Source organism: Nonomuraea sp. NPDC049421, assembly GCF_040677005.1.
In the GTDB taxonomy this organism is placed as follows: Bacteria; Actinomycetota; Actinomycetes; order Streptosporangiales; family Streptosporangiaceae; genus Nonomuraea; species Nonomuraea salmonea.
Genome location: NZ_JBFAQA010000001.1, coordinates 305,753 through 361,496 on the forward strand (window position 1 = coordinate 305,753; position 55,744 = coordinate 361,496).

Sequence of the window (55,744 nt, forward strand, 5' to 3'; positions counted from 1 at the left end):
AGCTGACCGTGCCGCCCACCACGCCGGCCACGCCGTCCACGGTGAGGATGCGGCCCAGCCTGGGCACCCGGCCCTTGTCGTCCACCATCCCGGCCTCGTCGCTGACGCCGATGATCGTGCCCATCGCGTCGAAGAACCCCGACAGCACCAGCGTGAACAGCACGACCGTGGCCGTCAGCGCACCGGCGGTGGCGAACCCGCCGAACAGGTCGAACCGCCCGACCAATCCGAAGTCGGGCGCGGCGATCAGGGACTCGGGCAGGTGCGGGGTGACCACGCCCCACGCGCCCGGCTCGACCGTGGCCGTCTCGTTGACGATGATCGCGAGCAGCGCGGTGATCGCGATGCTGATGAGGATGGCGGCGGGGACCCTGCGCACGTACAGCAGGATCATCAGCAGCAGGCCGAAGCTGAACACCGCGACGGGCCAGCCCGTGAGGTGGCCTGTCGCGCCGAGCTGCACGGGCGTGCCGGAGCCCGGCGCGACGAAACCGGCGTCCACGAGCCCGATGAGCGCGATGAACAGCCCGATCCCCACGCTGATCGCGTGCTTGAGCGCCAGCGGGATCGCGTTCATGATCAGCGTACGCAGCCCCGTCACGGCCAGCACGATGATGACGACGCCTTCGAGCACCACCAGACCCATGGCCTCGGGCCAGGTCATGCGCGGGGCGGCCTGGTAGGCGACCACGGCGTTGAGCCCGAGCCCGGCCGCGAGCCCGAACGGCGCGTTGCCGACGAACGCCATCAGCAGCGTCGAGATCGCGGCGGCCAGGGCCGTGGAGGTGGTCAGCTCCACGATCGACAGCCGGGCACCGGTGACGTCCCTCGCGCCGGCCAGGATGATCGGGTTGAGCAGGATGATGTAGGCCATCGCCATGAACGTGGTCAGACCACCACGCACCTCGCGGCCGACGGTGCTCCCCCGCCCGGTCAGCTCGAAGAACCTGTCGAGCACCGGCACCACTCCCTCGTGATCGACGGGGGAGTGCCCGGTTGCTACCCAGCGGCGGGTGAGATCACGCCTTCTCGTGGCGGCCGTGACCGACCAGCGCGACGAACTCCTCCAGCTTGATGGAGCCGTCGCCGTCGCTGTCGGCGGCGGAGATGAACGCCTCGATCTCGCTCTCGGAGGCGCCCTGCCCGCCCAGCGCCTCGTTGGCCTTCCTGATCTCCTCGGCGGTCAGCAGGCCGTCGCCGTCGGTGTCGAAGCGTCGGAACTCAGCCTCGGCCGCCTCGCGCGCGCTTGCCATGAAATGCCCCCTAGTCGTGCCGTCATTCGGACAAGGCGATATCTTCCGGCCTGATGGGAACGCGAGTCAACCGAAGCCCCGTGGCCGCTCTGACGGCGGCGGCGACGGCCGGGGTGGAGGAGAGCGTGGGCGGCTCGCCGGCGCCGCGCAGCCCGTACGGGGCCGCCGGGTCGGCATTTTCCAGGATCTCCAGCTTCATGGGCGGCATGTCGAGGATCGTGGGAATGAGGTAGTCGGTGAACGACGGGTTCAGCACCCGCCCGTCGCGCACCTGGATCTCCTCCATCAGCGCCAGCCCGAGTCCCTGAGCCGTGCCGCCGTGGATCTGGCCCTCCAGCGCCTGCGGGTTCATGATCCGCCCGACGTCCTGCACCGCGGCCAGCTCGACCACCTTGGCCAGGCCCAGCTCGACGTCCACGTCCACGACCGCCCGGTGCACGCACAGCGCGAGCTGCGTGTGCGAGTCGCCCTGCCCGGTGACCGGGTCCAGCGGGTACGTCGGCCGGTGCCGGTACTCCCGCGTCTCCTCGACCGGCCCGAACCGCTCAAGCGCCTCCTTCGCCGGCAGCCCCTGGAACCGCTCGCGCACGGCCTGGCAGGCGGCCCTGACCGCGCCGCCCGTCACGTACGACTGCCGCGACGCCGACGACGAGCCCGCGGAACCGACCGAGGTGTCGGCCGTGGCCACGGTGACGTTCGCGACCCCCAGTTCGGTCCGCGCGATCTGCGCCTGCACGGTCACCAGGCCCTGACCCACCTCGGCCGCCGCCGTGTGCACGGTGACGTGCGGCTCGCCGCCGACCAGCTCGGCCCGCACCCGCGCGGTCGAGTAGTCGTCGAAGCCCTCGGAGAAGCAGATGTTCTTGATGCCCACGCCGTAGCCGACGCCGCGCCGCACGGACTCGCCGTGCGTGGTCTGCGAGACGCCGCCGGGCAGTGACCGCAGGTCGGCGTCCGTACGCTCCGGCGGCAGCGGCATCGACTCCAGCCGCTTCAGCATGTCCGCCAGCGGGGCCGGCGCGTCGATCACCTGCCCGGTCGCCAGCCGCGAGCCCTGGGAGACCGCGTTGCGCGTCCTGATCTCGACCGGCGACAGCCCGCACGCCTGCGCGAGCAGGTCCATCTGCGACTCGTAGGCGTAGCACGCCTGCACCGCGCCGAAGCCGCGCATCGCGCCGCACGGCGGATTGTTGGTGTAGACGCCGGTGGCGTCGACGTGCACGTTCGGCACCTCGTACGGCCCCACCCCCAGCGACGCCGCGTTGCCCACCACCGCGGGCGAGGACGAGCAGTACGCGCCGCCGTCCAGCAGGATGTCCGCCTTGACGTAGACCAGCCGGCCGTCGCGGGTGGCGCCGTGCTCGTAGCGCATCCGCGCCGGATGGCGGTGCACGTGGCCGAAGAACGACTCCTCGCGGCCGTAGGAGATCTTGACCGGGCGGTTCAGCCGCAGGGCCAGCATGCAGGCGTGGATCTGCATCGACAGGTCCTCGCGGGCCCCGAACGCGCCGCCGACCCCGGACAGCGTCAGCCGTACCTTCTCCGGCGGCAGGCCCAGGCAGGGCGCGAGCTGGTCGCGGTCCACGTGCAGCCACTGGGTGGCGATGAACAGGTCGACGCCGCCGTCCTCGGCCGGCACCGCGAGACCCGCCTCGGGGCCCAGGAACGCCTGGTCCTGCATGCCGACCTCGTACTCGCCGCGGACCACGACCTCCGCCTCGAACGTGTCGCCGCGGCGTACCGGCTGGTGGCGGACGAACCGCCGCGACTCGCGCGGGTCGGTCACCGCGCGGCGGATCTCGTAGACGACCTCGATCGCCGCCGCCGCCCTGCGCGCCGTCTCCGGATGGTCGGCCGCCACCAGCGCCACCGGCTCGCCCTGGTAGCGGACCTCGTCGACGGCCAGCACCGGCTGGTCCTTGTGCTCCAGCCCGAAGTACTTCTCGCCCGGCACGTCCTCGTGCGTCAGCACCGCGCGCACGCCCGGCATCCGCAGCGCGGGGCCCACGTCGATCGAGCGGATCCACGCCGACGGGTGCGGGCTGCGCAGCGTCGCGCCCCACACCATGCCCTCCAGCCACAGGTCGGAGGCGTAGGCGAACTCGCCGGTCACCTTCAGCGTGGCATCGGGCCGCCGCGCGCTCGCGCCGATCCCGTGCAGGATCGCGCCGGCCCTCTCGTCAGCCGTCTGCGTCATCCTCCGAGTAGAGCACCGGCCGCCCGGCCCCTCCTATGCGCACGACGTGAAATGTCGGTCAGCGGTTGTCCTGCCCGCCTTGTACATTCCTACAGGTGCGCCTCTCCGACCTGCTGGCCATCGAGGACCTGCGCCTGACCCTGCTCACCGGCGACCCCGCCCGGGAGTTCGCCGGCGTGTACGTCACCGACCTGCCCGAGCCAGGCCGCTACCTGGCCGGCGGCGAGCTCGTGCTGACCGGGCTGACCTGGTGGCGCGAGCCGGGCGACTCCGCCCGGTTCGTCGCGGCGCTGGCCGAGTCGGGCGTCGCCGCGCTGGGCGCCGGGCAGGCGCTGCTCGGCCACGTGCCGGGCGACCTGGTCGCCGCCTGTGAGCGGGCCGGGCTGCCGCTGCTTGAGGTGCCCGTCGAGGTGTCGTTCCGCACGCTGGCCGAGCTGGCGGCGCGCCGGCAGGCCGGCGACGCGCGCGACGCGCTCGGCCGGCACCGCAGGCTCGTCGCCGCCCTCGCCGAGGGCGCCGGGCTGGCCGAGCTGTTCGAGCTGACCGCCGCCGAGCTGGGCGTCACCGGCGCCGTCCTGTCCGCGTCGGGCGAGGTCGTGGTGGGCGTCGCCGACGATCCCGTGGGCCTGGCCACGACGTACCTGACCGCGCCACGGCTGCCCGTCCTGGCGGGGAAGCACACGATCTTCGCCGTCGGACGCGGGCACCGCGCCGCCGGCTGGGCGCTGGCCTGCGACGGCGACCTGATGGACCGGGCCGACGTCGGCTACGAGCTGGCCGCCTGCGTCGGGCTCGAGCGCAGCCGCGTCGAGGAGGGCCGCCGCGTCGAGCGCCGCCTGGCCGAGCAGCTCATCGTCGCCGCGCTGGCGGGCGCCGACCCGGCCGAGCTCAACGCCAGGCTGCGGACCTGCGGGATCGGGGCGTCGGAGCAGTACGCGGTGGTCAACGCCGTCGCCGTCAGGCCCGGCGCCACCCGCGGCCCCGACCCCGCCACCCTCGGCGGCCGGATCGTGGAAGAGCTGCTCGGCCGCGAGATCGTCGCCGCGGCCGGCGCCGACGGCGCGGTCGCCGTCGTGCCCCTGCGCGAGGGCAGTACCGGGGGCGGGAGCGGAACCGGCAGCGGCACCGGCAGCGGGGGCGGCACCGGCACCGGCAGCGGCAGCGGGGGCGGCACCGGCAGCGGAACCGGCAGCGGCAGCGGCACTGCCGAGCTGGCCGCCCGTTTGCGCGCCGGGGCCGAGGTGGTGGCCGCGCTGCCGGACACCCGCCTGTGCGTCGGCCTCAGCGGCGCCCTGACCGGCGCCGCCGCCGTCAAGGGCGGCGTCGAGGAGGCAGGGCACGCCCGCCGCCTGGCCGAGGACCGCGCCGGCGGCGTCGTCACCAGCGACGAGATCTACACGCACGCGCTGCTGCTCGCCACCGTGCCCTCCGACGTGCGCCGCTCCTTCTCCCGCCGGCTGCTGTCGCCGCTGCTCGACTACGACCGCAGGCACCAGTCCGACCTGGTACGCACGCTCGGCGTCTTCCTCGACCGGGCCGGCTCGTGGAACTCCTGCGCCGAGCAGCTCCACGTGCACGTCAACACCGTGCGCTACCGCGTACGCAGGATCGAGGAGCTGACCGGCCGCGACCTGTCCACGATGGCCGACCGCGTGGACTTCTTCCTGGCGCTCAGAGACACCGCGCCACCGCTGTGAGTCAGTGACCGCGGCGACGCGTGCGGGCCGGGCACTGCACTGACGCGGCCTCGTCGCGCTCGGCGATCGCCCGTTCGAGCCAGTACGAGCTGCCCGCCCGCTCGGCCGCCGCCACCGCCTCCGCGCTGCGCCGCACGGCCTCGCCGAGCTGCCCCAGCAGGCGGTGCACCCGCGTCAGGTGCACCAGGCACGCCATCTCCGTCGTCCTCGACGTGCTCCTCGCCGGCTCCAGCGTCTCGCTGAGCACCGAGAACGCCGTGTCGAGCCGCCCCATGTCGATCAGCGCCCTGCCCTGCCACACCGCGAACTCGACGCGGCTGTGCGGGTCGCCCGCCCGCTCCGCCATCGCCGCGCCCTCCTCCAGCACGCCCGCGGCCTCGTCGAACCGCCCCAGCTCCAGGTAGGCCCGCCCGGCCACCAGCAGCGCGTAGCGCTCGCCGACGTCCGAGCCGATCTCGCGGGCGATCGCGCGCTGCGCCAGCGCGTGGTCCAGCGCCTCCCCGAAGCGCTCCCACTTCAGCAGCGTGGAGGACAGGTTGCCGTGCGCCCGCTGCTCGTTGAAGCGGTCGCCGAGCCGCTTGGCGAGTGCCAGGTGCCGCTCGTTGTGCGTGACGGAGGCCGGGTCGCCCTTGAAGTAGAGGCCCGTCGCCAGGTGCGCGTGGCCGTGCATCGCGATGACCTCGTCCTGGAGCCGCTCGCCGGTGGCGACCAGCCGCTCGCCCGTCGCGACGAGGTGTCTCACCCGGTACGACTTCTGCTGGTACCACCACAGCGCCGCGCCGATCGCAGCGCCCGCCCGCGCCACGCCGTCGTCGGGGTCCGCCATGGCCTGGAACGCGGCGGCCAGCAGCGTGGCCTCCTCCGTACGCAGCCAGTCGTCCGCCTCCGCCGCGTCCCGGAACGAACGCCCGGTCGCCTCGACCGGCGGATACAGGCAGTGGACGCGGTGCGGGTCGCTGGTCCGCGCGGCCGCCCTGACCGACTCGGTGTAGAAGCCGAACGCCCGCAGCAGCGGCGCCGTCCGCTCGCCCGCGGGCAGCAGGTCGCTCGCGAACAGCCGGACCAGGTCGTGCGGGTGGTAGCGGCCCGGCTCCCCGGCCTCCAGCAGGTGGGCGTCGCACAGGCGCTCAAGCGCCCGCTCCACGTCGGTCTCCGGGTCGGTCTCCGGGTCGGTCTCCGGGTCGGTCTCCGGGTCGGTTCCCGAGCCTCCCGACAGCGCCGCGGCCGCCTCCAGGGTGATGTCGGGCACGTGCAGGAGACCCAGCAGGGCCAGCAGCCGGGCCGCCGCCGCGTCGATCTCGCGGGCGCTGCCGCTGAGCGCCGTCCAGCTGGCCGCCAGGCTCGACCGTACGGCCAGCTCGCCCGCCTCCAGCTCCCGCAGCCTGCGCCGTTCGTCGGTGAGCCGCTCCGTCAGCGCCCCCACGCTCCAGTCGGGACGGTCGGCCAGCCGGGCCCCCGCGATGCGCAGCGCCAGCGGGAACCCGTCACACAGCCGGACCAGCCTGCCGGTCTGGCCGAGGTCGGCGGCCACCCGGTCGGCGCCCGCCAGCTCGGCCAGCATGGCCGTGGCCTCCGCGTCCGGCAGCGGGCCCAGGCGCACCTGCGCGCGGTCGGCGCCGGTCACCAGGGACTCCCGGCTCGTGACCAGGACCGTGGTGCCGGGCGGCGCCGCGGTGAACGGCCTGACCTGCGCGAGCCCGGCGGCGTCGTCGAGGAGCACGAGCAGCCGGCGGCCGTGCAGCGCGCTGCGCAGCAGGGCGGCGGCCTCGTCCTCGTCGGCGGGCACCGCGTTGTCGGGCGTGCCCAGGCCGCGCAGCAGCCGGCTCAGCACCTCGTACGCGGAGGGGCGCGGCACGTTCGGCGTACCGCCGCGCAGGTTGACGTAGAGCTGGCCGTCGGGGAAGCGGTGGCGTACGGCGTGGGCGACCCGTACCGCCAGCGTCGACTTGCCGACCCCCGGCGCCCCGCAGATCACCACGAACGGATGCGGCGCCTCATCACCCGACGGATCCAGCAAGGACGTGAGCCGCACGATCTCCCGCGTCCGCCCCACGAACCCCGCCAGCGCCCGGGGAAGCTGCCGCGGCACGAACCCCTCACGCGAAGGAGAGGACGCCTGCGCATCGGTCTCACGCGGGGGAGCGGCTTCGTGCTCGCCGGTCTCGCGTGGGGGAGAGGCCCCCTCCGCGCTGCCCTGCGCGCCGGTCTCGTTCCGGGGAGAGGCGGGCTGCGCGCCGGGCCGCTCGTGTCGGGGGCGGGTGGGGTGCGGCTGGCCGCGGTCCCTACGCGGGGGGCCCTGCGCGGGCGTCCGGCCGCCGTCCGGCGCAGGAGGCTCCTCGGGGGGCGTCAGGGCGAGCCCGTGGGCGCGGCGCAGGCCCTCGCCGGGGTCGGCGCCCAGTTCATCGGCCAGGACGCGCCTGGCCTCCTCGAAGACCTGCAGCGCCTCCGCCTGGCGGCCGGACGCGTGCAGGGCCAGCATGAGCAGCTCGCGGGGGCGTTCGCGCAGAGGGTGGCGGCGGGTCAGGTCGTGCAACGCGGCCAGCGCGTCCTCGGGGCGGCCGAGCCCGGTCAGGACCTCGGCCCTGGCCTCGACGGCGAGCACGTGGAGCTCGCCGAGCCTGGCCCGCTCACCGTCCGCGAACGGCCCTGGAACCCCGCTGAGCGCGGGCCCGCGCCATAACGCGAGCGCCTCGTCGAGGGTGCGTAACGCGGCCGGCAGGTCGCCGGACCCGTGGGCCTGGTCCGCCGCCTCCAGGCGGGCGGCGAAGAGATGCACGTCGGTCCGCAGGGGATCGAGCCGTAGGAGGTAACCGCCCGGCGCCTTGACGACCGTACGGGGCGGCTCACGCCGGCCGCGGCCCGGCTCGAAGGCACGCCGCAGCCCGGCGACGTAGGTGTAGACGCTCTGCTGGGCACTGAGGGGCGGATCGTCGCCCCAGAGGCCCTCGATGAGCTGCGGAAGGGTCACCACCCGGCCGGAACGCGTCGCGAGCATCGCCGCGATCGCCTGCTGGAGCGGCGGGCCCAGATCGAGCGGCATGTCGTCGCGCACCCCCACCACCGGCCCCAGCAGACCTAAGACCAGGCCGGATGCCGGAGGAGCACGGTGATCGTCGGAGGGAGGCACGGGGGGATGCACGGGGGAAGCCTCATCGCGATGCCGGGAGGGGGGAGGGCCCACGTGGCGTGTAGCTGGAATGTAGATGCGGCCGGTAGCTTGTCAACCGGCCGTCTCTGGTGTGTATTGATTCACGTGGGCCCCTGATCAGTGACTCAGGCGGTGACGCGCGACCGGCGGGTGACGGGACCACACGAGTCCGACACCAGCGTTACGAGCGTGCCCGCACGACGACCGGGCCAGGCGTGTGCGGTGCCTGCCCGAAAAAGTCGTGCGCTGCCCGAGCGTTCTGCTTCGACCGCCTGCTTCGACGCCGTCGTGACGTCAGCAGCAGCCGACGTCGGCGGTCGCGCTCGTGATGGAGTTCGTGAGGGAAGACGTAGAGGCACTCGCGGTCGTAACATTACCTGCAAGGGCTACCGCGGCGCCGATCGCGACGGCCAGGACTGACAGGGCAATGCGCTTACGCATGGGGGTTCTCCCTCGCCTATGTGGGTTGCTCGGACTTCATCTTCTCAGGGAGTGGCAGCTGTGACCACATCGGACCTAGTCGGACTCCGTATCAAGACGGTTAGGCGGCAACGCGGCCTTTCTCAGGCTCAGCTGGCACATCCCGAGTTGTCGGACAGTTACGTCTCGTTGATCGAGAGCGGCAAGCGTACTCCCACCCCTGCGGTCTTGGAGCTGCTGGCCACGAAACTGGACTGCTCGCTGTCCTACCTGATCAACGGTGTCACCGCCGAGCAGATGGAGGACATCGAGCTGGCCCTCGGCTACGCGCGGCTGGCACTCGAGAACGGCGAGGTCGCCGAGGCCCGCACGCGTTTCGCGGAACTCCTGGGAAACAGTAACTTGGCAGGTTTGACATCGCTTCGTCAAGAAGCCGAGTTCGGCCTGGCGCTGGCCACGGAGGCCGCGGGAGACCTCGACGAGGCGATCGCGATCATGCTGCGGCTCCGCGAGGAGGAGCTGCCCTCCGAGCGCGCCCTCGAGGTGGCCGTCGCGCTGTGCCGGGCCTACCGCGAGAGCGAGCAGCTGCACCTCGCCGTCGAGGTGGGCGAGCAGCTGCTGATCGGCAACGCCCGCGAGCCCTGGACCGACCAGCGGGTCGAGCTGGCCGCCACCCTGCTCATGGCCTACTACGAGCGCGGCGACATGCTGCGCGCCAGGCAGTTCGCCGCCGAGCTGCTCAACGCCGCCGACGCGCTGGGCACCCCGCGCTCCATCGTGGCGGCCAACTGGAACGCCGCCATCGTCGCCCGCGCCACCGGCCACCACGACGAGGCGGTCGCGTTCATCGAGCGGGCCCTGGCCGTCCAGCTCGAGCACGGGCAGCCGCGCAACACCGCGCGCATGCGCCTGCAGGCCGCCCGCACCCGGCTGCGCACCGGCGCCCAGGAACCGGCGAGCGTCCGCAACCTGCTGCGCTCGGCGATCGAAGAGTTCGAGCAGACCTCGACCAGCACCATCGACCAGGCCACCCTCTACCTCGAGCTGGCCTGCGCCGAATACATGAGCAACGACCTCGACGACGCCGCCCGCCACGCCGTGGCCTGCCGCAACCTGCTGCCCCAATACGGCCACGTGGCAGGCGCCGAGGCCAACCTGCTGCTCGGCCGCATCCACGGCGCCGCTGGCAAGACGGAGGAGGGCCGCGAGCACGCCGCCGCCGTCGAGCGGTGGCTGCAGCCGCTGCCCGACACCCGCCGCTCGGCCTCCCACTGGTACGCCACGGCCGAGACGATGGAGCAGCTCGGCGACACCGACGGCGCGATCGACGCCTACCAGCGGGCGCTGGCCTGCGCCGGCCTCTGAGGCCGTTGCCGTCGCATCCCGTCCCCATCCCCGGCCTGTCCCTAAGGCCGGGGATGAGCCGGAAAGTGACAGGGCGGGCGAATTGTAGACCCGAGTTCGAGGAGCGGGGTCCGGACCGGGCGGGGGCGTCGGTAGCCTGGGGGTTGCCATGAACAGATCCCCGCTCGCGGCCCTCACCGCGATTCTCGCCGCCGCCCTGTTCGTGTTCGGCACCGCCACCCCCGCGCTGGCGCACGACACGCTCAAGAGCAGCAGCCCAGCCAAGAACGCCGAGGTGGAGTCCCTCGACGAGATCAGGCTCGAGTTCAGCGCCAAGGTGCGGCTGCCGTTCGTCATCGTCCGCGGCGACGGCGACGCCCAGCATCAGAGCGGCAAGCCCGAGGTCGACGGCGCCGTGGTGACGCAGGCGGTCAAGGGGCCGCTGCCCGACGGGAAGTACACGATCGCCTATCGCGTCGTGTCGTCGGACGGGCACCCGATCGAGGGGGAGATCCCGTTCCGGGTGAAGGGCGCGGAAAAGGCCGCTCCCAGCGCCGAGCCGTCCGACGCCGCGTCCGACGCCGCGTCCGACGCCGCGACGGAGGGTGCAGATGAGACGCCCGCGCCCGCCGAGACCGCGGCCTCGCCACCGCCTGAGCAGTCATCCGAGCAGCCGGCGGCGGCGCCCAGCGGCGACGCCACGATCGAGGCCGACACGGCCGCGGCCGAGCAGGACGCCACGTTCCCCGTCTGGCTGATCGTCGTCATCGGCGCGCTCGTCGGCATCGGCATCGGCTTCCTGCTCAGCGCGCGGAGAAAGCAGCCATGACCCGATCGGTGCGCCTCGCGCTCGTGAGCACGGTGGCCGCCGTCGCCGCCCTGGTCATCGGCATGATCGCGGGCGGCAGGGCGTTCCCCAGGATCATCCCAGGGCTGCCCGACTCCGGCGCGGTCGTCCGGTGGGGGCTGCCGATCTCGAAGCTGCTCATGGACGCCGCCGGCGTCGTCACCGTCGGCCTGCTGCTCATGGCCGCCCTGCTGCTGCCCAACGACAAGGGCGTGCTCGGCAAGAGCGCGGTCGACTACGTCAAGGCCAGCTCGTGGGCGGCGCTGACGTGGGCCGGGGCGGCGTTCCTCGCGATCCTGTTCGGCGCGGCCGAGACCATCGGCCGCACCCTGCCCCAGGTCCTCGACCGCGTGATCCTCACCAGCTACGCCACCCAGACCACGCAGGGCGTCGCGCTGACGCTCGTGGTGCTGTTCGGGGTGGCCATCGCGCTGTTCTCGCGCGGCGCGATCACCGCGGGCGCGGCGGCGGGGCTGCTGGTGTTCGCGCTGGTGACGATGCTGCCCGCGCCGCTGACCGGCCACACCTCCTCCTCGCCCAACCACGACCTCGCCACCTCGTCGGTCGCGCTGCACCTGCTCTCGCTCGCCCTGTGGGTGGGCGGGCTCGGCGTGCTCGCGCTGCACGCGCTGCGCAAGCAGCCGCAGCTGGAGCTCGCGGCCGAGCGCTTCTCCCGGCTGGCGCTGTTCTGCTACGCGGGCGTGGGGCTGTCCGGCGTGTTCGCCCTGGTCGCCCGCCTCGGCGCGGTCTCCGACCTGTGGACCACCGAGTACGGCCTGCTCGCCCTGGCCAAGGTCGTGGCCTTCGTGCTGCTCGGCTACGTCGGCTACTGGCACCGCCAGCGCACGCTGACCGACCTCAAGGCGGGCAAGCCCCGGGCGTTCACCCGGCTGGCCGGCGGCGAGACCGTGCTCATGTTCGCCACCATCGGCGTGGCCGTGGCGCTGTCGCGGACGCCGCCGCCCGACTTCAGCATCCCGGCCGACCGGGCGTACGAGCTGCTCGGCTTCCCCATGCCGCCCGCCCTCACGCTGGGCAACGTGTTCACCCTGTGGTGGTTCGACCTGTTCTTCGCCGTGGTGGCCGCCGTGCTGGCCGGCCTTTACGCGCTCGGCGTGATCCGCCTGCGGCGGCGCGGCGACACCTGGTCGTGGGGGCGCACCGCCTCCTGGTACGTCGGCGTCGCCCTGCTGGTGTTCTCCACCCAGAGCGGACTGGCCCGCTACGCCAAGGTCATGTTCGACATCCACATGATCGAGCACATGACGCTGTCGATGGTGGTGCCGATCTTCCTGGTCCTCGGCGGGCCCGTCACGCTGGCCCTGCGCGCGCTCAAGCCGGCCGCCAGGAGGGGCGACAGGGGGCCGCGCGAGTGGATCACGACGATCCTGCACAGCCGGTTCACCAAGGTCATCACGCATCCCGTGGTCGCCACGGCGATCTTCGTCGCGTCCACGTACGCGCTCTACTTCACGCCGCTGTTCGAGTCGGCCATGAACGAGCACCTCGGCCACATCTGGATGACCCTGCACTTCCTGCTCAGCGGCGCGCTGTTCTTCTGGGTGATCATCGGCGTCGACCCGGGCCCCAACCGGCTGCCGCACGTCGGGCGGCTGCTGATGCTGTTCGTCACCATGCCGTTCCACGCCTTCTTCGGCATCGCGCTGATGATGATGGGCACCGTGATCGCATCCGGCTGGTACGAGCAGCTCGGCCGCACCTGGGGCGACACCCTGCTGCAGACCCAGCGCGACGGCGGCGCCATCGCGTGGGGCTTCGGCGAGATCCCGACGCTCATCGTGCTGCTGGCCATCGCCGTGCAGTGGTACCAGGACGACGACCGCCAGGCCCGCCGCGCCGATCGCAGGGCCGACCGCGCCGGCGCGGGCGATCCCGAGCTCGACTCCTACAACGCCTACCTCGCCCGCCTCAACCGCGCCGACAGGGCCGACAGGGCCGACAGGGCCGACAAGGGCGAATAGGGGCTCTGGCCTCGGGTGCGTAGCCGATCGGACATGGCCTTCTACCTTCCCACTACAAGCCCATCGACCGGCGGGTAGCCTTTCTCCCAGGGGAGACGGGTATAACCCCGTCAGGCAGCGTGCGTGGCCTTGAGGGGGGATGCGCACCGCGTTGACGGGAGCGCCGGAGTGGGGACCGGCGTGTGGCCCGGGGTGCCGAGAAAGGCGATGACCATTGTCGGAAGAGACACGGATGCGCGGGGGGCAGAGCCTGGCCGAGGCGCTGGAGAGCTGCCTCGCCGAGTGGTCGGAGCGCACCGGGATCGCAGTGGAGACCTGGGCGCTGCCGGCGACCGACGTGGCGTCAGGCGTCTCCAGCTGCGTCATGGCCACCTTGCGTGAGGCGCTGTCCAACGTCGAGCGGCACAGCAGGGCTCGCACGGTGTCCATCGCCGTGACGGTGGGCAGGAGCGGGCTGCGCATGACCGTCAGCGACGACGGGCAGGGCTTCATCGCGTCGGGGTCCGGGGGCGGCATCGCCCGTATGCGGGCGGCGTTCGCCGAGGCCGGGGGGAGCCTGTCGGTCAACAGCGTGCTCGGCGAGGGCACCACGGTGTCCGGCGTGGTGCCGGCTCCGCGCCCCTGACGGCCCCGCCCGCTCAGGACCAAGGCCTCGCTGAGGCCGCCTGCCCCGACGAGGCGGCCGATCCTGCGCTCCCGCCTGCCGGCCCGGATGAGGGGCGGCCGATCCTGCCCCGCCTGCCAGGCTCCGACGGCCTTGTCGAGGCGGCCGATCCTGTGGTGGCCCGCCCCCGTGACCGGGGCGGGTCAGGGCAGGGTGAGGATCTCGCTGCCGGTGTCGGTGACCACGATCGTGTGCTCGAACTGGGCCGTGCGCTTGCGGTCCTTCGTCACCGCCGTCCACTTGTCGGGCCAGATCTCGTATTCGATCGTGCCCAGCGTCAGCATCGGCTCGATGGTGAACGTCATGCCCGGCACCAGTTCCACCCGCAGCGACGGGTCGTCGTAGTGGGGCACCATGAGGCCGGAGTGGAAGGTGGCGCCGATGCCGTGGCCGGTGAAGTCGCGCACCACGCCGTAGCCGAAGCGCTTGGCGTACGCCTCGATGACGCGGCCCACCACGTTGAGCTGGCGGCCCGGCGCGACGGCCTTGATGGCCCGCATCATCGACTCGCGGGTGCGCTCGACCAGCAGCCGCGACTCCTCGTCGACCTCTCCGACCAGGAACGTCGCGTCGGTGTCGCCGTGGACGCCGCCGATGTAGGCGGTGATGTCGACGTTGACGATGTCGCCGTCCCGCAGCACGGTGTCGTCGGGGATGCCGTGGCAGATGACCTCGTTGATCGAGGTGCACAGCGACTTCGGATAGCCCTTGTAGCCCAGCGTGCTGGGGTAGGCGCCGTGGTCGAGGAGGAACTCGTGGCCGATCCTGTCGAGCTCGTCGGTGGTGACGCCCGGCCGGACGTGTCTGCCGACCTCCTCGAGAGCCTGGCCGGCGATCCTGCCCGCCACGCGCATCCGCTCGATGATCTCGGGGGTCTTCACGTCGGACTCGCCGGTCTTGGGGCGCTTCTTGCCGACGTACTCCGGCCGCTCGATGTGGGCGGGAACCTTTCGCATGGGCGAAACTCGCCCTGGCTGGAGCAGTGTCGTCATGAAACACGAGTCTACGGGGCAGAATTGACCCCGTGAGCGAAGGCCAGTGGTGGTTCTGTCTCAAACACATGCGGGTCGAGCCCGATCAGGGCTGCCCCAACAAGGATCGGATGGGCCCTTACGCGTCGGAGCAGGAGGCGGCAGGAGCGTTGCAGCGTGCCGCCGACCGCAACAAGGCGTGGGACGAGGCCGATCAGGACGACGACTGACGTCCTGCCGCCCTCGGCACCGCCCTGGCCAGCTTGACCAGGGCGGTGACCCCGATGGCGGCCCAGATCAGGTTGAGCGCCGCCGACGGCCAGGCGGCGCTGTACGCGCTGTTGATCATCAGCCCGACGGAGCCGCCGAGGTTGATCAGCTGGTACGCGAGCCCGTCGCCCGACAGGCGGGCGGACGAGACGAGGGCGTAGCCGGCCAGCAGCAGGGCCGCGCCGGCCCAGCCGACGGCGTCGAGCAGGAGATCCATGAGCGACATTCTGCGCACTACGGGCACTGAAGCACAATTAACGGAACCTTCACTCCGGGCCTAAGCTGTCCTAAATGGAGATCGACCCTCGGCGATTACGCGTCCTGCGTGAGGTGGCAAGGCGCGGCGGCGTCGCGCGGGCCGCCGAGGCGCTGCACCTCACCCCGTCCGCCGTCTCGCAGCAGCTGGCCCAGCTCGAACGCGAGGTCGGCCTGCCCCTCATCGACCGCTCCCAGCGCAGCGTCTCGCTGACGCCTGCGGGGCGGGTGCTGGCCGGGTACGCCGACCGGGTGGAGGAGGAGCTGACCGAGGCCAAGCGCGAGCTGACCCGCTTCACCGAGCGCCTGGCCGGTCCCGTACGCATCGCCGCGTTCCCCACCGTGATCACCCATGTGCTGGTGCCCGCGATGCGGGAGCTGGCCCGGCGCCATCCGCGCATCACGCCGGTCATCCGCGAGATCTACGGGCAGCCGGCGCTGCAGGAGCTGCGGCTGGGGTCGGTGGACGTGCTCATCACCGAGCGGGACATGGGCCTGCCGCCGCTGTCGTTGCCGTCGCTGACCACCCGCCTGCTCTACGTCGACGAATACCGCGTCGTCGTGCCGCCCTCCTGGCCCGATCCGCCGTCCACCGTCGAGGACCTGATGCGGCGGCCGTGGGTGGCGGGCGATCCCGCGCAGGCGTGCGGGCAGGCGCTGGAGCGGCTGGCGGGGCTGCACGGGGCCGAGCCGCGCAAGGTGCACGTCATCACCGAGTTCGGGCCGACGCTCGCGCTGGTCGCGGCCGGGCACGGGGTGGCGATCGTGCCGGAGCTGGCGCTGCTCGACGTCCCCGAGGGCGAGGTACGCGTGAGCGACATCCGCGACATCGGCGCCCGCCGCCTGGACACCGTCACCCGCGTGAGCCGCACCCGCTCAGGCGAGCCCGACCCGGTCCAGGCCGTGGTCATCAAGGCGATCGAGGAGGCCACGGCCGCCCTCGCCCCGGCGCTGCGCGCCCGCCTCTCCGGCCACCCCACCGCCGAGCCTGCCGACCCCTCCTCCCCTCACCACGACCGCCGTGCCGACGGTGGGGCGTCGTGAGGCGGCTGTCAGTCGGTGAGGTGGGGGCCGCTGACCTTGTCGAGGAGGCGGGCGAGGCGTTCGCGCAGCCCAGGGCGTTGGTCGGCCTCGCCGGCCGCCGCGCTCACCAGGTGCTGAGCCCCGTCGAACGTCACCAGCCCGTCGCGCGGCACCGCGATCGCGTCGTGGGCCAGCCCGGCCAGGTCGCGGTCGCCGCCCTCGATCGCCAGGATCGTGGCCCCCGTACGGCGCGCGTCGTCGACCCGTTCGAGCAGCGGTACCGGCGCCTGCTGCTCGGCCAGCACGAACAGCGTCTCCCCGCGCCCCGCCTGCTCCAGCCGGTCGAGCCCGACCCGCAGGTGCGGCGGCGCGTCGAGCGGCGGAGCCCAGCGCAGCAGCGTGGGCGTGAGCTGGGACAGCCCAGAGAACCTGGCCTCGTCGGCGAGGTGGGCGGTCAGGTGCCAGGGCTCGTCGTCGGGGGTGCCGACCAGCAGCAGCCCGCCGGGCGAGCGGGTGGCCCGCAGGGCCAGGCCCAGCTCGCGGGCGCGTTCGAGCCAGCCGGTCTCGGCCAGGAGTTCGCGCAGGAGGGCCACCGATCCTGAGTCCATGCCTCCATGGTGCCTGACGGACCGGGCGCGGGGTGTCTGGTTCCCATGTGACGTATTGACATGGAACGTGTTTCTCCGTCATTTCGGGCCTTGACATGGAGTTACCCTCGGGTAACGATCGGGCTCGCGGCGCCGCCCTCCCCCAAGCGCATACCTCACGGAGAGGGGCGGCACATGACCTTACGTGTGCGCGTCAGCATGTTCCTGACCCTGTTATCGATCACGTCGTTCGTCGCGGCGCCCGCCCGCGCCGCGGCACCGGGAGACGTCGTCTCCGCCCAGCCCACCACGGTCTATCTGCTGCCGGGCAAGCTGCTCGAAGTCCCGGTCAACGCCTGGCACCTGCGCTACACCTCCACCTCCGCCATCGGCACGCCCAACACGGTCTCCGGCACCCTGCTCGTGCCCAAGGCGTCGTATCCGCTCGGCCGCCGCCCGATCATCGGGTACGCCGTCGGCACCCACGGGCTCGGCGACCAGTGCGCTCCGTCCGTCAGCATGAGCCAGGGCCGCGAGGCCGAGCTGGCGCTGGTCAGCCTGTTCCTGCTGAAGGGGTACGCGGTCGCGATCACCGACTACGAGGGGCTCGGCACGCCGGGGCAGCACACGTACATGGCGGGCGTCTCCCAGGGGCACGCCGTGCTCGACTCGATCAGGGCCGCCACCCGCGTGCCCGCCGCGGGGCTGTCCGCCCAGGCGCCGGTCGGCATCATGGGCTACTCCCAGGGCGGCGCGTCCGCCGGGTGGGCGGCGCAGCTCCAGCCGTCGTACGCGCCCGAGCTGCGGCTGCGCGGCGTCGCCGCTGGCGGGGTGCCCGCCGACCTCGGCGCGGTGGCCCGCAACCTCGACGGCGGCCCGAACTTCGGGCTGGCCGCCGCGGCAGGGGTGGGGCTCGACGCCGCCTACCCCGAGCTGGACCTGGAGGCCGACCTCAACGACCGGGGCAGGGCGCTGCTCGCCGACGCGGCCGACGACTGCGTGGGCGACCTGAGCAAGCTCGCCGGGCTGCGCTTCTCCGACATCAGCCCGATCGACCTGATGAACCAGCCCAAGTGGCTCGCCCGCCTGGCCGAGAACCGGCTCGGCGGCACGCCGCCGCGGGTGCCGGTGTTCCTCTACCACGCGCGCGGCGACGAGATCATCCCGCTCGCGGCCGGGTCGGCGCTGCGCTCGGAGTACTGCCGGGCCGGCGTGAACGTGCGCTGGGCCTCGCTGCCCGCGCCGAACCACGTGACAGGCGCCATCGAGGGCGGCCCGCCGGCCATCGAGTGGCTGGCCCTGCGCATGCTGGGACTGCCCGCGTTCGGCAACTGCTGACCGATCCGTCCCGGCCCCCGCTCGGGGGCCGGGACACGGAGTGCCCGGCACGCCGGCGGGAAGCGATCCTGACATGATCTGGTTATGGCAGACGTGAACAAGCTTTCCATCGGAATCCTCGGCGGCACCGGCGACCAGGGCAAGGGGCTCGCCCGCAGGTTCGCGCTGGCCGGGCACCCCGTGCTCATCGGCTCCCGCAACGCCCAGCGCGCCCAGGAGGCGGCCGAGTCCATCGGGGCCGGCGCGAGCGGGGGCGAGAACGCCGACGTGGCGACCAGGGCCGACATCGTGATCATCGCGGTGCCGTACGAGGGGCACAAGGCGCTGCTGGAGTCATTGCGGAGCGAGCTGGCCGGGAAGATCGTGGTCGACTGCGTCAACCCGCTCGGCTTCGACAAGAAGGGCGCCTACGCGCTGCCGGTCGAGGAGGGCAGCGCCGCCGAGCAGGCCGCCGCCGTGCTGCCGGACAGCCGGGTGGTGGCCGCGTTCCACCATGTGTCCGCCGTGCTGCTGCTCGACCCGGCCGTCGAGAAGGTCGATCTCGACGTGCTGGTGCTGGGCGACGACCGTGAGGCCACGGACGCCGTACAGGCGCTGGCCGAGGCCATCCCCGGGGTGCGCGGCGTGTACGGCGGGCGGCTGCGCAACGCCTACCAGATCGAGGCGTTCACCGCCAACCTCATCTCCATCAACCGCCGCTACAAGGCCCACGCCGGCATCCGCATCACCGACATCTGAGCCGACATCTGGGCCGGGCGCCTGACACGGCACCCGGCACGGCACCTGGCACGGCGGCCTAGAGCCAGCCGGCGTCCTGGGCGATGCGGATGGCGTCGATCTTGTTGCGGGCGCCGGTCTTGGTGATGGCGCCCGTGAGGTAGTTGCGCACGGTGCCGGGCGACAGGTGCAGGCGGACGGCGATGTCCTCGGCGGACGCGCCCCTCGCGGCCTCCTTCAGCACGGTCGTCTCCCTGGGCGTCAGGGGGCTCTCGCCGTACTCCATGGCGGCCGAGACCAGCTCGGCGTCCAGGACGCGCAGTCCGGCGGCGGTACGCCGGATCGCGTCGGCGAGCCGGTCGCCGGGAGCGTCCTTGACCAGGAACGCCTCGATGCCGGCGGCCAGCGCCCTGCGCACGTTGCCCGGCTGCCCCATGGCGGTCAGCACCAGGATCCGGCAGGACGGCAGCCGCTCCCCGAGCGTCGCGGCCGCGGTGATGCCGTCGACCACCGGCAGGTCGATGTCCACGACCGCGACGTCGGGCCGCACCCGCAGCGCCTCGGGGACGATCTCGTCGCCCTTGGTGACCTCCGCGACCACCTCGATGTCGCTCTCCAGCCGCAGCAGCGCGGTGAGCGCGGCGCGGATCATGTGCATGTCCTCGGCGAGCAGCACCCTGATCACGCGCTCACCTCCATCGCGAGGACGAAGCCGCCGTCGGTGGGCGTGGCGGTGCAGGTGCCGCCGGCCTGCGCGGCCCGCTCGGCGAGCCCCGTCAGCCCACCACCCGCAGCCGCAGTCCCGGTCCCAGCACCAGCCCCGGCCGCCGGAACAAGCCCGCCGCCGGTCGTGCCGGGTCCTGGGGGATCGGCGCCGTCGTTGGCGATCTCCAGCCGGGCCGTCCCGCCGTGGACGGACGTGGTGATCGTGCAGGTCGTGGCCCGGCTGTGGCGCAGGACGTTCGTGACCCCCTCGCGCACCCCCCACGCCAGCGCCTGCTCCGACCTGCCCGGCAGCGCCGCGTGCGCCAGGTGGGCCTGCACGCTCACCCCCGACGACTCCAGCAGCGCCACCGCCCGGTCCACCTCGCCGGACAACGACATCGCCCGGTAGCCCCGCGCCACCTGCCGTACGTCCTGGGCCGCCTCCCTGGCCACCTGCACCAGCTCGCCGACCTCGGTGCGGGCGGAGGCGGGGTCGCGCTCGATGAGGCGGCCGGCCAGGTCGCCCTTGAGCGCGATGGCGGTCAGGCTGCGGCCGAGCCCGTCGTGCAGGTCGCGGGAGATCCGCAGCCGCTCCTTGAGCACGGCGGCGTCCGCCAGCTCCGCCCTGGCCTCCTGCAGCTCGGCGGTGACGCGGGTGAGCCGGACCAGCGCGTACGTCATGGCCCCCGTGGTCGGCACGGTCATGACGTAGAACGCGGTGAGGAAGGCGAACCCGGGGCCCGCCCAGAGCGCCCAGCCCTCGTACAGCATCATGAGGACGATCAGCGCGCTGCCCCATGGCAGCGGCAGCAAGGTCAGCAGCGCCCCGGCCAGCAGCGGCGCGGGCAGCGCCGACCCGCCGCCGGGCAGGGTCAGGTCGGGCAGATAAGTGACGACGGCCTGGAGCACCAGGGGCAGCGGGTGGAGGGGCGGGCGTTCGCCGCGCAGGCCCGCCCGCATGTTGACGAAGTGGGCGGCGAGCACGGCGACCATCGTGGCGGCGGCCGGCAGCCCGTACGCCACGCCGTTCTGGAAGTAGGTCAGCGTGATCACCGTGTAGGCGCAGGCGACGGCGGTGATGAGCCACCTCGCCAGCCGCTGGGCAGCGGAGGGGAGCACGCCGTAGACCTTATGACCTGCGTGGTTCCCAGCGAAACCAGAGGCGCAGCACGACGAGCCCGAGCACCGTCCACGCGGCGAGGTCGAGCAGCGGCACGAGCAGGTCGCCGGTCCTGACGGCCTGCACGACGGCGGTGGTGGGCAGCAGGTCGAGGGCCGCGTACAGCCACCCGGGCAGCGGGATCGGCCCCATCGCGCCGGCCGCGACCCCGCAGAGCAGGAAGACCGGCATGGTGAAGACGGCGGCCAGCTCGGCGCGCGGCACGAGCACCGTGTACGCCGCTCCGAGCAGCGCCAGCACGACGGACCCCGCGAGCGTCGCGACGGCGAAGACCACCGGGTGGGCGGGCAGCGGGACGCCGGCGGTGAACCGCACGGCCACCGTGCACAGCACGATCATCGCCATGGTCTGCGTGGCCGTGCTGGCGATCTGGCCCGCCAGGATCTGCCCGTCCGTGAGCGAGGTCGCCCGCAGCCGTTTGAGCACGAGCTGGTCGCGGCGGGCGGTCAGCGCCACGGTGACGCTCATGAACGCGGTGATCGCCAGCAGCAGCGCGATCGTGCCCTGGAAGGTCGTCGTGGCGTGTTCCGCCGAGACGACGCGCGTCATCAGGGTGGGCAGGCCGACGGCCAGGCCGACCGGCGTGACCACCGAGGCGAACAGGGTGGCGCGGTCGCGCCAGAACAGGCGGGTGCCGAGGCGGTAGGTGGCGGCCAGGCTCATCGCGGGTCCTCCACGGCGTTCTCCACGGCGTTCTCCACGGCGTTCTTCGCGCCGTTCTTCATAGCGTTCTTCGCGGGGCTCTTCACGGTGCTCTTCACGGCGCTCTCCATGAACAGGTCTTCGAGCGTGGCCTGGCGCACCTCCAGGCCCTCCAGGCGCAGGCCGCGCCCCGCGGCCCAGGTCAGCAGCGTCTGCGCGGCCAGGTCGGGGTCATCGGCGCGGCAGACCGCCCGCCCGTCCTCGACGGTGGCGGGCAGCGGCAGGTCATCGGGCGTCACGTGGGCGGGCAGCAGGAACGTCACCCGTCCCCCGGCCGCCGCCAGCGTCTCGGCCATGCCGCCGGCGGCGACGATGCGGCCGGCGTCCATGATGGCCAGCGCGGACGCCAGCCGCTGCGCCTCCTCCAGGTAGTGGGTGGTCAGCAGGACCGTGGTGCCCTGCCGGGCGAGGTCACGGATGACGGCCCAGGTGGCGGCGCGCGCCTCCGGATCCATGCCGGTGGTGGGCTCGTCGAGGAACAGCAGGTCGGGGCGGCCCAGCAGGGCCAGCGCCAGGTCGAGCCTGCGTTTCTCGCCGCCGGAGAGCTGGCGGACGCGGGTGCCGGACCTGGCGCTCAGGCCCGCCAGCTCCAGCGCCTCGTCGCTGGGGCGGGGCGCGGCGGTGAAGTCGCGCCAGGTGCCGACGGTCTGGGCGACCGTCAGGTCAGGGAAGAACCCGGCCTCCTGGAGCATCACGCCGACCCGCCCGCGTACGGCAGCGCGGTCGGTGACGGGGTCGAGGCCGAGCACGCGTACGGTGCCCGCGTCGGGCCGCTGGAAGCCGGCCAGCACCTCGATCGTGGTGGTCTTGCCCGCGCCGTTCCTGCCGAGCAGCGCGAAGATCTCCCCCTCCGCCACCTCGAACGAGATGTCCTTCACCGCCTCGAAACCCTGGTGGCTCTTGCGGAGCCCGCGTACGTCGATCGCATTCATGCCGTCCACCTTCGCGGGCGGCCGGCGCGGGCGGCAGTGAGGAATTCACGACTTCCTGGAGAGCTTCAGCAGCGCCTCGGTGACCCCGTCGGGATCGATGAGCTGATGGAGGTGGAGACCGGGCAGCCGGGTCACCGGCCAGCCGCGCTCGGCCGCGCGCTCGGCGGCGGCGGAGTATCCGGGGCTGTACCACAGGCACGAGCACCTGACCTCGTCCCACCCGGCGGGGACGGGGATGGGCTGGGTGTAGTAGTCGAGCGGCAGGCGGGGCTGCTCGCCGGCCACCCGGATGCGGACGGCCGGGTCGGGCAGCATGGCCACGACGTCCTCCTCGTCCCACCAGTCGGTCCAGCGGGGGAGCACGCCGTCGGGGCCGGCGAGGTCGCGCAGGAACGGCAGGAACTCCTTCTCGGCCGTGGTGATCAGCCCCTCGCCGGGCGGGACGTGCGCGTCGGCGAACACGCAGGCCACCACCCGGTCGCCGAGCCCCTCCTTGATGACGGGGAGGAAGAACCCGGCGTTGCTGTGGGCGACGAGCACGACGGGCCCGTCGGACGGGGTCGCGGCGCGTACGGCCTCGACCACGCGCGGCCAGTAGGGGGCGCCGCCCGCGCTGATGCCGGTCAGGTCGGGCACCACGGCCGCGTGCCCGCGCCGCTCCAGTGACTCGGCCACGGGCGCCCACGTCGAGGGGCCGACGGAGGGGCTGTGCACGAGTACGAACGTCGTCTGCATGCCCTCCACCCTTGCAGAGGCCCGGGACAGGGCGGGACGCCAGGACGGTGGAGGTGCAGCGTGGGCAGGGTGTTCACCGCTCGCGAAAAGCAGCGGGACCCCATCTCCCACCCCGGGTCTGCCATCGCCAGGTCCGACAGGGGATCCTGCTGGTATGAACGATTTCCGCCCCGAGGCGCAGTCCCAGGCCGCATCTGCTGATAAGTCCGAAATGTCATCCGAAATGCGGCCAGAGACGAGGACCGTGCACGTGCCGCACGTCACCGTCGAGGGCAGCCGTCCCATCGCCGTGCCCATCTACCAGACCTCTGGCTTCGTCTTCGACGACCCCGCCCTGATGGCCGAGTCGATGGGCCGCCCGGACAAGTCCTTCTTCTACGGGCGCTACAGCAACCCGACCGTGCGTTCCCTGGAGGAGGCGGTGTCCGGGCTGGAGGGCGGCGCGGGCGCCATCGCCACCGGCTCCGGCATGGGCGCGATCAACACCGTGCTGCTCGGCCTGCTCAAGCCCGGTGACCACATGGTGGCCCAGAACTCGCTGTACGGCGGCACCGCCGCCATGCTCAACGAGCTGGTCGCCAGGTTCGGGATGGAGGTCTCGTACGTGCCGGAGAACGACCCGGCCGCGCTGCGGGCCGCCGTACGGCCGCAGACCAAGCTTGTCTACATGGAGACCATCAGCAACCCGATGACGCTGGTCGCCGACCTGCCCGCGATGTGCGCGACGGCCCGCGAGCTGGGCATCCTGTCGGTGGTGGACAACACGTTCGCCTCGCCGCTGCTGTGCCGGCCGATCGAGCACGGGGCCGACATCGTGGTCCACTCCTCGACCAAATACCTGTCCGGGCACACCGACGTGGTGGGCGGCATCGCGGTCTTCGCCGACGAGGAGCTGTACCAGCGGGTGTGGCGGTTCAACATCGAGCTGGGCGCCTCGCCCGACCCGTTCGCGGCCTGGCTCACCCTGCGCGGCATGCAGACGCTGGCGCTGCGCATGGAACGCCACTGCGCCAACGCCCGCGTCCTGGCGACCCGGCTGGCGGAGCACCCGGCGGTCGCCGCCGTGCACTGGCCCGGCCTCGCCTCGCACCCGTCGTACGAGCTGGCGGGCAAGCTGCTGTCCGGATGCGGCGGCGTGTTCTCGTTCGACCTGACCGGCGGGCGGGAGGCGGGGGAGCGGTTCATGAGCTCCGTACGCCTGGCGCTGCTCGCCCCCTCGCTGGGCGGCGTCGAGACGCTGATCCTGCACCCGGCGACCACCTCCCACCGCTCGCTCAACGCCGAGGAGCTGCGGCGCAGCGGCATCGGCGAGGGCACGGTCCGCATCGCCGTCGGCATCGAGCACCCCGAGGACCTGTGGGCGGACCTCCAGCGGGCCCTGGCATAGCCTGGAACGCGACGATCAAAGGGGGAATCTTGCCCACAGTCACCCACACGGACGTCGCGGCCGCCGCCGCCCGGATCTCCGGGCACGTCCTGCGCACACCCGTGATCGAGGTCGCGCCGCGGCTCTGGCTCAAGCTGGAGCTGCTGCAGCACTCCGGTTCCTTCAAGGTGCGCGGGGCCTTCAACCGCGTCATGTCCGCCGGCGACCTGCCCGCCGCCGGGGTCATCGCGGCCAGCGGCGGCAACCACGGGCTCGCGGTGGCGTTCGCGGCGCGGGCGCTGGGCGTGCGAGCGGAGATCTTCGTGCCCACCGTGACCAGCCCGGTGAAGGTGGCCGGGCTCGAGCGGCTGGGCGCGCACATCACCCAGACCGGCGCCATCTACGCCGAGGCGGCCGAGGCCGCCGCCAAGCGGGCCGCCGAGACCGGCGCGCTGTCCGTGCACGCCTACGACCAGCCCGAAGTGGTGGCCGGTCAGGGCACGACCGGGCTGGAGCTGATCGAGCAGACCGGCGCCGTCGACACCGTGCTGGTGGCGGTCGGCGGCGGCGGTTTCGCGGCCGGCATCACGGTGGGCACGTCGGTGTCGGGGCCGCGCATCGTGGCCGTCGAGCCCGAGCGCATCCCCACGCTCAACGCGGCCCTGCGGGCCGGCGAGCCGGTGCCGGTCGAGGTCGGCGGCGTGGGGGCCGACGCGCTGGGGGCCAGCAGGATCGGCGGGCTGGCGTTCCAGATCCTGAACGACCCCCGGGTGGAGAGCGTGCTGGTGAGCGACGAGGCCATCATCGCGGCGCGGCGCACCCTCTGGGAGCGCCACCGGGTGGCGGCCGAGCACGCCGGCGCGGCCGCCTACGCGGCGCTGCTGTCGGGCGCCTACCGGCCCGAGCCGGGGGAGCGCGTGGCGGTGGTGGTGTGCGGCTCCAACACCGACCCCGCCACGCTCACCGCCGAATAGAAGATCAGCTGTACGTGTGCTCGGGTGCCGGGAAGGCACCCGACACCACGTCGCCGGCGAACTCCCGCACCGCCCGGTCCAGCTCGGCGCCGAGGTCGGCGTAGCGCTTGACGAACTTGGCCGGGCGCGGCGTCAGCCCCATGAGGTCCTGCCAGACCAGCACCTGCGCGTCGGTGGCCGCCCCCGCGCCGATGCCGATCGTCGGGATCGCGAGCGAGGTCGTCACCCGCTGCGCGAGGTCGGCCGGCACGCATTCGAGCACCACCGCGAACGCCCCGGCCCCCTCGAGGTCCTTGGCGTCCGCCATCAGCTCGTCGCCCGCCTGGCCGCGCCCCTGGACGCGGTAGCCGCCCATCACGTTGACCGACTGCGGGGTCAGGCCGAGGTGCGCCATCACCGGGACGCCGGCCGAGACCAGCGCCTCGACCTGCGGCAGCATCCGGCGCCCGCCCTCCAGCTTGACCGCGTGCGCCCCCGCTTCCTTCATGAACCTGGCCGCCGACTCCAGCGCCTGCTGCGGCGAGCCCTGGTACGACCCGAACGGCAGGTCGGCCACCACGAGCGCGCGCGACGAGCCGCGGACCACGGCCGCCGTCAGCGGCAGCAGGTCGTCCATCGTGACCGGCAGCGTGGAGTCGTAGCCGTAGACGACCATCGCCGCCGAGTCGCCGACCAGCAGCACGGGGATGCCGGCCGCGTCGAACACCTTCGCCGTCATGGCGTCGTAGGCGGTGACCATGGGCCACCGCTCTCCGCGCTGCTTGGCGGCGGTGAGGTCGCGGACGGTGACGCGGCGGCCGGACGCGCCGCCGTACAGCGTGGTTGAAGAGGACATGTGACAACCCTCCAGAAACGTCTCGAGGCGCCCTGCTGCGTCCCCGGACTCCCTCGATGATGGCACGCGGAAAACCGGTGGCGAAAACGTCGGTGGCCTTTGCCAGAATCTGTGCGGAGGTAACGAACGTTCATGGCTCTCGACCCTTACCGAAATCTGCTCAAGATCCCCGGCGTGCCCACGCTGCTCCTGGTGGGGCTGCTGGCGCGGGTGCCGTCCACGGCGACCGCGATGGCACTGACCCTGCACGTCGCCACCACACTCGACCTGGGGTACGGCAGAGCCGGGGTGATCACCGCGGTCTGCACGATCGGCATGGCCATCGGTTCCCCGCTGTCGGGCAGGTTCGTCGATCGTCACGGGCTGCGTCCCGTGCTCGTCGTCACGACCGTGGCCCAGGCCGCGTTCTGGGCGTGCGCGTGGGCGCTGCCGTTCCCCGCGCTGCTCGCCGCGACGGCGCTCGCGGGGCTGCTCGGCATGCCGGTGTTCAGCGTGACCCGGCAGTGCCTGGCCGCTATGGTGCCGGTCGACCGGCGGCGCAGCGGGTTCGCGCTCGACTCGATGCTGGTCGAGGTGTCCTACATGGTCGGGCCCGCGCTGGCCGTCGCGGGCATCACCACGTTCGGCAGCGGGGTGACGATGGCCGCGATCGGCGCCGGGCTCACCGTGGCCGGGCTGGGGCTGATCGCGCTCAACCCGCCCACCAGGTCGGCGGAGGAGGACGCCGCGGCGCAGGGCGTACGGGTGCCCAGGCGGCAGTGGCTCACGCCGGGCTTCGTGGCGCTGCTCGGCACGGTCGCCGCCGCCACGTTCGTGCTCACCGCGTCGGAGCTGTCGCTGGTCGCCACCATCAACGAGGCGGGCCAGACCGCGTGGGTGGGCCTCGCGGTGGCCGTCTGGAGCGGCGCCTCGCTGGTCGGCGGCTTCGTCTACGGCGGGCTGTCGCGGGGGTTCTCGCCGCTGGTGCTGATCGGTGGCATGGGGCTGCTCACCGTCCCGGTCGGGCTGGTCGGCGGCGGGTGGCACTGGGTGGTCCTGGCGCTGCTGCCGGCGGGACTGCTGTGCGCGCCGTCGTTGTCGTCCACGGTCGACGCGCTCAGCCGGTGGGTGCCGAGCGCGGCCAGGGGTGAGGCGATGGGCCTGCACGGCACGGCGCTGCTGATCGGGGGCGCGGTCTCGGCGCCGATCGCGGGCGCCGTCATCGACGGGGTGGGCCCGTCGTGGGCCTTCGCGGTGGCCGGGCTGGTCGGCGTGGTGATGGTGCTCATCGCTCTCCCCTTCTGGCGCCGCCACCCGTCGGAGCCCACCGTGCTGATCGTTCCCACTGTGGAGAAGGCAGTGGAGAAGGTGGCGGAGAAGGCAGTGGAGAAGGTGGCGGAGAAGGCAGTGGAGAAGGTGGCGGAGAAGGCAGTGGAGAAGGTGGCGGAGAAGGCCGTGGAGAAGGTGGCGGAGAAGGTGGTGGCCACCGAGCCCGATCCGGTGTGAGTGTTCTCACGTCCGCTGCCGCGGCCGGGGTTCTGTGAACCCCGGCCGCGCTCCTTCCCGGAGCTGTGACCTGCGACTTCACCTCTCGGGTCGCCGGAATGAGGGCCGCCGTTCACGCGCTAGTTACGAAACGGGACCGTTGCGTATCGGAAATAGCTCGCGATACGGTGGCGTTGCGAAACTCTGACGTATCGAAATTAAGGACTTCTTCATGGACCCGATGACGGGACATCCACGCCGATGGGGCATCCTCGGCGTGCTGGTGTTCAGCCTGCTGGCGGTCGTGCTGGACAACACGATCCTCAACGTCGCGATGAAGACCATCGCCGACGAGACCGTGGGGCTGGGCGCCACCCAGAGTGAGCTCGAATGGGCGATCAACTCCTACACCCTGGTGTTCGCCGGGCTGTTGTTCACCTTCGGCGTGATCGGTGACAGGACCGGTCGCAAGCGCATGTTGTTCATCGGCATGGCGCTGTTCGGCCTGGCCTCACTCGCCAGCGCCTACGCCCAGGACCCGATGCAGCTGATCCTGGCCAGGGCGGCGATGGGCATCGGCGGCGCGGCCATCATGCCGGCCACCTTGGCGATCATCTCCAACGTGTTCCCGCCCGGCGAGCGCGGCAAGGCGATCGGCGTGTGGGCCGGCGGCGTGGGCCTCGCCGTCGCGATCGGGCCCATCACCGGCGGCCTGCTCATCGAGCACTTCTGGTGGGGCTCGGTCTTCCTCATCAACGTGCCGATCGTGATCGTCAGCATGATCCTCATCGCGACCCTCGTGCCGGAGTCGCGCGACCCCAAGCCGTCCAGGCTCGACCCCGTCGGCGTGGTGCTGTCGATCATCGGTCTCGTGGCCATCGTGTACGGCATCATCCGCGGCGGCGAGCTGGCCACCGTCGCCAGCGCCGAGGTGCTGGTCCCGACCCTGTTCGGCGTGGCGGTGCTGGCCGTCTTCGTCTGGTGGGAGCGGCGCATCGACCACCCAGTCTTCGACGTGCGCAGCTTCACCAACGTCCGGTTCAGCTCGGCCATCGGCATGATGGGCATCGTCTTCTTCGCGATGATGGGCGGGATGTTCTTCCTGACGTTCTACCTGCAGATCGTGCTCGGCTTCACGCCGGTGCAGGCGGGCGCGCTGATGATCCCGTTCGCGGCGGCGCAGCTCATCTTCGCGCCGCTCAGCCAGCGGGTCACCGAGCGGCTGGGCGCCAAGCTGTCGGCCACGCTGAGCATGATCGTGGTGACGTTCGCGCTCGGCAGCTACGCGTTCATGGACCAGAACACCCCGATCGTGCTCATCGAGGTCATCTTCTTCGTGCAGGGCGCCGCGATGGCCAACATCATGCCGCCGGCGACCACCGCCATCATGGAGTCGCTGCCCCGCGAGAAGGCCGGCGTCGGCTCGGCCATGAGCAACACCGTCCGCCAGGTGGCCGGCGCGCTCGGCGTGGCCGTGCTCGGCTCGGTGCTGTCGTCCAGCTACCGCGGCGAGATCGCGCCCGCGCTGGCCGTGCTGCCCGAAGGCGCGCGGCACGCCGCGGGCGAGTCCATCATGGCGACCATGGGCGTCGTGCAGGAGCTCGGTGAGCGCGGGCAGGCGCTGGTGCAGCCGGCCTTCACCGCCTTCGTCGACGGCATGCACGTGACCGCGCTGGTCTCGGCGGCGATCGGGCTGCTCGGCATCGTCGTGGTGGCCCTGTGGATGCCGGGAAAGCCGCGGCTCGCCAAGCACGCTGAGAACAACAGGGAGCCGGTGCTGTCGTCCTCGGGAGGATGACGGACATGTCGGTGGGCACGTACCGTTTGTCACGGGAAGGAGCAGGAGGAGGCTTTTGTGCCTCCTCCTGCCCCCGAGAGCGGCGCGGTGCTGATGGCGCCCGCGCCGGAGATGTATGGTGAGGCCGCGATGTCGATCCAGCAAACCGGGACCGCCCGCCCCGCGGGCCGTCCGCGCAGCGAGAAGGCCGAGAAGGCGATCATCGAGGCGACCCTCGACATGATCGCCGAGGGCCTGGGCGTGTCCGAGCTGACCATCGAGGCGATCGCCGCGCGGGCGGGAGTCGGCAAGACCACCATCTACCGGCGCTGGGCCAACAAAGAGGACCTCGTCGCCGACGCCCTGTCCACGCTCAAGACGCCGGTGCCGCCGCTGCCCGGCACGTCCGTGCGCGACGACCTGATCGCGCTGGTCGACAGCATGAGCAGAGACGCCGGCGACGCACGCAACCGGTGCGTGCTCAACATCGCGATGGGCGAGGCCGACCGCTACCCGCGCCTGATGGAGCGCTTCGTCAAGCGGGCCGTCGAGCCGCGGCGGGCGGCCATCCGCGCCGTCATCGAGCGCGGCATCGCCACCGGCGAGCTGCGCCGCGACCTCGACGTGGACATGGCGCTCGCCGTCATCTCCGGCACGATGATGTACCAGACGAAGCGCAGCCCGGCCGAAGGGCTCCCGCCCGACCTCGGCAAGCGCGTCGTCGACACCGTGCTGGCCGGCCTCGCCCCCTAACGGCCGGCCGTCCTGCGGCGGAACAACACGGCCGTCACCGGCAGCGCCACCGCCACCGCGCCCGCCAGCCACACCGCCGCCACCGCGCCCGACGCGCCCATGGGCTGGTCGAGCAGCAGCGCCCGCAGAGCCGTGATGATCGGCGTGAGCGGCTGGGCGAGCGCGAAGTCGCGCAGCACCCCCGGCATCGTCTCGGCGGGCACGATACCGTCCGACAGGTACGGCAGGAACAACACCACGAAGCTGAACGCCCCCGCCGCCTGCGACGACCTGACCAGCAGCCCCCACACGGCGGCCAGCGCCGACAGGGCCAGCACGTAACCCGTCACCAGGACCAGCACGAGCGCCCAGTCGGCCGGGGAGGCGTCCGGTCGGAAGCCCAGCAGCAGCGCCGCGGCCAGCGCGATGGCCGACGCGGCCACGTTGCGGATCACCGAGGCCACCACGTGACCCGCCGGGACCACCCAGCCGCCGATCGGCAGGGTGCGGAAGCGGTCGATCATGCCGGCCGTCATGTCCTCGCAGATCGTCACCGCCGTGAGCGCGGCGCCGTAGCCGCCGGACATCAGCAGCACGGCCGGTACGACGAAGTCGACGTACTCCAGGCCGCTGGAGCCGGTGGTGATGGCGCCGCCGAAGACGTACACGAAGAGAATCATGATCGCCACGGGCAGCGCCGTGCTGATGATGAGGCCGTCGAGCACGCGCAGGTCGCGGCGCAGGTCGCGGACCACCAGGCGGCGCAGGTCGCCCGCCGCGTCGATCATCGGGGTGCTCATGCGGCCTCCGTCAGTTCCAGGAAGACGTCGTCGAGGGTGGGGGTGCGCAGGCGTACGCGCTCGACGGCGACGCCGGCCCGGTGCAGCGCGTCCAGGGTGCGCCGCAGGTGGTCGGGGTCCTGGAGAGCCAGAGTCAGCTCGCCCGCCGGGTCAGGGTGCGCGCCGGGCAGGGCGGCGCATGCGCGGCCCAGGTCGGCGGGGTCCGCGGGACGCAGCGCCAGCCGCTCGACGCCGACCTGACGCTTGAGCGCGGCGGGGGAGCCGTCGGCCACCACGCGCCCGCCGTTGAGCAGCACGACGCGCTCGGCGAGCTGGTCGGCCTCCTCCAGGTACTGCGTGGTGAGCAGGATCGTGGTGCCCTGGGCGAGCAGCTCCCTGATCACCGTCCACAGCTCGGCCCTGCTGCGCGGGTCGAGGCCGGTCGTGGGCTCGTCCAGGAACAGGATCGGCGGTGCCGACACCATTCCGGCGGCGAGGTCGAGGCGGCGGCGCATGCCTCCCGAGTACGTCCCCACGCGCCGGTCCGCCGCCTCCACCAGGCCGAAGCGCTCCAGCAGCTCGGCCGTCCGCTCGCGTGCCCGTCGCCTGCCCAGGTGGTGCAGGCCGGCGAACAGCTCCAGGTTCTCCCTTCCCGTCAGCAGGTCGTCCACGGTGGCCTGCTGCGCGGTCAGCCCGATCGCGCGGCGTACCGCCACCCCGTCGGTGCGCACGTCGTGGCCGGCCACCGTGGCCGTGCCCGCATCGGGGGCGAGCAGCGTGGTCAGGATGCGCACGGTCGTCGTCTTGCCGGAGCCGTTCGGGCCGAGCAGCGCCACTAACGAGCCCGCCGGCACCGTCAGGTCGACGCCGTCCAGCACCCTCTTGCCCTCTCCGAAGGCCTTGACGAGTCCCCTCGCATTAATTGTGTATGGCGTACTGTGTATGACGTTCATAGTTTTGAGAGTAATGCAGAATCCTAGGGAGGCGTCAAGGAGGAGGGCCGGATGGCGGAGGAGCGGTCGTTGCCGCCGATGCTGCGACGCATGTGGGGGCGCGAGCCGGTGCCGCGACGGGGGCCGCGTCCCCGGCTCGACCTGGCCACCATCACCGCCGCCGCCATCGAGATCGCCGACGCCGAGGGCCTGGCCGGCGTCTCCATGGCCGCCGTCGCCTCGCGGGTCGGGGTGGCGACCACGGCGCTCTACCGCTACGTCGACAGCAAGGAGGACCTGCTCACGTGCATGGCCGACGGAGTGGCCCCCGAGCCGCCCGATCCGGCGGGGCTTTCCTGGCGCGACTACCTCGCCCTGTGGACCCGCGCCCAGCGCGACATCCTGCTGCGCCACACGTGGCTGCTGTCGATCACCCAGTACGCGCCGCCGCTCGGCCCCAGGCGGCTGCTCTGGCTCGACCGGGCGCTGGCCGCGCTGGCCGGCACCGGGCTCGACGACGGCGAGAAGATGAACGTGGCCAGCACCCTGACCGGCTACGCGCTGACCGACGCGGCCCTCGCCAGGGCCGCCGAGTCCGGGTTTCCCGAACTCGACCAGAGCGGCGTCGAGGGCGCGGACGACTACGGTGAGCTGCTGGCCGAGATGCTCGACCCCGCTACTTATCCGGCGCTGTCGGCCGCGATGCGGGGCGGGGCGATGCGCGGGGCCGCCGGGTGGACCGAGGACGCGGACTTCGCGTTCGGGCTGGGCCTGCTGCTCGACGGCGTGGAACAACTGATCACCCGCCGCTCCTCCTGACCCCGCCGCTCTTCCACCCGAGCCCGTGGCCCTGCCGCCTGAGCCTGGCGGCCCTCGCGTCTGCGCCTGGGGAGCCCCGCGCCTGAGTGCGGCGGCCCTCGCGCCTGCGTCCGGTGGCGCTGCCGCCTGCGTCCGGCGGCCCTCGCGTCTGCGCCTAGGGACCCTCGCGCCTGTGTCCGGCGGCCCTGCCGCCCGCGCCTGCCTCGCTTGACGGCGGCGGGCGCGGGGGCCTTCGGCGGGGTGCCTTTTGCGAGGTCAGGTGAGGTCGGTGGGGAGGAGGTGTTCGGTGAGCAGGCGGCGTGTCCGCTCGGGGCCGGTCGCCCAGCGGCGTACCAGCTCCCAGCCGTAGAAATATCCGAATATGTACGGACTCATCGGCGACGGCTGGAGGATGCCCAGCGCTCCCCTGGCCTCCTCCTCGGTGACGAGGGCCCAGCGCCGCAGGTAGGCCGTCAGCTCGGCCTCATCGCGTCCCTCCGCCGCCATGAACGCGACATTTCCCCATACGCCCCACAGCACGTTCTTGGCGTGGTGCACGGCGGCCAGGTCGCCGTCGATGGGCGGGAGCCCGGCCATGGGCAGGGCGACGGCGTTCAGCCAGTCGCGGGCCTCGTTCCCCGGGAACAGCAGCTCCTCGGCCACCAGCCCCAGCCCCTCACTGAGCACGAACGACGGCGACAGCATGAACCGCACCTTCTCGCCCTTGAGCATCGACTCGGCGATGTGCCCAGGATGGCCCTCGTGCGCGACCAGATAGAGCAGATCCGCCAGGTTGAACGGGATGTCGGTGTTGATGTGGATCGTGGACCTGTGCCCGCCCTCGTACGCCCCGGCCCCGTGAAAGGCCACCCCGCTCACCAGCCTGCACCGCACCACCTCGTCCGGCGGCAGCGGCACGATCCGGGCGTTCGTCCGCGCCCTGGTCTCGGCCACCGCCGGCTCCACCAGCTCGGGCAGGAGCTCGACCGGATCCAGCCGGTACGCCGCCTGCCAGGCCCGCCACCGCTCCGCCAGCGAGCCCCGCGTACCCGGCAGCGCCCGGTCCAGCTCGTCGTGCGCCCCCCCGAACACCTCCTCCGGCACCCACCGCGGCTCCAGGCCGAGGCACTCCCGCGCGTACTCGGCCAGCGGCGCCCGCTCCCCGCCCACATACCGGGCGGCGGCCCGCATCGCCCGTACCCGGGCGGCCAGATAGGCGTCAGGCGCCGACTCCAGCAGCCGCTCCGCCGCCTCCTCGAGCGCGCCGGCGGACGCGGGCGGCTCTCCGGCGACCTGCTCGCGCCATGCCTCAGGGCCCTGATAGATGAGCGCGGTGCCCGTCACGCCGCCGGTCAGGAGCCGGTTGAGCCGCAGCGCCAGCAGGGCGTGCTCTCGCTGCCAATCCATGCCGTCCCTTCCTTCCTGTCGGGATCTCACGAGGGCGGCCTACGCTAGCCGTACGGTTTTCCGTACAGTGCACGGAAGGAATGCGCCGATGCCGGAGAGCATCTGGTTCCGCGACGACGCCCGCCCGCGCCGGCCCCGCCTGTCCCGCGAGCGCATCGTGACCGCCGCCGTCGGGCTCCTCGGCGCCGAGGGCGTGGCCGGCTTCTCGATGCGGGCACTCGCCGCCCGTCTCGGGGCGGGGACGATGTCCCTGTACGAGTACGTCCGCAGCAAGGAGGACGTCCTCGACCTCGCCCTCGACGAGGCCATCGGCGAGATCGGCGAACCCCCGGCGGACGGCCCGTGGCGCGACCTCCTGACCGATCACCTGGTCAGGAGCCGGGCCGTCATGCGCCGCCACCCGTGGATGCCCGCCCTCATCGCGACCCGCCCCCTGCTGGGCCCGAACGCGCTCGCCGGCTCCCGCGCGATCTACGGCGCGCTCGCCCGAGAGGGTCTGCACGGCCCCGAACTGACCGCCGCGATCGGCACGCTCTCCTCCTACCTGTACGGCTTCGTCGCCGCGGAGAACACCTGGTGGGCCACAGTCCGCACCCCGGCCGCCGACGCCGAGCTCCGCGGCCGCGTGGCCGACCACCTGCACCGCCACGAGGCCGAGCTGGGCCACCAGGCCCATGTGGACGACGGCGACTTCGACACCCAGTTCCGCCTGGGCCTGAACCTGATCCTCGACGGCCTGTCCACCCGCCTGAAGGAAAACCCGCGCGAGTGACCGGAGCGCTGGCCGCTACGCTGACGAGATCATGTGCACCTACGCGATGGTCCACTACAAGGTCCACTACGTGTGCCTGCCGTGCCGCCGCAGCTTCAAGCAGCCCTGGCGGCGCCAGGACCCCCGCTGCCCCGGCTGCCAACGGCCGATGCACTACGCCGGCCACGACTTCGCCGCACCCCGCCGTGGCGACGAGCGCCGATGGCGAGCGGTGGAGGCAGTGCTGACGGCGGGCCTCCGCTACGAGGGCTTCGAGCCCTGCGGCTGCGGCCGCCGACCCAAGCCCCGCCCGCGCACGAGCGCCGAGGTCCGCACCCGCCGCCGCCTCGCCACCCGCGCCACCCTCTCAGACGCCGAAGCCCTGTCCCTACGCCTGTAACCGCCGCCACCACCTCTGGAGCGCACCCACAGGCGCGTGAAGGGCCCTTGCCCGGAGGAGTCAGGTAGTCAGTTTCCAGAGGTGGCCGATCAGGCGGAGGCCGAGGCGTTCGGCGACTCGTTGGGAGGAGCGGTTGTCGGCGCTCGTGCTGTAGTACAGCCGGACGCCCGGCAGCAGGCTCGCCCAGGCGGCCGTGGTGGCGGCGGCGTGGCCTCGGCCGCGGTGGGCGGGGGAGGTCCACGTGCCGGCCTCGGCGCCTCCTGGGGTGTTGCGGGCGGTGTGGCAGATCGACACCACCTCGCCGTTCTCCACGATCATCGCCCACGGGGCTCCTTCGCCGCCCGCGACCAGCTCGTCCCACTCGTCGGGCGCCCATTCGGCGGGACGCAGCGGACGGACGAGCCGGGCGTGCGCCTCCGACGCCGACGTGACCACCTCCACAGGTACGTCGAACCGCACCGGCCCCTCCAGCACATAGCTGACCCCCTCCGACAGGGTGACCCGGTCACCGCCGAGCATCGCCCTGCACGTGGCCAGCACCTCCGGGAAGCGCCCGCCTCCCGACGACACGACTCCGAGCAGGCGCTCGGCCAGCTCGTCGGGGAGGTGGCCCGCCACGGCCGCGGTCAGCCCGCCCGTGCGGAGGTGCTCCGGCACCGCGGCGGTCAGGCCGTCGGAGGGGGCGTCATCCGGCGCGGCGGTGGCCGCCGCACCATCGAGCTGGGCACGGTCCGCTGCGGGAGCGGTCGGACCGGTGGCGGGCACGCCGATCACCATGTCTTCGGGGCCTGGGAGGCGGCCGCGTTCGTCGGGGCGCCAGATGACGCCCAGTTCGATGCGGAGCAGGTCGGTGTCGGTCAGGCGGGGTGTACGGGGAGCGTGGCCGGGCAAGCGTCTGTCGTCCGGGTCGCCGTCGTCTGCGGTCATGGCGTTCGAGCCTGGGCCGTCACGGGTGCGGGGGTCAGCGTGAAGGGGATGGTGGCGGCTACGCGGCCGTTGACGATGACGTCGAGCTCTCTGGCGCCCGGTGGCTCGTCGCGGGTGGTGACCGGGCGGAACGAGTGGCTCTTGCGTACGGTGAACCGCGCTCCTGGTTCTTCGGCGTCGCGTTGGCCCAGGTGGAAGACGCGGCGCGAGCCCGCTCGCCTGATCGCGTATTTCAGCAGCACAGGGCCCGCCGCGCCCGCCGTCACCGTGACCGCGAAGGCCAGCTTGTCGCCCACCGCCACCGTGTCGGACGCCAGCGCCAAGGTGTCCACCGAGCCGCTGCCCGGGGTGGCGCCCACCAGGGCCAGGGCCTCGGGGTGGCCGGCGCGGAGCAGGCCGCGTACGGCATGGCGCAGCACCCGCTCCACGTGCGAGCCGCCGTCGGAGCGCCAGCGGGCCAGCAGGCCGAGCGCGACCTCGGGGTGGTCTTTGGCCAGGTCGTTGACGTGGTTGGCGACCGAGCGGCGGACGTATTCGCTCGGGTCGTCGCGCAGCAGGTCGAGGAGCGGGAGCGTCGGCCCCGGCGTCATCAGCCAGGACACCCGCGTGGCCCACGGCAGCCTCGGGCGGGAGCCCTCGGAGGCCAGGCGGCGCAGGTGCTCGTCGGGGGACCCGGCCCATCCGTGCATGATCTCGAGGGCGTCGTCGCGGTGACGCTCAAGGAAGGGGCGTACGGCGAACTCACCCGTCGCGTACGGCGTGAGCACGGCCAGCGTGCGCATCCCGTCGGCGAGGTGGTCGAGGCCCCGCTGGGCGGTGTGCTCGGTGGCGGGCCAGCCGCTCCACATGTCGAGCTTCACCCGCCCGGCCGCCTCGCGGACGATCTCCGCCGCCTGCGGGTAGGGCAGCAGCAGCGCCTCGTCGAGCGCGGCGGCGACGTGGGCGACCCTGGCCTTCAGCTCAAGGCCGTCGAGCCCGTGGACCGCCTGCTCCACGAACCGCTCGCGCGGGAACGCCGCCCATGCCGCGGACAGCCCGTCGGCCAGCACCGACACCGACCCGTGGTCGATCATTTCCTTCAGAGGTTGAGCCACGGGAAGACCTTGCCAGGCGCCACCGACAATTCCCGGTCGAAGCGAGAACACGGCCCCGCCGGCAGCGGGGCCGTGCGGGCCGGGTCAGGTGGTCTCGCGCCAGCGGTTGGTGATGGGGAGGCGGCGGTCGCGGCCGAAGTTCTTCGGCGTGATCTTGGGGCCGGGCGGGTACTGGCGCCGCTTGTACTCCGCCAGGTCCACCAGCCGGATCACCCGCGTCACCAGCGCGGGATCGTGCCCGGCCGCGATGAGCTCCTGCGAGCCCATGTCCTTCTCCACGTAGTCGTCGAGCAGCCGGTCGAGCACCTCGTACGGCGGCAGCGAGTCGGTGTCGCGCTGGTCGGGACGGAGCTCGGCGCTGGGCTCCTTGGTGATGGAGTTCTCGGGGATGGGCCGCTCGGCGTCGAGCAGGAACCCGGGCAGCGTGTGGGCGTTGCGCCACCTGGACAGCTCCCACACCATCGTCTTCGGCACGTCCTTGATGGGCGCGAAGCCGCCGGCCGAGTCGCCGTAGAGGGTGGAGTAGCCGGTGGCGAGCTCGCTCTTGTTGCCGGTGGTCAGCACCAGGTGGCCGTGCTCGTTGGACAGCCCCATGAGCAGCATGCCGCGTACCCGCGCCTGGAGGTTCTCGGCGGCCAGGCCGGACAGGTCGATCTCCTTCTCGTACGCGTTGACGATCTCGGCGATCGGCACCACCCGTGAGGTGACGCCCTGCCTGCGCACCAGCTCCTCGGCGTCGGCCAGGGAGTGGTCGGAGGAGTAGCGGGACGGCATGAGGACGACGTTGACCCGCGAGGGGCCGATGGCGTCGGAGGCGATGGTGGCGGTCAGCGCGGAGTCGATGCCGCCGGACAGGCCGAGGATGACGGACTGGAAGCCGTTCTTGGCGACGTAGTCGCGCACCGCGAGCACCAGCGCGGCGTAGACCTCGGCGTGCGGGTCGAGGCGCGGCGCCACGGTGGCGGGCTCGGCGGGGTAGGGGGCGAGGGGTTCGTCCGACAGCACCAGGCGCTCGACGGTGATGGTGGAGCCGTCGCCCGCGTCGTACGGGTACGTGCCCGCCTCTGCCTGCGACACCGGCAGCCCGTCGAGGTCGGCGATCAGCAGTTCCTCCTTGAACTGCCCGGCCCGCGCCACCAGCTCGCCCGCCTCGTCGACCACGATGGAGTCGCCGTCGAAGACCAGCTCGTCCTGCCCGCCGACCTGGTTGACGTAGACGAGCGCGCAGCCGGCCTCGCGGGCGCGCCGCGCGCACAGCTTCAGCCGTACGTCGTCCTTCTCCTTCTCGTACGGCGAGGCGTTCGGCGAGATCAGCAGCCCGGCGCCGGCCTGGCCGACGACGGACACGGGGCCGCCCTCCTGCCAGAGGTCCTCGCACACCGCGATGGCCACGTCGACGCCGTGCAGCCGGAAGATGGGCAGCCGGTCGCCGCGCACGAAGTAGCGGTATTCGTCGAACACGCCGTAGTTGGGCAGGTGGTGCTTGGCGGTCCTGGTGACCACCTCGCCCTTGTGCAGCAGGGCGGCGGCGTCGAGCGGGGCGCCCTTGGGCTGCCCGACCCGGGGTGCCAGGCCGGCGCGGTCGACGTAGCCGACCACGACCGGGAGGTCGCCGAGGCCCTCGCCGGCCAGCCTGCGCGCCACCTCCTCAAGCGTCCTGATGCCGGCGTCCACGAAGGACGTGCGCAGCACCAGGTCCTCCACCGGGTAGCCGGTGAGGAACATCTCGGTGAAGACGACGAGATGGGCCCCGCGCCCGGCCGCCTCGCGGGTCCACGCGATGAGCCGGTCGGCGTTGGCGCTCAGGTCGCCCACGGTCGGATTGGTCTGTGCCAGGGCAATGCGCAGTTGTGCCACGCGACCAGCCTAGTACGCCATGATTTTTATCGTCAAAGAGACGAAAAGTGGGTCATCTCACTCCTGGCGTTACCAGGCCCGACTCGTACGCGGCCATCACGAGCTGCGCCCGGTCCGTCAGCCCCAGGTGCTCCAGCAGTGACGTGACGACGAGACCCACCTCCTCCTCGGGCAAGGAGAGCGTCCGCCCGATCTGCTGGTTGCTCAGCCCGCGAGCCACCAGCTTCAGCACGTCAAGCCGATCGTCGGACAGCCCGGCCAGCGCGGGAGGCGAGCCGGGGTCGCTGCGTCCGGCGAACGCCGAGATCAGCCGCGTCGTCACCGCCGGGTCGATGAGCGCGTCACCGGCCGCCGCCGCCCTGATCGCGGCCACGAACTGCTCCGGCGCCGACGTCTTCAGCACGAACCCGCTCACTCCGGCACGCAGCGCCGCATAAAGGTTCTCGTCGCTGCCGAACGTGGTCATCATCACGACCTTCGGCGGCTGCGGCGCGGCCAGGATCCGGCGGGCCGCGGCCAGGCCGTCGAGGCGCGGCATCTGGATGTCGAGCAGCACCACGTCGGGCCGTGTCTCCAGGACGGCGGCGATGGCCTCCTCGCCGTCGGCCGCCTCGCCCGCGGGGGTCAGCCCGGGCTCGGCCTCCAGCATCGCGCGCACGCCCGTCCGTACGAGCGCCTGGTCGTCGGCCACCAGCACCCGCAGCTCCCGCCCCGCCTCGCGCACCACCCCGTGCATCACCGGCGGCGGGCCGTCCAGGCGCTGGGCCAGCATGTCGGCCTCCAAACCGGTGAGCGTGGCCGACAGGTCGAGGCCCAGCTCGTCCCGCCAGACGGCGCGCGCCCTGCGCAGCGCCGCGAGCGCGTCGCCCTGACGGCCCAGCCGGTAGAGCGCGAGTGCGAGCAGCCGCCACGCCTCCTCGCGCAGCGGGTACGCCGACGCGTGCGCCTCCAGGTCGGCGACCAGCGAGCGCGCCCGGCCCAGCGCCAGCCCGGCCTCGGCCCGCCGCTCGACCGCGATCAGCCGCAGCTCCTCCAGCCGGCTCGCCTCCGTGGCCGCCCAGCTCAGCTCGGCGAACTCGGCCAGCGCCGGCCCACGCCACAGCCCCAGCGCGCCGTCCATGTCGGCCCACACCTGCGCGGGCGGGCCGTCCGACTTCACCAGCGACTCGAACCGCCAGGCGTCCACCTGCCCGACGGCGGCGCGCAGCGCGTACCCGGGCGGCGCGGACACCAGCACCGACGCCTCCTCGCGCGGCGCGCGGCCGGGTTCGAGCGCACGGCGCAGGCGCGAGACGTACCCCTGGATGGTGGACAGGGCCTGCGGCGGCGGCGCGCCCGGCCACAGCTCGTCGATGAGGGTGGACACGGGGACGGCGCGGCCCGCGGCGACCAGCAGCCGGGCGAGCACCGCCCGCTGCCGCTGCCCGCCGAGGTCGATGGGGGCGCCGCCGGCCCAGGCCTGGAACGGTCCGAGAGCGGTGAAGATCAGCATGTCAGGCGTAACTGTAGAGGGAGAGCGCGCCGCCGGTATATGGCGAAACTTCACATCTCCCTCGGTACGCCGGAGAGCCAGGGAAAGCGGTCACCGGCGGCGGACGGCGGGGCCGAGGAGGAGCATGCCGGCCGCCGCCGTCGCGCCCACCCCGCCGATCGTGAACCACAGCGCCTTGGAGCCCAGTTCGAGCAGCACCCCGCCGAGCGTCGGCGCCAGCACGGCCGCCAGCGACCACGCGAACCCGAACAGCCCGGAGTACCGTCCGCGCAGGTGGGGCGGGGCGAGCCGGGCCACGATGGAGCCGGGGATGCCGGCCGTGATGATCTCGCCGGCCGTCCACACCACGATCGTCGCCACCAGCCCCCACGCGGTGGTGACGAACGCGGTCATCGCGAAGCCGGCGGCCATCACCGCCAGCCCCAGCGCGAACGTCCGGGCCGGGTCCCGCCGTCCCAGCCACCCCGACACGAGCGGCTGGACGATGACGATGAGCACCCCGTTCAGCGCCATGGCCAGGCCGTACGTGCCGAGCGGGAGCTTGACCACCTTCGTCATGGCCACCGGCAGCATGGACAGCGTCTGGGAGTAGACCACCGCGTTGCCCAGCACGACCAGCGTGAACCCGAGCATGACCCGGTCGCGCAGCACCACCCCGAACCCGCCGGCCGACTCGTTCCCCTGCGGCCTGGTCTCCGGCACGGCCCGCCACACCAGCACGGCGAAGATCAGGCAGGACACCGCGTCGATCCAGAACAGCCAGAGGAAGCCGAGCTGCGCCAGCCACCCGCCGGCCGTCACGCCGATGGAGTAGCCGAGGTTGACCCCCCAGAACAGCAGCCCGTACGCCCGCGGCCGCTCCTCCGGCGAGACCAGGTCGGCGACCATGGCGTTCGAGGCCGGCCGGTAGATGTCCATGACCAGGCCGAGGCAGAACATCGAGGCCAGGATCGCGGGCAGCGACGTGCTGTAGCCCAGCGCCAGCATGAACACCGCCGTCGCCACCATGCCGCCCGTGAGCGTGACCCGCCGCCCGATGCGGTCGGTGAGGACCCCCGAGATGAACTGCGACAGCAGCGACCCCGCACCGAACACGCCCATCACCAGGCCCGCGGCGGCGAGCGACATCCCGCGGCTCTGGGTCAGGAAGACGCCGGTGAACGGCATGACCATGGTGCCCAGGCGGTTCACCACGGTGCCGCCCCACAGCGCCCAGAAGGGGCGGGGCAGCCCGCCGACCATGGACCGGACGAACGAGGGCTTCTCGGCAGTTGTGCTCGACACGCTGGACAGCGTGATGCGTCGGATGTCGCGGCGCGAACGATTTAGGCCACACTAAAAGCATGTCCATCACCTGGCGGCTCAGCCCCGAGGACGTCGCGCGCCTGCGCTTCGCCTTCTCCCCGATGTGGGAGCTGGTGGCCAGCCTCCGCACCCTGCGCGCGCCCTCACGGCAGTCGGTCCACCTGCCCTGGATCAAGGTCGTCCGGCCCCGCCTGGACGGGCTCGACCTGGCCGAGCTGTTCGCGCTGGTCCCGCCGTCCGGCTACCTCGCCGACTTCATCACCCCGCCGCCCGACACGCCGCTGCCCGACTTCGCCTCCGAGCTCGACCGGGTCAGGCGCAGCGACCCCGAGCGCGTCAGGCACGAGGCGGCGCGCCTGCGGGCCGGCGCGCCCGAGGTGATCGACCGGTTCATGGCCGACCCAGAGGCGGGCGTCGCGCGGGTGGCAGGCACGCTGGAGGCGTACTGGGAGCGGTGCTTCGCCGAGTTCTGGCCCCGCGTGTACGGGCTGCTCGAACGCGACGTGCTGCGCCGCTCGCGCGAACTCGCCCAGGGCGGGGCCCACGCGCTGTTCGCCGGCCTCGGCCCCGAGGTGCGCTGGACGGGGGAGCACCTGCTCATCCAGCGGCCCTCGTGCGTGCTCGACGGGCCGCGCGGCGACGGGCTCGTGCTCGTGCCCAGCGCCTTCTACTGGCCGTCCGTGGCCGTGATGTCGGCTCCGTACCAGCCGATGCTGGTCTATCCCGTGCAGGGCGTCGGCACCCTGTGGGTGCAGGGGCCGCCGCCCGCGCCCGACGCGCTCGCCGCGCTGATCGGCAGGAGCAGGGCGCGCATCCTGCTCGCGCTCGCCGAGCCCGCCACCACCTCCGCGCTGGCCGCCCGCATGGAGCTCACGCCCGGCGCGGTCAGCCAGCACCTGAGCGTGCTCAGCGGGGGCGGGCTCGCCGTGGGGATGCGGCTCGGCAAGCAGGTCGTCTACCGCCGTACGCCGGCCGGCGACATGCTCGCCGGCACCCGCTGACCACGTTGACCGGCGTCCCGGCGGGTCAGGCGTAGCGCTTCGACTCCAGGAGCCAGTCCAGGTGGGCGCGCGGCGCCGCCAGGTACGCGCACGCCACCTTGCTGACGTCCCGCGCCGCGGCGGGCGCCAGGTCGTCCAAGGGGAGCCGTCTGGCCGCCTGGCGCATGTCCTGGCAGCGCGCCGCGATCCGGTCGAGCACCCAGGCCGTCGCCGCCCGCTCGCCCAGCCCGAGCTGCCGCATCGCCAGCACCACGAAGTTGTGCACGTCGCCGCGCTCCTTGGGCCGCGAGGCGACGTCGTTGCACCAGGCCGTCACGTCGCTGCAGGCGTCCACGAGCAGCCGCCACGGCTCCGACTCGTGCACCCAGGCCGGCACCTCGACCCGCAGGCACGGCTCGACCAGGTCGTACAGGTAGGGCCCCACCGTGCCCCTGCGCAGCTCCGGGTACTCCTCGATCGTCGGCATCCGCCCCGCCGCGCGGTTGTCGGCCTCGGTGCGGCAGGCGTCGTACTGGCGCTGCAGCCCCACCGCGAACCTGGCCCGCCACCGGTCGCTCATCCGCACGCTGGTCACCCGCCACAGGTCGGCGAAGGCCGCCTCCAGCGGATGGCGGGCGGTGCCCGCCAGCATGCCGTGGAAGACCTCCAGGGGGCCCGACCGCTCGTCCAGCTCGTCGTCCAGGTGGAACAGCCAGGTCAGCCACTGCGCGAACAGCGCCGCCGCGGCGGCGTCGAACTCGGCGAACGCGCGGCCCGCCATCCGGTGGTAGCCGACGCCGGGGTCGGCGGGCAGGCCCGTACGCCTGGCCCAGTCGATGACGGCGGCCTCGATCGCGTACACGGCCGGGTGCATCCGGCACGGCGCCGCCATGGCGGGCACCCGCTCGGTCAGCGGCAGCAGCGCCGTCGCGGGCGAGCCGCCCCTGCGCGGCAGCGGCAGCAGCGACGCCAGCGCCGTGCGCAGCGCGGTCCGCACCGTGGACAGCACGGTGCCGGACGGGCCTGTGGACGGGCTGACGGAAGGGCCGCCGGACGGGACGGCGGGTGGGCCCGACGGCGCGTCGGCGGGCGCGGGCTCCCCACTGTCCGAGGGACTGTTGACTGTGCTCTTCATGGGCTCTTCACCGTGTTCTCTGCGTTCTCCGCGCTCTGCGTCTCTTGCCGTAACTCCTCACAGCACCTTTGACAGTGCTCTTCACAGAGGGCCGAAAAGCCAGTTTCCGGTCGCGTTGGGATCGTCGCTGCGGTAGTAGTCGGCGGCGGCGCGGACCAGCTCCTCCACCGTGAGCAGGCCCCTCGCCTCCCGGTCGAGCCGGTCGAACGCCTGGTCCACGTCGTCGTAGGCGACGCCGAACGCCGACAGCAGCGTCCGGAACTCGCCCATCGCGACCTCGCCGTCGCGGTCGCCGTCGCACAGCTCTGCCACCGCGACCGTGGCGGGGCGGAAGACCGGGTCGTAGTGCTCGCCGGTGACGAACGCCGTGGTCATCCCCTTGAGGAAGTCGGGGCGCGCGAGGCCGGAGTCGCCGTCGCGTTCGAGCGCGTCGGACAGGGTGAACCAGATGCGGTCGAAGCTCTCGACGAGACGCGCCCCGGTGACCGAGGTGGGGGACTCGCCGAAGCCCACCAGGATGCGGGCGCCCAGCCCCAGCAGGTCCTCACGCTCGACGACGCCGTTGCCGTTCGCGTCGATGTGGTCGAACGCCCGATCGAGCTTGTGATTGAGCAGGTCGATGGCCACCCTTGCCTCCCCCGAGACTGACTGCGTTGATCACAGTAGGTCGGGGCGGGCCCTTTGTCAGCGAGGCTCGCACCGGCGACCCCCGTAACGTGTGCGAAACACGGACACGGCATGCTGGTAGGTGACCTGTAGTTACGTCGAACGAGGGGATGCTGTGGACCGCCAGCAGGAGTTCGTGCTCCGCACGCTCGAGGAACGCGACATCCGGTTCATCCGGCTGTGGTTCACTGACGTGCTCGGCTTCCTCAAGTCCGTGGCCATCGCGCCGGCCGAGCTCGAAGGCGCGTTCGCCGAGGGCATCGGGTTCGACGGCTCGGCGATCGAGGGCTTCGCCCGCGTCTACGAGTCCGACATGCTGGCCAAGCCCGACCCCGCGACGTTCCAGATCCTGCCCTGGCGCAGCGAGACGCCGGGCGCGGCGCGCATCTTCTGCGACATCCTCATGCCCGACGGCTCGCCGTCCCACGCCGACCCGCGCTGGGTGCTCAAGCGCGCGCTCGCGAAGTGCGCCGACATGGGCTTCACCTTCTACACCCACCCCGAGATCGAGTTCTTCCTGCTCAAGAACAGGCCGGAGCCGGGCGAGCGGCCCGAGCCCATCGACTCGGGCAGCTACTTCGACCACACGCCCCACAGCTCGGGCCACGACTTCCGCCGCCAGGCGATCATGATGCTGGAGTCGATGGGCATCTCCGTCGAGTTCAGCCACCACGAGGGCGCCCCCGGCCAGCAGGAGATCGACCTGCGCTACGCCGACGCGCTCACCACGGCCGACAACATCATGACCTTCCGCCTGGTCATGAAGGAGGTCGCGCTGGAGCAGGGCATCTGGGCCTCCTTCATGCCCAAGCCGTTCACCGAGCACCCCGGCTCCGGCATGCACACCCACATGTCGCTGTTCGAGGGCGACAGGAACGCCTTCTACGAGGCGGGCTCCGACTACCGGCTGTCCAAGGTCGGCCGCTCGTTCATCGCGGGCCTGCTCAGGCACGCCGCCGAGATCACCGCCATCACCAACCAGTGGGTCAACTCCTACAAGCGGCTGTGGGGCGGCGCCGAGGCCATCGCGGGGCAGGGCGGCGAGGCCCCCTCCTACGTGTGCTGGGGCCACAACAACCGCTCGGCGCTGGTCCGGGTGCCGATGTACAAGCCGCACAAGGGCGGCTCGACCCGCATCGAGTTCCGCTCGCTCGACTCCGCCTGCAACCCCTACCTCGCCTTCGCGCTCATCCTCGCGGCCGGCCTGAAGGGCATCGAAGAGGGCTACGAGCTGCCCGCCGCCGCCGAGGACAACGTCTGGACCCTCACGAGCGCCGAGCGCCGCGCCCTGGGCATCCAGCCGCTGCCCGGGTCGCTCAACGACGCCATCGAGGTCATGGAGCGCAGCGAGCTGGTGGCCGAGACGCTGGGCGAGCACGTCTTCGACTTCTTCCTGCGCAACAAGCGCAGCGAGTGGCGCGAATACCGCCGCCACGTGACGGAGTTCGAGCTCGGCCGCTACCTGCCGATCCTCTGAGGTGATCCGGGCCCGCTACCCGCCGATCCGCTGGGCGCGTGGCGGGCGCCGCCGTGCCGGGCGGGCGGGCTCATCCGGGAGCGCGTCGAACACGATGGCCTCCAGCAGGCCGGCCTGCGCCCGGTCCACGACGCGGGCGCCGGTCGCGGGGGCCGGGTCGCCGTCCTTGACGCGGGCCAGCAGGCGCTCCACGCGCCGCCGGTGGCGGGCGAACGTCCGCCGTGCCACCACCCGTCCTCGCGCGCGCTGCCCGGCCAGCGCCTCCTCCGCGGGCGCGTCCAGCAGCAGCAGGTGGAAGCCCGCGCCGTGCCTGCGGGCCAGCCAAGCGAAACCGCGCAGCACGTACGGGCCGCAGCCCCGGTTGTGCGCCAGCACCGGCGCGCCCCGCGCCAGCGCCCGCCTGATGCGGCTCACGTGGGTGACGAACACCACGGCCCGCCGCACCGGGTAGGGCGCCCAGGTGAGCCTGCCGTCCCAGTGCCGCCGCGACTGCGCGGAGTCGATCACCACGACCGTCCCCGCGGTCAGCGGGCGGCTCTCGGCGCCATGCAGGCCGTACAGGCGGCGCAGCAGCGTGGTCTTGCCCGCCCCCGGCAGCCCCGTCAGGATGACCAGGGATCCGGGCGGGTACCGCAGCATCGCCCCGGGCACGCTCCCCACCCCCGCCCCGTCTCGTCCCGCCGATCATGTACGCCGCGCCAGCATAGGCCCGTCGCACTCCAGACTCTGCGACTACGGCCGAACTCGCGCACTCGTCAAGCCGCCGAAAGCTCCGGCAGGGCGCTGACCTGCGGAGATCGGATCCAGCTCGGCATGCTTTGACGGGCTCCCCGCCGGATTCGGCAGATTGGTACGCGGCAACCGGGAAACCCCGTTAAGGTACTCCCGACGCCTTGATCGGCCTCACTCCCGGAGCGGTTCGGAGTGAGGCCGATTTTCGTTGCTTCTGACGCCCGGGACACGTCCCCGCGATGCGCGACCTCTACCGTCGTACATCCCCGGGCGCGGGGAAGTTCCGGGCCCGTTCGAGGCGTTATGGAGAAGCACTGAGCAACCGTCAGGACCCCCGTCCCTAGATAAACCGGGCGTCCGATAAAATCGGTCTGCTCTTTATGATATTTCCGGACTTTTCGCCGAGTGGGGCGATATAGGAGGGTGTGGCATGACGACGGCTGCCTTGCAGACCGTGTTGACCGTTCCCAAGCGCTTCCGCGGTCCCGTGGGCGTCGCCAACGGCGGCTGGATCGCGGGCACCATGGAGGAGGCGCTGAACGGTGGCCGATCAGGCAGCCGATCAGCCGTCGAGGTCACCCTCCATGCCCCCACGCCGCTGGAGACCGAGCTGCGCCTCGACCACGTGGCCAACTCCGTCTCCCTCTCCCACGGCGACACGCTGCTGGTCGAGGCCATCCCGGTGGCCGAAGACCTCGAGGGTCCCGGTTTCGTGCCGTTCAACGACGCGGCCCGCGCCGAGGCCGGGTTCGCCGGGCTGCGCAAGCACCCGTTCGCCGAGTGCTTCGCCTGCGGCCTGCGCGAGCCCGGCGACGGGCTGCGGATCTTCCCCGGCCCGGTGGAGGACACTGACCTGGTGGCGGCCGGCTGGCGGGTGCCGCACACGGTGAGCGGCGAGGACGGCGTGCCCGCCTCCATCGTGGGCGCGGTGCTCGACTGCATCACCGGCTGGGCGCACTTCGGCCCGGGTGAGAGCGCGCTGCTCGGCCGGCTGGCCGTGCAGATCAACGGCTCGATCCTGCCCGGCGGCCGCTACTCCGTGGTGGCCCGCCCGACCGGCCGCGACGGCCGCAAGCTCTACGGCCAGAGCGCCATCTACGAGATGGACGGCACGCTGGTGGCGGCGGCCCGCGCCACCTGGATCGCTCCCCGCTGAACCGCAGGTGAAAGGGGCCTCCGAGATCCTCCCGGAGGCCCCTTCGCATGTCCGCGCGTCAGGACGCGCCCGGGTCGTGGGCCGTTCGGGCGCCAGGACGCGTGCGGGCCGTGAGCCGTTCGGGTGTCAGGACGTGAGGCGGGCCGCCACGATGTCCGCGCAGCGCTCGTCGAACAGGATCGTGTAGTGGTTGCAGCCGGGCACCAGCTCGTCGCGCAGGCCGGGCAGCCGCTCGATCCAGGGCCCCGCGAGGTCGTCGGGCAGCAGGCCGACCGGCTGGTCGAGCAGCCCGCGCGGCGCCCTCAGCAGCACCAGCGGCGCGGTGATCCGCTCCAGCGCGGCCCCGATGCGGTCGCGCTCCACGCGCATCCACCGGCCGTCCGCCAGCACCGCCTCCCCGGCCGCCCGTGACGTCAGCGCGCCGTCGGGCCCGGTCAGGTCATACCGCACGTACGCCTCCACGTCGGAGGTCCAGTTGCCGGCGAAGGCGGGGTGGGCCTTGAAGAAGTCCACGTACGCCTCCGGCGAGGCGAACGTCCGCCGCAACCGCTCCAGCGCCGGACCCAGCGTGGCCTGGGTGGCCGCGTCCGGGTCCACGCCGTCGGGCAGCGGAGGCAGCGGGAGGCCGCCGTCCACCAGCACGACCTTGGCGAACGCCCGCTGCTCGGCGGCCAGCGCGGCCACGTACGCGCCCATGGAGTGGCCGGTCAGCACCGCGTCGGGGCCCGCGCCGACGTGCTCGGCCACCCGCAGCACGTCCTCGGCGTGCCTGGGCAGCCCGTACGGGCCAGGCAGGGACGCGCTGTGCCCGCGCCCGCGCAGGTCCATGGCCACCAGCGACCAGCCGTCGGGCAGCCGCCGGCCGACCGTGGCCCACGCCATCAGCGAGGCCGTGATGCCGTGCACCGCGACGATCTTGCGCGGGCCGGTGCCGAACGTGGCGATCCGCTGCCCGTCCACCTCATCGAATTCGACTGTCATGAGGGGAGCATAGGGACCGGACATCTCACGACAAGCCGGATAATTGACGACATGCGGATCACGGTCATCGAACACGAGGCCGAAGCCGGTCTCGGGTATCTCGCCGGCTGGCTCGGCGTCCCCTGCGACGTCGTGCGGCCGTACCTCGGGGACGAGGTGCCCGTACGCGCGGCGGACGGGCTCATCGTGCTCGGCGGCGCGGCGGCGGCCTGGGAGGACGAGCGCAGCCCTTGGCAGCCCGCCACCCGCGACCTGCTGCGGCGCGCCGTGGACGAGGGCGCGCCCACGCTCGCCATCTGCCTGGGCGCGCAGCTGCTCACCATGGCCTGCGGCGGCATCGTCGAGCGCGGCGCCGCCGGGCTGGAGGTCGGCGCCTGCGAGGTGACCACGCTGCCCGCCGCCGCCTCCGACCGCCTGTTCGGGGGAGTGGGCGAGCGGGCGGTGGCCGTCCAGTATCACCAGGACGCGATGACCCGCCTGCCCGACGGCGCCGTGCCGTTGCTCACCGGCGCCCGCTACCCGCACCAGGGCTACCGCCTGGGAGAGGCGGCCTGGGCGGTCCAGTTCCACCCGGAGGCCACCCCCGACATCTTCGCCGCCTGGACGGCCCAGCCGGAAGGCGACGACCCCGCCGGCGGCCTGAGCGCCCAGGGTTATAACACCGAGGACCTGAACGCCGAGGTGAAGGCCGCGGAACCCGCCCTGGTGAGAACGTGGCGCCCGGTGGCGGAGGCCTTCGGCGACGTGGTCAGGAGCTCCTGAACAGCCGCACCGGAGGATGGTCCGTGCTCGGGTGGCGGCGTCGGCGGCTCGTCAGGGCGTGGGCCAGGGCGTGCACGCCGGCCAGCACCAAAGGGAGCGCCAGGAGGCCGCTCGGCTTCGACGTCGCCGGCACCCCGGCGGCCCTGAGCCGCCGCCAGGCCCACACCGCGTACGGCAGCACCACCAGGGGAGCGGTCACCAGGCCCGGCGTGTAGCCCCTGAACAGCGCCGCCTGCGCCAGATGCGCCACCCCGTGCACCCCGAACCCGGCGAGCGCGGCCTGAAAGGACGGGCTGTGCCCGCCCGTGCGCGCCCCCATCGCCGCCGCGCCCGCCACGACCGCGCCCATGAGCCCGATGGCGGTGGCGGCGTGCGCCTGCGACACCTCCAGCCGCTCCCACGGCACCCCCGGGAAGCGGGACTCCAGCAGGGGCCGCGCCTCCCGCGTCCACCGCGCCATCGTGACCAGCTCCTCGGCGTCGTGCACGACCCAAGCCCCCAGCAGCCCCCAGGCCACCCCCGCGGGCACGCGCCCGGAATCCCCGCTCATGACACCCTCCCGAAAAGCGAAACGCAACGCAACGTTGCGTTCGCATGCTACGGCGGATGACGCGGGAGCTGTCAAGATGGAAGGGTGCCCAGGATCGAATCCACCGCGGCCCGGCTCGCCAAACTCGGTTTCGCCGACGGCGCCAGGGCCGCCCAGCTGATCCGTCAGTCCCCGGCCGACCTCGACGACATCCTGGAGGCCCTGGTCGCCGTCGCCGACCCCGACCAGGCGCTGGTCTCGCTCACCCGGCTGATCGAGCGCGAGCCCGCGGTCCTCGGCACCTTGCGCCACGACGAGCGGCTGAGCAGCCGCCTGCTGGCGGTGCTGGGCGTCAGCGCGGCGCTCGGCGACCACTTCGTCCGCCACCCCTCCCACGTCGCGATGCTGGCGGAAGACCGCCTCGGCGACGTCAGGGCCGAGCTGCTGCGCGCCGTCGGCGCGGAGCCGGGCGAGAGCGAGCCGCGCGCGGAGAGCGGCGGCCACGACGCGCTCACGGCCCTGCGGGTGGCCTACCGCGGCCGGCTCGCCCACCTCGCCGCCCGCGACCTCACCGGCCGGATCGGGCTGCAGGACGTCACCTCCGAGCTGTCCGAGCTCGCGGGCGCCGCGCTGGAGGCGGCGCTCGCCGTCGCGCGTACGGAGGTCGGCGCGGAAGACGTCCGCCTCGCGGTCATCGGCATGGGCAAGTGCGGCGCGAGAGAGCTCAACTACATCAGCGACGTCGATGTGATCTTCGTGGCCGAGCCCAGGGAGGGCGCCGACGAGGCCAAGGCGCTGCGCACGGCCACCCGCCTGGCCCAGGCCATGATGCGCGGCTGCACCACCACCACGTCCGAGGGCTCGCTGTGGGAGGTCGACGCGGGGCTGCGGCCGGAAGGCCGTTCCGGGCCGCTGGTCCGCACGCTGGAGAGCCACCTGGCCTACTACCACCGCTGGGCCAAGACATGGGAGTTCCAGGCGCTGCTCAAGGCCCGGCCGGTGGCGGGCGACCTGGAGCTGGGCGCCGCCTACGTCTCGGCCGTCAACGACATGGTCTGGTCGGCGGCCACCCGCGAGCACTTCGTGGAGGACGTTCAGGCCATGCGCCGCAGGGTCGAGGCCCACGTGCGCGCCGAGGGCGACCGGCAGCTCAAGCTCGGTCCGGGGGGGCTGCGCGACATAGAGTTCGCGGTGCAGCTGCTCCAGCTCGTGCACGGCAGGCTCGACCCGCTGCTGCGCCGCAGGGCCACGCTGCCCGCGCTGGCCGCGCTCTCCCGCGGCGGCTACGTCGGCCGCGAGGACTCCCGCTCGCTCGCCGAGGCGTACACGTTCCTGCGCCAGGTCGAGCACCTGCTGCAGCTGCACCGGATGCGCCGCACCCACGTCGTGCCCACCGACGAGGCCGACCTGCGCCGCCTCGGGCGGGCGCTCGGCATGCAGGCCGACCCGGTGGGGGAGTTCACCACCCGCTGGCGGCGGCACGCGATGGAGGCCAGGCGGCTGCACGAGAAGCTGTTCTACCGGCCGCTGCTCGAGGCCGTGGCGCGGCTGCCCGAGTCGGAGGCGCGGCTGTCCGCCTCGGCCGCCGCGGCCCGGCTCGAGGCGCTCGGCTACGTCGATCCCACCGGCGCGCTGCGCCACATCGCCGCGCTGTCCACCGGGGTCTCGCGGCGGGCCGCGATCCAGCGCACGCTGCTGCCGGTGATGCTCGGCTGGTTCGCCGACACGCCCGACCCGGACGCGGCGCTGCTCGGGTTCCGGCAGGTCAGCGACAAGCTGGGCACCACGCCGTGGTACCTGCGGCTGCTGCGCGACGAGACCGCGGTGGCGGCCAGGATGGCGCGGGTGCTCGGCACCAGCCGCTACGCCACCGGCCTGCTCATGCACGCCCCCGACGCGGTCGCCATGCTGGGCTCCGACGCCGAGCTGACCCCGCGCCCGCCCGACTCGCTGCTCGGCGAGGCGTCGGCAGCGGTCTCCCGCCACGCCGGCGACCCCGAGACCGCCGTCACCGCCGTGCGCGCGCTGCGGCGCAAAGAGCTGTTCCGTACGGCCGTGGCCGACATCTCCGGCCTGATCGACATCGAGACCGTCGGCACCGCGCTGTCGCGGCTCAACGACGTGACCCTGCAGGCGGCGCTCGACGCGGCGCTCGGCAAGGCGCGCGAGGCCACCTCGTTCGCGATCATCGCGATGGGCCGCCTCGGCGGCATGGAGTGCTCCTACGCCAGCGACGCCGACGTGATGTTCGTGCACTCGCCGCTGCCCGGCGTCGACGAGCGCACGGCCACTGACGCCGCCTTCGCCGTGGCCAACGAGGTGCGCAGGCTGCTGTCGCTGCCCGCGCCTGACCCGCCCCTGCTCATCGACCCCGACCTGCGCCCCGAGGGCCGGCAGGGCCCGCTGGTGCGCACGCTCGCCTCCTACCGCGCCTACTACGCGCGCTGGTCGTCGCCGTGGGAGGCGCAGGCGCTGCTGCGGGCCAGGTTCTCGGCGGGCGACGCGAAGCTGGGCGCGGCCTTCACCGCCATGATCGACGAGCTGCGCTATCCGCGCGACGGGCTGAGCGGCGACGCCGTCAGGGAGATCAGGCGGCTGAAGGCCCGCATGGAGGCCGAGCGGCTGCCGCGCGGCGCCGACCCCGCCCTGCACACCAAGCTCGGCCCCGGCGGGCTGTCCGACGTGGAGTGGGTGGCGCAGCTCCTGCAGCTCCAGCACGCCGGCCGGCTGCCGCCGCTGCGCACCACGCGCACGCTGGAGGCGCTGCGCGCGGCCGTGGCGGAGGACCTGCTCGCGCCGGAGGACGAGGAGGTGCTGGCCGAGGCGTGGCGCTTCGCCTCCCGCGTACGCGACGCGATGATGCTGGTCAGGGGCCGGCCCGGCGACAGCATCCCGAAGGACACCGCCGAGCGCAGGCAGGTCGCCCGTACGCTCGGCTACCCGCCCGACGGCTCCGAGGACTTCCTCGACGACTACCGCCGGGTCACCCGCCGCGCCCGTAAGGTGGTGGATCGCGTCTTCTACGGCGGCTGATCAGCATATGACGTGACTTTTGATGCGCTGCGTCATTGCGCTGTCACGCCCAGGGGTGTTTCATGGCGGCCGTGTTATCCGTTTACGTGGACCTCGCCCTCGGCCTGGTCGTGGCGTTCCTGCTGCTGTCGCTGCTGGTGAGCGGGCTCAACGAGGCCGCCGTGCGGGTGTTGTCCATCCGCAGCAAGTTCCTGTGGGCCTACCTCAGGGACACCATGGACGGCGCGGGTCCCAAGGGCTCGTGGCTGCCCGCGAAGGTGCTCGACGTGTTCAGGGCGATGCCGTTCGCCCGCGACCCCAGGCCCGTCCACAGCGACAGGCCCGCGCCCGCCAGCGCCGGCGAGATGCCCGAGAGGGGGACCGGCGCCTCCATGATCAACCTGCTGTACGAGCGGGTCAGGGAGATCGACCACGCCAAGCGGGGCAGGACGAGCATCGCCGAGATCCCGCCCGCGAGGTTCGCGGTGGCCGTCATGGAGCTGACGGCCGAGAACGGCGACGTCGAAGGCTTCCTGGCCCGGCTCAGGCAGATGGACAGCCCCCTCTACGGCCATCTCAAGGGCGTCTGGGAGGCCGCGCAGGGCGACCTCGACCGGTTCAGGCGCGGCGTCGAGACCTGGTTCGACGGCGAGATGCAGCGCCTGTCGATGCTCTACCGGCGCTACGTCAAGTGGGTCGTGGCCGCGCTGGGCGTCGCGGTGACGCTGCTGTTCAGCATGGACGGGCTGGAGTACGCCAAGACGCTGCTGCGCGACAACGCCTACCGCGCCTCGGTGACCGCCGTGGCGGGGACGGGGCAGGGCGCGTACGACGAGCTCAAGCAGCTGTGCACGGGCGGCGACCCGGTGCCGTGCGTGACCGAGACGCTCAGCCAGCCGGCGCTGGTCAAGCTGATGGGCCAGGCGCTGGTCAGCATCTCGATCCCGGCCGAGGGCGAGCCCGACGTGCGCTGGAACGGCGCCGCCTGGTGGGAGCGGGTCAGCGCGCCCAGCCACTGGCCCGGCTTCCTGCTGACGTACGTGGCGCTGCTGTTCGGCGCGCCGTTCTGGTGGGACGTGCTGCGCCGCGTCACCGGCATCAGGTCGCGGCGCTGACCCCCCGCCCGGCGGCCAGCGCGACGACGTCGGCCAGCTCGGCCAGCTCCGCCGGGTCGTCGGTGAGCCTGGCCGTCGCCAGGCGGAGGTGGGGCCGGGCGGCCTGGTCGATGACGTACCGGCTGCCGGGGGCGACCGAGATGCCGTGCGCGGCCAGCGTGACCAGGGCGGCGGGCTCGTCGCGTACCGGCACCCAGAGCACCAGCCCGTCACCGCCGCCGGTGCGCACGCCGCGCGCCGCCAGCTCCGCGGCCAGCCGCGCGCGCCGCCCCGCGTAGACCTCGCGGGCGTGCGCCACGCGCGCTTCCACGTCCGGGTCGGCGAGCAGGTGGGCCAGCGCGTCCTGGAGGATCCTGCTGGTCCAGCCGGTGCCGAAGCTGCGCAGCACCCGGACCCGCTCGACCGCGTCGGCCGCGCCGCCGATGACCGCGATGCGCAGGTCGGGGCCGTGCGACTTGGAGTACGACCGGACCAGCACCGTACGGTCGGGGAAGCGCGTCCCCATGCTGACCATCGGCGACACCGACAGCTCGCCGATGCCGTCGTCCTCCACGATGAGCGTCTTGGCGGGCTCCAGCAGCGCCGCCAGCTCTGCCGAGCGGCCGGGCGTGACCGCGTGCCCGCACGGCGACTGCCCGCGCGGCTGGTAGACGAACGCCACCGGCCGCGCCTTCAGCGCCTTGGCCAGCGCGCCGGGCAGCGGCCCCTCCTCGTCGCAGGCGACGGGGACGATCTGGACGCCGATCGTCTCCAGGATGTCCAGCAGCCGCGCCCCGGTCGGCTCCTCGATGGCGATGCGGTCGCCGGGCAGCGCCGCCGTCTGGCAGAGCAGTTGCACGGCCTCGTACCCGCCGCCGACCGCGAGCCAGCTCTGCGCCTCGAACGGCCAGGTGGGCTCCACGGCGGCGCGAAGGCGTGGAGTGATCGTCGCGCGGGCGTAGTCGTTGAGCCCGTCGGCGCGGGCGGCGGCGGCCAGCGCGGCCTCCAGCGGCGGCAGCAGCGCCGTGTCGGGGGAGGCGATGGTCAGGTCGATGGCCAGGCGGTCGCCCCAGTGGCCGAGGCGCTCGTACCGGATGGGGCGCGGCACGTCGGGCGGGCCCAGCACCACCGTGCCGCGCCGCCGGTCGGTCCTGATCATGCCGTGCCCGCGCAGCTCCGACCAGGCCTCCGCGACCGTGCCCGAGCTGACGCCCAGCTCCCTGGCCAGGCCGCGGACCGTGGGCAGGCGCGTCTGCGCCGTCACCGTCCCCTCCCTGATGAGGTCGGTAAGGGCGGCGGCGATGCCCCGTGCGCTCGGGTCCCCGATGCGCTGCGCCAGCCAAGCGGCGTCCACTTTGTCCCC

The 55,744-nt window shown here is 72.9% G+C and carries 50 protein-coding genes (1 of these 50 only partly in view); 23 read left to right on the forward strand and 27 right to left on the reverse strand.

Translation table 11 applies throughout. From position 1 onward, the window contains the following. The 3 genes from AB0K18_RS01365 to AB0K18_RS01375 all read right to left on the reverse strand — a co-directional run. On the reverse strand, positions 1-958 hold the 5' portion of the coding sequence (locus AB0K18_RS01365) for an NCS2 family permease (protein WP_364908191.1). It extends 422 nt beyond the left edge of the window; the window shows 958 of its 1,380 coding nt (coding positions 1-958); its start codon is at positions 956-958; its stop codon lies beyond the left edge, outside the window. Positions 959-1,019: 61 nt separating this feature from the next. Next, complete coding sequence (locus AB0K18_RS01370; protein WP_364908194.1) at positions 1,020-1,253, reverse strand: EF-hand domain-containing protein; 234 nt, start codon at positions 1,251-1,253, stop codon at positions 1,020-1,022. Between the two features lie 22 nt (positions 1,254-1,275). After that, complete coding sequence (locus AB0K18_RS01375) at positions 1,276-3,450, reverse strand: molybdopterin cofactor-binding domain-containing protein (RefSeq protein WP_364908197.1); 2,175 nt, start codon at positions 3,448-3,450, stop codon at positions 1,276-1,278. Between the two features lie 95 nt (positions 3,451-3,545). Between AB0K18_RS01375 and AB0K18_RS01380 the strand changes: the two genes are divergently transcribed. After that, positions 3,546-5,147 (forward strand): helix-turn-helix domain-containing protein, encoded by a 1,602-nt coding sequence (locus AB0K18_RS01380; RefSeq protein WP_364908200.1) that lies wholly within the window; start codon positions 3,546-3,548, stop codon positions 5,145-5,147. 1 nt (position 5,148) lies between these two features. Here the strand turns inward: AB0K18_RS01380 and AB0K18_RS01385 are convergent, their stop codons facing one another. After that, entirely contained in the window at positions 5,149-8,187 is a 3,039-nt protein-coding gene (locus AB0K18_RS01385; protein WP_364908203.1) for a BTAD domain-containing putative transcriptional regulator, read from the reverse strand. Between the two features lie 567 nt (positions 8,188-8,754). Between AB0K18_RS01385 and AB0K18_RS01390 the strand changes: the two genes are divergently transcribed. The 4 genes from AB0K18_RS01390 (at position 8,755) to AB0K18_RS01405 (ending at position 13,513) form a co-directional block, all read left to right on the forward strand. Then, complete coding sequence (locus tag AB0K18_RS01390) at positions 8,755-10,080, forward strand: helix-turn-helix transcriptional regulator (protein WP_364908206.1); 1,326 nt, start codon at positions 8,755-8,757, stop codon at positions 10,078-10,080. Positions 10,081-10,228: 148 nt separating this feature from the next. Further along, positions 10,229-10,888 carry a copper resistance CopC family protein gene (locus tag AB0K18_RS01395; protein WP_364908209.1) on the forward strand — a complete coding sequence of 220 codons (660 nt, stop codon included), beginning with the start codon at positions 10,229-10,231 and terminating at the stop codon, positions 10,886-10,888. Further along, the gene (locus tag AB0K18_RS01400; protein WP_364908211.1) at positions 10,885-12,888 is read left to right on the forward strand and encodes a cytochrome c oxidase assembly protein; all 2,004 of its coding nucleotides are present in this window, start codon (positions 10,885-10,887) and stop codon (positions 12,886-12,888) included. Before AB0K18_RS01395 ends, AB0K18_RS01400 begins: the two co-directional genes overlap by 4 nt. 232 nt (positions 12,889-13,120) lie before the next feature. Beyond that, positions 13,121-13,513 (forward strand): ATP-binding protein, encoded by a 393-nt coding sequence (locus tag AB0K18_RS01405; RefSeq protein ID WP_364908214.1) that lies wholly within the window; start codon positions 13,121-13,123, stop codon positions 13,511-13,513. 182 nt (positions 13,514-13,695) lie between these two features. On the opposite strand, the gene map is transcribed toward AB0K18_RS01405, so the two are convergent. Continuing rightward, entirely contained in the window at positions 13,696-14,544 is an 849-nt protein-coding gene (gene map, locus AB0K18_RS01410) for a type I methionyl aminopeptidase (protein WP_364908217.1), read from the reverse strand. Positions 14,545-14,576: 32 nt separating this feature from the next. Here map and AB0K18_RS01415 point away from each other — a divergent pair, with 32 nt between their 5' ends. Then, positions 14,577-14,753: a hypothetical protein gene (locus tag AB0K18_RS01415; RefSeq protein WP_185112781.1), complete on the forward strand. Its 177-nt coding sequence runs from the start codon at positions 14,577-14,579 to the stop codon at positions 14,751-14,753. Here the strand turns inward: AB0K18_RS01415 and AB0K18_RS01420 are convergent. Then, on the reverse strand, positions 14,738-15,010 hold the full coding sequence (locus AB0K18_RS01420) for a hypothetical protein (protein WP_364559470.1): 273 nt from the start codon (positions 15,008-15,010) through the stop codon (positions 14,738-14,740). The genes AB0K18_RS01415 and AB0K18_RS01420 overlap by 16 nt on opposite strands. A gap of 74 nt (positions 15,011-15,084) precedes the next feature. Here AB0K18_RS01420 and AB0K18_RS01425 point away from each other — a divergent pair, with 74 nt between their 5' ends. Further along, a complete protein-coding gene (locus tag AB0K18_RS01425; protein ID WP_364908220.1) occupies positions 15,085-16,092 on the forward strand; it encodes a LysR family transcriptional regulator in 1,008 nt (335 codons plus the stop codon). 8 nt (positions 16,093-16,100) lie between these two features. Here AB0K18_RS01425 and AB0K18_RS01430 read toward each other — a convergent pair whose 3' ends face one another. After that, on the reverse strand, positions 16,101-16,679 hold the full coding sequence (locus AB0K18_RS01430; RefSeq protein ID WP_364908222.1) for a hypothetical protein: 579 nt from the start codon (positions 16,677-16,679) through the stop codon (positions 16,101-16,103). Between the two features lie 174 nt (positions 16,680-16,853). Between AB0K18_RS01430 and AB0K18_RS01435 the strand changes: the two genes are divergently transcribed. Both AB0K18_RS01435 and npdG read left to right on the forward strand, forming a co-directional pair. Further along, complete coding sequence (locus AB0K18_RS01435) at positions 16,854-17,996, forward strand: lipase family protein (RefSeq protein WP_364908224.1); 1,143 nt, start codon at positions 16,854-16,856, stop codon at positions 17,994-17,996. Positions 17,997-18,080: 84 nt separating this feature from the next. Beyond that, on the forward strand, positions 18,081-18,734 hold the full coding sequence (gene npdG / locus AB0K18_RS01440) for an NADPH-dependent F420 reductase (RefSeq protein WP_364559479.1): 654 nt from the start codon (positions 18,081-18,083) through the stop codon (positions 18,732-18,734). 58 nt (positions 18,735-18,792) lie between these two features. Here the strand turns inward: npdG and AB0K18_RS01445 are convergent, their stop codons facing one another. The 5 genes from AB0K18_RS01445 to AB0K18_RS01465 are packed head-to-tail and all read right to left on the reverse strand — an operon-like array spanning position 18,793 to position 22,967. Then, the gene (locus AB0K18_RS01445; RefSeq protein ID WP_364908227.1) at positions 18,793-19,398 is read right to left on the reverse strand and encodes a response regulator transcription factor; all 606 of its coding nucleotides are present in this window, start codon (positions 19,396-19,398) and stop codon (positions 18,793-18,795) included. Next, complete coding sequence (locus AB0K18_RS01450) at positions 19,395-20,537, reverse strand: histidine kinase (protein WP_364908230.1); 1,143 nt, start codon at positions 20,535-20,537, stop codon at positions 19,395-19,397. The genes AB0K18_RS01445 and AB0K18_RS01450 overlap by 4 nt, the downstream gene beginning before the upstream one ends. A 10-nt stretch (positions 20,538-20,547) precedes the next feature. Further along, the gene (locus AB0K18_RS01455; RefSeq protein ID WP_364908233.1) at positions 20,548-21,261 is read right to left on the reverse strand and encodes an ABC transporter permease; all 714 of its coding nucleotides are present in this window, start codon (positions 21,259-21,261) and stop codon (positions 20,548-20,550) included. After that, positions 21,258-22,232, reverse strand: a complete 975-nt coding sequence (locus AB0K18_RS01460) for an ABC transporter ATP-binding protein (protein ID WP_364908235.1) — start codon at positions 22,230-22,232, stop codon at positions 21,258-21,260. Before AB0K18_RS01460 ends, AB0K18_RS01455 begins: the two co-directional genes overlap by 4 nt. Before the next feature lie 45 nt (positions 22,233-22,277). Continuing rightward, positions 22,278-22,967 (reverse strand): alpha/beta hydrolase, encoded by a 690-nt coding sequence (locus AB0K18_RS01465; RefSeq protein ID WP_364908238.1) that lies wholly within the window; start codon positions 22,965-22,967, stop codon positions 22,278-22,280. 223 nt (positions 22,968-23,190) lie between these two features. Here AB0K18_RS01465 and AB0K18_RS01470 point away from each other — a divergent pair, with 223 nt between their 5' ends. Further along, on the forward strand, positions 23,191-24,354 hold the full coding sequence (locus tag AB0K18_RS01470; protein WP_364908241.1) for an aminotransferase class I/II-fold pyridoxal phosphate-dependent enzyme: 1,164 nt from the start codon (positions 23,191-23,193) through the stop codon (positions 24,352-24,354). A gap of 29 nt (positions 24,355-24,383) precedes the next feature. Further along, the gene (locus AB0K18_RS01475; protein ID WP_364908244.1) at positions 24,384-25,307 is read left to right on the forward strand and encodes a serine/threonine dehydratase; all 924 of its coding nucleotides are present in this window, start codon (positions 24,384-24,386) and stop codon (positions 25,305-25,307) included. A gap of 4 nt (positions 25,308-25,311) precedes the next feature. Here AB0K18_RS01475 and panB read toward each other — a convergent pair whose 3' ends face one another. Continuing rightward, the gene (panB, locus tag AB0K18_RS01480) at positions 25,312-26,142 is read right to left on the reverse strand and encodes a 3-methyl-2-oxobutanoate hydroxymethyltransferase (RefSeq protein ID WP_364908247.1); all 831 of its coding nucleotides are present in this window, start codon (positions 26,140-26,142) and stop codon (positions 25,312-25,314) included. Positions 26,143-26,274: 132 nt separating this feature from the next. Here panB and AB0K18_RS01485 point away from each other — a divergent pair, with 132 nt between their 5' ends. The 3 genes from AB0K18_RS01485 (at position 26,275) to AB0K18_RS01495 (ending at position 30,136) form a co-directional block, all read left to right on the forward strand. Next, complete coding sequence (locus AB0K18_RS01485) at positions 26,275-27,627, forward strand: MFS transporter (protein WP_364908249.1); 1,353 nt, start codon at positions 26,275-26,277, stop codon at positions 27,625-27,627. 211 nt (positions 27,628-27,838) lie between these two features. After that, positions 27,839-29,404, forward strand: a complete 1,566-nt coding sequence (locus AB0K18_RS01490; RefSeq protein WP_364908251.1) for an MFS transporter — start codon at positions 27,839-27,841, stop codon at positions 29,402-29,404. Positions 29,405-29,461: 57 nt separating this feature from the next. Then, complete coding sequence (locus AB0K18_RS01495) at positions 29,462-30,136, forward strand: TetR/AcrR family transcriptional regulator (protein WP_364908254.1); 675 nt, start codon at positions 29,462-29,464, stop codon at positions 30,134-30,136. Here the strand turns inward: AB0K18_RS01495 and AB0K18_RS01500 are convergent. Both AB0K18_RS01500 and AB0K18_RS01505 read right to left on the reverse strand, forming a co-directional pair. After that, on the reverse strand, positions 30,133-30,915 hold the full coding sequence (locus tag AB0K18_RS01500) for an ABC transporter permease (RefSeq protein WP_364908257.1): 783 nt from the start codon (positions 30,913-30,915) through the stop codon (positions 30,133-30,135). The genes AB0K18_RS01495 and AB0K18_RS01500 overlap by 4 nt on opposite strands. Further along, a complete protein-coding gene (locus tag AB0K18_RS01505; RefSeq protein WP_364908260.1) occupies positions 30,912-31,847 on the reverse strand; it encodes an ATP-binding cassette domain-containing protein in 936 nt (311 codons plus the stop codon). Before AB0K18_RS01505 ends, AB0K18_RS01500 begins: the two co-directional genes overlap by 4 nt. A 51-nt stretch (positions 31,848-31,898) precedes the next feature. Here AB0K18_RS01505 and AB0K18_RS01510 point away from each other — a divergent pair, with 51 nt between their 5' ends. Further along, complete coding sequence (locus AB0K18_RS01510; RefSeq protein WP_364908263.1) at positions 31,899-32,645, forward strand: TetR/AcrR family transcriptional regulator; 747 nt, start codon at positions 31,899-31,901, stop codon at positions 32,643-32,645. A 255-nt stretch (positions 32,646-32,900) separates the two neighbouring features. Here the strand turns inward: AB0K18_RS01510 and AB0K18_RS01515 are convergent, their stop codons facing one another. Continuing rightward, entirely contained in the window at positions 32,901-34,031 is a 1,131-nt protein-coding gene (locus tag AB0K18_RS01515; protein ID WP_364908266.1) for a hypothetical protein, read from the reverse strand. A gap of 88 nt (positions 34,032-34,119) precedes the next feature. Between AB0K18_RS01515 and AB0K18_RS01520 the strand changes: the two genes are divergently transcribed. Beyond that, positions 34,120-34,803, forward strand: a complete 684-nt coding sequence (locus tag AB0K18_RS01520) for a TetR/AcrR family transcriptional regulator (RefSeq protein WP_364908269.1) — start codon at positions 34,120-34,122, stop codon at positions 34,801-34,803. A 31-nt stretch (positions 34,804-34,834) separates the two neighbouring features. After that, positions 34,835-35,182, forward strand: coding sequence for a hypothetical protein (locus AB0K18_RS01525; RefSeq protein ID WP_364908272.1), 348 nt, complete (start codon positions 34,835-34,837; stop codon positions 35,180-35,182). Positions 35,183-35,242: 60 nt separating this feature from the next. Here AB0K18_RS01525 and AB0K18_RS01530 read toward each other — a convergent pair whose 3' ends face one another. The 5 genes from AB0K18_RS01530 to AB0K18_RS01550 all read right to left on the reverse strand — a co-directional run bounded on the left by AB0K18_RS01530 (position 35,243) and on the right by AB0K18_RS01550 (position 41,836). Further along, positions 35,243-36,109, reverse strand: coding sequence for a GNAT family protein (locus AB0K18_RS01530; RefSeq protein WP_364908275.1), 867 nt, complete (start codon positions 36,107-36,109; stop codon positions 35,243-35,245). Continuing rightward, positions 36,106-37,203 (reverse strand): DNA alkylation repair protein, encoded by a 1,098-nt coding sequence (locus tag AB0K18_RS01535; RefSeq protein WP_364908278.1) that lies wholly within the window; start codon positions 37,201-37,203, stop codon positions 36,106-36,108. The genes AB0K18_RS01530 and AB0K18_RS01535 overlap by 4 nt, the downstream gene beginning before the upstream one ends. An 84-nt stretch (positions 37,204-37,287) precedes the next feature. Then, positions 37,288-39,060: an NAD+ synthase gene (locus AB0K18_RS01540; protein ID WP_364908281.1), complete on the reverse strand. Its 1,773-nt coding sequence runs from the start codon at positions 39,058-39,060 to the stop codon at positions 37,288-37,290. A 52-nt stretch (positions 39,061-39,112) separates the two neighbouring features. Then, a complete protein-coding gene (locus AB0K18_RS01545; RefSeq protein WP_364908284.1) occupies positions 39,113-40,552 on the reverse strand; it encodes a BTAD domain-containing putative transcriptional regulator in 1,440 nt (479 codons plus the stop codon). A 90-nt stretch (positions 40,553-40,642) separates the two neighbouring features. Beyond that, positions 40,643-41,836, reverse strand: a complete 1,194-nt coding sequence (locus AB0K18_RS01550) for an MFS transporter (protein ID WP_364908287.1) — start codon at positions 41,834-41,836, stop codon at positions 40,643-40,645. A gap of 59 nt (positions 41,837-41,895) precedes the next feature. On the opposite strand from AB0K18_RS01550, the gene AB0K18_RS01555 reads away from it, so the two are divergent. Then, on the forward strand, positions 41,896-42,858 hold the full coding sequence (locus tag AB0K18_RS01555) for a DUF5937 family protein (RefSeq protein ID WP_364908290.1): 963 nt from the start codon (positions 41,896-41,898) through the stop codon (positions 42,856-42,858). A 25-nt stretch (positions 42,859-42,883) separates the two neighbouring features. Here the strand turns inward: AB0K18_RS01555 and AB0K18_RS01560 are convergent, their stop codons facing one another. Beyond that, entirely contained in the window at positions 42,884-43,972 is a 1,089-nt protein-coding gene (locus AB0K18_RS01560; RefSeq protein ID WP_364908293.1) for a terpene synthase family protein, read from the reverse strand. 81 nt (positions 43,973-44,053) lie between these two features. After that, positions 44,054-44,599, reverse strand: a complete 546-nt coding sequence (locus AB0K18_RS01565) for a hypothetical protein (RefSeq protein WP_364908296.1) — start codon at positions 44,597-44,599, stop codon at positions 44,054-44,056. A 154-nt stretch (positions 44,600-44,753) separates the two neighbouring features. Here AB0K18_RS01565 and AB0K18_RS01570 point away from each other — a divergent pair, with 154 nt between their 5' ends. Next, the gene (locus AB0K18_RS01570; protein WP_364908299.1) at positions 44,754-46,115 is read left to right on the forward strand and encodes a glutamine synthetase family protein; all 1,362 of its coding nucleotides are present in this window, start codon (positions 44,754-44,756) and stop codon (positions 46,113-46,115) included. Positions 46,116-46,130: 15 nt separating this feature from the next. Here the strand turns inward: AB0K18_RS01570 and AB0K18_RS01575 are convergent, their stop codons facing one another. Further along, a complete protein-coding gene (locus AB0K18_RS01575) occupies positions 46,131-46,766 on the reverse strand; it encodes an AAA family ATPase (RefSeq protein ID WP_364908302.1) in 636 nt (211 codons plus the stop codon). A gap of 511 nt (positions 46,767-47,277) precedes the next feature. Here AB0K18_RS01575 and AB0K18_RS01580 point away from each other — a divergent pair. Then, on the forward strand, positions 47,278-48,003 hold the full coding sequence (locus tag AB0K18_RS01580; protein ID WP_364908305.1) for a hypothetical protein: 726 nt from the start codon (positions 47,278-47,280) through the stop codon (positions 48,001-48,003). A gap of 126 nt (positions 48,004-48,129) precedes the next feature. Here the strand turns inward: AB0K18_RS01580 and AB0K18_RS01585 are convergent, their stop codons facing one another. Next, on the reverse strand, positions 48,130-48,984 hold the full coding sequence (locus AB0K18_RS01585) for an alpha/beta hydrolase (RefSeq protein WP_364908308.1): 855 nt from the start codon (positions 48,982-48,984) through the stop codon (positions 48,130-48,132). Between the two features lie 51 nt (positions 48,985-49,035). On the opposite strand from AB0K18_RS01585, the gene AB0K18_RS01590 reads away from it, so the two are divergent. Continuing rightward, positions 49,036-49,746, forward strand: coding sequence for a type 1 glutamine amidotransferase (locus AB0K18_RS01590; RefSeq protein WP_364908311.1), 711 nt, complete (start codon positions 49,036-49,038; stop codon positions 49,744-49,746). Here AB0K18_RS01590 and AB0K18_RS01595 read toward each other — a convergent pair. Next, entirely contained in the window at positions 49,733-50,296 is a 564-nt protein-coding gene (locus AB0K18_RS01595; protein WP_364908314.1) for an HXXEE domain-containing protein, read from the reverse strand. The two genes, AB0K18_RS01590 and AB0K18_RS01595, sit on opposite strands and share 14 nt — an antisense overlap. 84 nt (positions 50,297-50,380) lie before the next feature. On the opposite strand from AB0K18_RS01595, the gene AB0K18_RS01600 reads away from it, so the two are divergent. Together AB0K18_RS01600 and AB0K18_RS01605 are read left to right on the forward strand one after the other, a co-directional pair. Further along, positions 50,381-53,308 (forward strand): bifunctional [glutamine synthetase] adenylyltransferase/[glutamine synthetase]-adenylyl-L-tyrosine phosphorylase, encoded by a 2,928-nt coding sequence (locus AB0K18_RS01600; protein ID WP_364908316.1) that lies wholly within the window; start codon positions 50,381-50,383, stop codon positions 53,306-53,308. Positions 53,309-53,370: 62 nt separating this feature from the next. Further along, the gene (locus AB0K18_RS01605) at positions 53,371-54,402 is read left to right on the forward strand and encodes a hypothetical protein (protein ID WP_364908319.1); all 1,032 of its coding nucleotides are present in this window, start codon (positions 53,371-53,373) and stop codon (positions 54,400-54,402) included. On the opposite strand, the gene AB0K18_RS01610 is transcribed toward AB0K18_RS01605, so the two are convergent. After that, complete coding sequence (locus AB0K18_RS01610; RefSeq protein WP_364908322.1) at positions 54,386-55,735, reverse strand: aminotransferase class I/II-fold pyridoxal phosphate-dependent enzyme; 1,350 nt, start codon at positions 55,733-55,735, stop codon at positions 54,386-54,388. The genes AB0K18_RS01605 and AB0K18_RS01610 overlap by 17 nt on opposite strands. Positions 55,736-55,744: the final 9 nt, after the last annotated feature.

Excerpts from the sequence above, each read along its gene's own strand:
- AB0K18_RS01385 (WP_364908203.1), bottom strand. The coding sequence starts at position 8,187 with ATGCCGCTCGATCTGGGCCCGCCGCTCCAGCAGGCGATCGCGGCGATG.
- AB0K18_RS01425 (WP_364908220.1), top strand. The coding sequence starts at position 15,085 with ATGGAGATCGACCCTCGGCGATTACGCGTCCTGCGTGAGGTGGCAAGG.
- AB0K18_RS01490 (WP_364908251.1), top strand. The coding sequence starts at position 27,839 with ATGGACCCGATGACGGGACATCCACGCCGATGGGGCATCCTCGGCGTG.
- AB0K18_RS01530 (WP_364908275.1), bottom strand. The coding sequence starts at position 36,109 with ATGACCGCAGACGACGGCGACCCGGACGACAGACGCTTGCCCGGCCAC.
- AB0K18_RS01405 (WP_364908214.1), top strand. The coding sequence starts at position 13,121 with ATGCGCGGGGGGCAGAGCCTGGCCGAGGCGCTGGAGAGCTGCCTCGCC.
- AB0K18_RS01375 (WP_364908197.1), bottom strand. The coding sequence starts at position 3,450 with ATGACGCAGACGGCTGACGAGAGGGCCGGCGCGATCCTGCACGGGATC.
- AB0K18_RS01560 (WP_364908293.1), bottom strand. The coding sequence starts at position 43,972 with ATGAAGAGCACAGTCAACAGTCCCTCGGACAGTGGGGAGCCCGCGCCC.
- AB0K18_RS01545 (WP_364908284.1), bottom strand. The coding sequence starts at position 40,552 with ATGCTGATCTTCACCGCTCTCGGACCGTTCCAGGCCTGGGCCGGCGGC.
- AB0K18_RS01420 (WP_364559470.1), bottom strand. The coding sequence starts at position 15,010 with ATGGATCTCCTGCTCGACGCCGTCGGCTGGGCCGGCGCGGCCCTGCTG.
- AB0K18_RS01470 (WP_364908241.1), top strand. The coding sequence starts at position 23,191 with ATGCGGCCAGAGACGAGGACCGTGCACGTGCCGCACGTCACCGTCGAG.
- AB0K18_RS01485 (WP_364908249.1), top strand. The coding sequence starts at position 26,275 with ATGGCTCTCGACCCTTACCGAAATCTGCTCAAGATCCCCGGCGTGCCC.
- AB0K18_RS01580 (WP_364908305.1), top strand. The coding sequence starts at position 47,278 with ATGACGACGGCTGCCTTGCAGACCGTGTTGACCGTTCCCAAGCGCTTC.
- AB0K18_RS01390 (WP_364908206.1), top strand. The coding sequence starts at position 8,755 with ATGTGGGTTGCTCGGACTTCATCTTCTCAGGGAGTGGCAGCTGTGACC.
- AB0K18_RS01510 (WP_364908263.1), top strand. The coding sequence starts at position 31,899 with ATGGCGGAGGAGCGGTCGTTGCCGCCGATGCTGCGACGCATGTGGGGG.
- AB0K18_RS01605 (WP_364908319.1), top strand. The coding sequence starts at position 53,371 with ATGGCGGCCGTGTTATCCGTTTACGTGGACCTCGCCCTCGGCCTGGTC.
- npdG (WP_364559479.1), top strand. The coding sequence starts at position 18,081 with ATGGCAGACGTGAACAAGCTTTCCATCGGAATCCTCGGCGGCACCGGC.
- AB0K18_RS01595 (WP_364908314.1), bottom strand. The coding sequence starts at position 50,296 with ATGAGCGGGGATTCCGGGCGCGTGCCCGCGGGGGTGGCCTGGGGGCTG.
- AB0K18_RS01430 (WP_364908222.1), bottom strand. The coding sequence starts at position 16,679 with ATGGACTCAGGATCGGTGGCCCTCCTGCGCGAACTCCTGGCCGAGACC.
- AB0K18_RS01500 (WP_364908257.1), bottom strand. The coding sequence starts at position 30,915 with ATGAGCACCCCGATGATCGACGCGGCGGGCGACCTGCGCCGCCTGGTG.
- AB0K18_RS01585 (WP_364908308.1), bottom strand. The coding sequence starts at position 48,984 with ATGACAGTCGAATTCGATGAGGTGGACGGGCAGCGGATCGCCACGTTC.
- AB0K18_RS01435 (WP_364908224.1), top strand. The coding sequence starts at position 16,854 with ATGACCTTACGTGTGCGCGTCAGCATGTTCCTGACCCTGTTATCGATC.
- AB0K18_RS01515 (WP_364908266.1), bottom strand. The coding sequence starts at position 34,031 with ATGGATTGGCAGCGAGAGCACGCCCTGCTGGCGCTGCGGCTCAACCGG.
- AB0K18_RS01465 (WP_364908238.1), bottom strand. The coding sequence starts at position 22,967 with ATGCAGACGACGTTCGTACTCGTGCACAGCCCCTCCGTCGGCCCCTCG.
- AB0K18_RS01455 (WP_364908233.1), bottom strand. The coding sequence starts at position 21,261 with ATGAGCCTGGCCGCCACCTACCGCCTCGGCACCCGCCTGTTCTGGCGC.
- AB0K18_RS01395 (WP_364908209.1), top strand. The coding sequence starts at position 10,229 with ATGAACAGATCCCCGCTCGCGGCCCTCACCGCGATTCTCGCCGCCGCC.
- AB0K18_RS01590 (WP_364908311.1), top strand. The coding sequence starts at position 49,036 with ATGCGGATCACGGTCATCGAACACGAGGCCGAAGCCGGTCTCGGGTAT.
- AB0K18_RS01505 (WP_364908260.1), bottom strand. The coding sequence starts at position 31,847 with ATGAACGTCATACACAGTACGCCATACACAATTAATGCGAGGGGACTC.
- AB0K18_RS01555 (WP_364908290.1), top strand. The coding sequence starts at position 41,896 with ATGTCCATCACCTGGCGGCTCAGCCCCGAGGACGTCGCGCGCCTGCGC.
- AB0K18_RS01370 (WP_364908194.1), bottom strand. The coding sequence starts at position 1,253 with ATGGCAAGCGCGCGCGAGGCGGCCGAGGCTGAGTTCCGACGCTTCGAC.
- AB0K18_RS01520 (WP_364908269.1), top strand. The coding sequence starts at position 34,120 with ATGCCGGAGAGCATCTGGTTCCGCGACGACGCCCGCCCGCGCCGGCCC.
- AB0K18_RS01460 (WP_364908235.1), bottom strand. The coding sequence starts at position 22,232 with ATGAATGCGATCGACGTACGCGGGCTCCGCAAGAGCCACCAGGGTTTC.
- map (WP_364908217.1), bottom strand. The coding sequence starts at position 14,544 with ATGACGACACTGCTCCAGCCAGGGCGAGTTTCGCCCATGCGAAAGGTT.
- panB (WP_364908247.1), bottom strand. The coding sequence starts at position 26,142 with ATGTCCTCTTCAACCACGCTGTACGGCGGCGCGTCCGGCCGCCGCGTC.
- AB0K18_RS01525 (WP_364908272.1), top strand. The coding sequence starts at position 34,835 with ATGTGCACCTACGCGATGGTCCACTACAAGGTCCACTACGTGTGCCTG.
- AB0K18_RS01400 (WP_364908211.1), top strand. The coding sequence starts at position 10,885 with ATGACCCGATCGGTGCGCCTCGCGCTCGTGAGCACGGTGGCCGCCGTC.